Below are 56,899 nucleotides of genomic sequence, written 5' to 3' on the forward strand. Positions count from 1 at the left end.
GCGGTCGCCGGGCATATCAGTCCGATCCGCAATCGCATCCACGGCCGGGGTCCGCCCGGCAGCGACCCCGAGGATATCCACGACCGCCTGTACGGGGCAAAAGATGACGCCGTCATCGTCGCAATCAAGACACCGTCGTGATCACCGGGAGCGGCCCGATCCTGTATCAACCACCGCTGCCCGGCTGTCGCGGCAACGGCCAGCGCGCGCCCTTCATTCAGCATATTCGTGCGAATATTGAACGGCCTTCATTGCGTGTTTTGCATCTCACCGTCCGCGTTGAGGCGAGCTGCGAACACGATAGCATCCGTGATATGGCCGCCCGGCCTGTGCACGGCGCATCGTTTACACCCTGCGTGACGCGCGCCGCACCCGTTGCACGCGCCACGCATCCTGATCCGGTTCAGCGATGCGGGAACCCCCGTTGCCTGTTTCGGGGTCGATGTCTGCCTCAGGTCGCCGACGCACGGTGGGCGTGTCGTCAGCCGCTGCCTGTCTGGCCGTTCGGGCGGGGTGACAGCATCCGCAGCAGATCCGCCTGTGCCGGACGCCCGACCTGTCAACCTGCGCGGGTGAGAGAATTCGGCCCACACCGCGGCCAGACACATCGCGCATCATCACAGGCCTGCAGGACCTGCAACTGGTCGTGAAGCCCGCTTTTCCAAATGCGTTTACGATCAGACGGTGGGTTGTCGATCCCGCAGCGTCGTTTTCACGCAATCAGCGGTGCGATGCGGGGAACAACCCTGCCTCTTTCCGGTTAACCTGCGTAACCAACCGGAGATCGACATGCTCAAGTTCATCGGCGGTGCCGCAGGCATCATCTTTATCATCGGCCTGCTTGTCGTGATCGGCATCCTGTCGCTGATCTTCTGAGGGACGCACCACGCCCCGCATGAAAAGACCCCGCCCGGACATCCGGGCGGGGTCTTTTCATGGCGATGGCCGCATCGGATCAGGCGCGCAGGCGGCCGCCCGTGGCCTTTTCGACCTTTTCGACGATCTTGCGGCTGACCGCCTCGATGTCGGCATCGGTCAGGGTCTTGTCGCGGGGTTGCAGGCGCACGGTGATGGCCAGCGACTTCTGCCCACCCTCCAGCCCCTGGAACTGGTCAAAGACCGACACGCCCGTGATCAGCGCCTTGTCGGCACCCGTAGCGGCGTTCACCAAGGTCAGCGCCTCGACCCCGGCATCGACGACGAATGCGAAATCGCGGTCGACGGCCTGCAGTTCCGACAGTTCCAGCGCGGGGCGGGTCGGCGTCCTGACCTTTGGGAACGGCACGGCGGCCAGCTGGATGGTAAAGCCCACGGCCGGACCCTTGACGTCCATCTGGCGCAGCACCTTGGGATGGATCTCACCAAAGGTGGCCAGCACGTTCGGACCCAGGGCGATGTTGCCCGACCGTCCCGGATGCCACCAGCCGTCCAGCTTGCGGTTGACCTGGGCCTTGGCGGGGGCGCCGATGGCGTTCAGAATCGCCTCGGCATCGGCCTTGGCGTCGTACAGGTCCACCTTGCGGCGACTGCCGAACGGGTCGCGCGGTGCGGTCTGGCCGACCAGCAGCCCGCTGATGCGGACCGCCTGTTCGCCGGGTTCACCGCCCGAAAAGACCGGGCCCAGTTCGAACAGCGCCAGATCCGCGAAACCGCGCGCCTGATTGCGCGCCGCGGCCTGCAGCAGGCCGGGCAGCAGGTCGGGGCGCAGATGCGACATCTCGCTGCTGATCGGGTTTTCGACGCGCACGGCATCGGTCCCGCCGCCGAACAGCGCCGCCGACGCCTGATCGATAAAGCTGTAGGTCACGCATTCGTTGTAACCCAAGGCCGCAGCCATCCGGCGCGCGGTCTTTTCACGGACCTGCAACGGCGTCAGCACCGGTTTCGGCACGCCCGCTTGCGCGCGCGGCAGGGGCCTACCCTGCAGCCGGGTCAGGCTGGCGATGCGGGCGATCTCCTCGACCAGGTCGGCCTCGCCCAGAACGTCGGGACGCCAGGACGGGACATGGGCCATGTCGCCCTCCAGCCGGAAACCCAGGGCCTCCAGCGTGGCACGCTGATCCGCCTCGGGGATGTCCATGCCGACCAGCCGGATGGTCCGCTGCGGGTCCAGACGATAGGCGCGGTCTGTATCGGGCAGCGCCCCCGCGGTCACGACATCGGACGCCGCGCCGCCGCACAGGTCCATCACCATCCGCGTGGCCAGTTCCAGCCCCGGCAGGGTAAAGGCCGGGTCGATGCCGCGTTCGAACCGGTAGCGCGCATCGCTGTTGATCTTCAGCGCGCGGCCGGTCGCGGCGGTGGTGATCGGGTCGAAATAGGCGGCCTCGATGAACACATCGGTCGTTGTCTCGGACGCGCCGGATGCGGCGCCGCCCATGATGCCCGCGATGCTTTCGATGCCGTGATCGTCGCAGATTACCACAGCACCTTCGGGCAGGGCATAGGTCTTGTCGTCCAGCGCCACCAGCTCCTCTCCCGCGCGCGCGCCGCGCAGGGTCAGGTTGCCCGTGACCTTGGCCACGTCGAACACGTGCAGCGGCCGGTTCAGGTCAAAGGTGAACAGGTTGGTGACGTCCACCAGCGCATTGATCGGGCGCAGGCCGATCGCGCGCAGCCGCTTTTGCAGCCAGGCGGGCGACGGACCGTTCGTCACGCCACGCACCACACGGCCCGCAAAGAACGGAGCCTTGGCGGCAACGCCTGTGTCGATGGTCACGCCCACCGGGCAGGGGAATGTTCCCGGCACCGCATCGACCGTCACCGGTTTCAGCGTGCCCAGACCGCGCGCCGCCAGATCGCGGGCGATGCCGTGGACGCCCAGGGCGTCGGGGCGGTTCGGGGTGATCTTGATGTGGATCATCGGGTCGATCTTGTCGGGCGCGTTCTGCGCCAGCCAGTCGACGAACCTCTGGCCGACCTCTCCCGAAGGCAGCTCGATGATGCCGTCATGTTCTTCGGACAGCTCCAGCTCGCGCTCGGACGCCATCATGCCGTGGCTTTCGACACCGCGGATGCGGCCCACGCCCAGGGTCGTGTCGATGCCCGGGACATAATCGCCGGGCTTGGCCAGAACCACCGTGATGCCCGCACGCGCGTTGGGCGCGCCGCAGACGATCTGCTTTTCGCCCTCGTTGGTCATGACGCGACAGACGCGCAGGCGGTCGGCGTCGGGATGCTGCTGGGCATCCTCGATCCGCGCCAGGGTAAAGGTGCCCAGCCGGGCTGCGGGGTCGGCGATCTCCTCGACCTCCAGCCCAAGGTCGGTCAGCGCCTTGGCGATCTGGTCGAGGGTCGCGGTGGTGTCGAGATGCTCCTTGAGCCAGGAGAGGGTGAACTTCATGGCGTCTGCCTTCCGGGTCGGCCCGCGCGGGGACTTTGCCGCCTTGAACCGTGCCATGCGTGCTGGGTCAAGCCGGATCAGCAGATTTCCACGAATCCCGGGCAATTCACGGCACTTGTCGGAGGACGTCCACGGTGCGACAGTGCGGCGAAACAAATTCAAGGTGTCATCATGAGTGTCATGTCCCGACTTGCGCCTCTGCCCCTGTTGCTGCTGGCAACCCTGCCCGCGCAGGCGCAGGATGCGCCGCCCCAGCCGATGTGCTCCGGCCAGCCCGCCAGTTGGCTGGGCGCGGACGGCGATTCCAGCGACATCACGGCTGCGGACGCGGCCCTGTCACAGCAGATGACGACCACTGCCAGCAGCAGCCCCTATGCGATGTTCCGCGTAACGGGCGCCATGCAACCCCTGCGGCTGGAGGCGTCATCGGACGGTGACCCCTCGATCCGGCTGGAAACACCCGATGGCGACCTCTTGGCAGAGAACGACGACGCCGTTGGTCTGAATGCGCGGATCGAACAGTCTGTAGGACCGGGCGATTATTGCGTGCGCCTGGTCCCCGTCGGCGCGGCGGACATGACCGCAACGGTCCAGGTGACCCGCCCCGAAATGCCCGCCCTTTTGACCGATCCCGTGGACACCACGATCGCTGCCTGCACAGCCGACACACCCGCCGAAAGCCTGACCCAAGGGCCGCTGGACGCAGCCCTGCCCGCGCAGGCGCAAACCGACGGCACTGTCCGCTATCTGAAATTCGCGCTTGAAAACAGCGCCTCGCTGACGCTGAAGGCGGTCAGCGACGGGTTGGATCCGAACATGGTTCTGTTCGACGGATCGGGCGCGCAGATCGCTGCCAATGACGATGCGGATGGCCTGAATGCGCGCCTGGATTTCCCAAGCGGGCTGGCCGCAGGGGATTACTGTCTGGGTGTGGCACCGATTTCATCGGGCGAGGGCACGATCGCCGTCAGTGTCGAGGCGCTGGACCGCAACAGCTATCTGCGCACCGCTTGGCGCAAAGGCGAACTGCCTCCCCCCACGGACGCTGATTACCCGATGCAGAAGATCGACCTGTCCGCGGACCGCGAGACAGTCGTCCTGCAGGACGGCACTGCGCAGTGGCTGTCCTTCACGCTGGATCGTGAAACGGCGCTGATGATCAGCGCGTATGGCGAATTGGTGGGCATCGATGCCAAACTGGCACTGTTCTCCCGGAACGGCGCGGTCGTCGCGCAGGCAGACGACACGGATGGCAGCCTGGATGCGCGATTGGGACCGGTCGTCCTGGAGCCGGGCGAATACCGGATGGCGTTGACGGATGTGAACAGGCCCGACCAGCCGGGCGCCCCGATCAGGCCAGTGGGTCTTGTTTTCGACCGGTTCGAGCGCGTCGAATAAGGGGATCGCATCCCGCCGGGGCACAGGCGGTGTGTCCCACGCATGCAAGCTCTGCGCACTGTTGGGGTCATGGTCGCGTGGGAATCGTTCGTCGACGTCTGCGGGGCCTTGTCGGGTATCCGGGCAAAGGAGACGAACAGGGTTCGGATCTTGTGTGGCAGGCGGGGGTTCCTATCTTGAAAGCGCGTGCCGATGCGGCGCGCGGATACAACAAGGAGAGCCGGACGGATGGATGTGCAGCGCGAATTGCTGATCGAGCAGCGGGTGGCCAACGAGGCGAAATCGCCGCTGATCGCCTATCTGCTGCTGATCTTCCTGTGGGGGTTCGGGGTACACCGCATGTATCTGGGCCGCTGGATCAGCGGGTTCATCATGCTGGCAATCTGGGGCGTGGGCTGGCTGACGGTGCCCATTCTGATCGGCTGGCCGGCCGTGGCCTTTGTGTTGTTGTGGTGCGTGATCGACCTGTTCTTGATTCCGGGCATGGTCCGCTCTGACCGCGAAGACATCCGCCGGCGGCTGCGGTAAATCCGCATCCGTTCATCTGTCTCTAACATTTTCGTGATTTTCTCTTCGGGATCAGGTCAGGGCGTCTGTTATTGCCGCCCTGACGATTTCAACCGGAGATTTCACTGTGTCGCTTGATACCCAACAACAGATTTTGATCGAACAACGCGTCAGCAATGACGGAAAATCGCCGCTGATTGCGTATCTGCTGCTGATATTTCTGGGTTGGGTCGGCGCGCATCGTTTCTATCTGCGCAAGACAGGATCGGCCGCGACCATGCTGGTGCTTTGGGTGGTCGGACTGATGACGATTGCTGCCGGTATCGGGCTGATCATTCTGGCGGCGATCGGAATCTGGGCTTTCGTCGACCTGTTTCTGATTCCCGGGATGGTGCGTGACCACCATCAGGTCCTGCGCCAAAGGCTGGCACAGGAAATGGCTGGGACCGCGACGCCGGACATCCGACAGCCGGCATCTGCCCTTGGTGCCTGAACAAAACGCGCTGCCGATCAGGCAGCGCGCGCAATAGCCATTAGCGACTGAGGCCGCCGCTGATACTGGGCGTGTCTCCGGCGGCGAAGCCGTAGTGGCGCAGCCAGCGCAGGTCCGATTCAAAGAAGGCGCGCAGATCGGGGATACCGTATTTCAGCATCGCGATGCGGTCGATGCCCATGCCAAAGGCGAAACCCTGCCACTGGTCGGGGTCGATCCCGCCCGAACGCAGGACATGCGGATGCACCATGCCGGAACCCAGGATTTCCAGCCAGGAATTGCCCTCACCGATCTTCAGCTGACCGCCTTCCCATGAGCAGCGGATGTCGACCTCGGCCGATGGTTCGGTGAAGGGGAAATGCGACGCGCGAAAGCGCAATTCGACCGACGGAACCTCAAAGAAGGCCCGACAGAACTCCTCCAGCGTCCATTTCAGATGCGCCATGCTGATGTCGCGGTCGATGGCCAACCCCTCGATCTGGTGGAACATCGGCGTGTGGGTCTGATCCATGTCCATGCGATAGACGCGACCGGGCGCGATGACGCGTATGGGGGCACCCTGATCCTGCATGGCGCGGATCTGGACGGGCGATGTGTGGGTGCGCAGCACGTGCGGCGGACGGTTGTCGCCAGGCTTGCGATGCATGAAGAACGTATCATGTTCCTGGCGCGCGGGATGTTCGGGCGCGATGTTCAGCGCGTCGAAATTGTACCAGTCGCTTTCGACCTGCGGCCCCTCGGCAACGGCAAAGCCCATGTCGGCAAAGATCGCCGTGACCTCGTCCGTGACCTGGCTGATCGGATGGATCGTGCCCTGGCGCCGGGGGCGTCCCGGCAGGGTCACGTCCAGCCATTCGTCCTTGAGGCGCGCGTCCAGCGCGGCATCCTCAAGCGACAGCTTGCGCGCGCGCAGAGCCGCATCGATCTCATCGCGGATCTGGTTCAGCGCCTTGCCGGTGGTCTGGCGTTCCTCGGGCGACATGCGGCCCAGTTCGCGCATGCGCAGGGAAAGATCGCCCTTCTTGCCCAAAGCTGCCAGGCGCACCTCTTCGATCGCCTGAGGTTCGGTGGCGGCGTTGATGCGGTCAAGCCATTGCTGGCGCAGGGGGGTCAGGTCATCCATCACGGGCCTCTTGCAAGTTGCGCCCGCGTTAGCATGGCCGGGCGCGCGGGGTAAAGGCCGCGCGCCCGGCCCGGATTATTTCCAGATGTCGCGGTTCACGCCCGGCGCAATGCCGGGATGGTCGGCAATATGGAACTGGGGTTCGGCACCTGCCTTGCGCTGGCGCAGATAGTCGCGGGTGACGACCGCAACCGTGCCCGACAGCCCGACGATGGCGATCAGGTTGATCGTGGCCATCAATCCCATGCTGGCATCGGCAAAGTTGAAGACGGTCGTGACGGCCTGCAACGAGCCCCAGACCACCATGCCAAGCGCCGCAACGCGCAGGACCATGATCCCCGACTTGCCCGCGCCCAGATAGACGACCGCGTTTTCGGCATAGGAATAGTTGCCGATGATCGAGGTGAACGCAAAAAAGAAGATCGCCACCGCCACGAAGATCTGACCAAAGTTTCCGAAATGGTCGGCAAGCGCGGCTTGGGTCAGGTTCACGCCGGTCAGCTGGTCGGATGGCATCACGTCGGCCAGCAGGATCATCACCGCCGTGGCGGTGCAGACCAGGATGGTGTCGATGAACACCCCCAAGGCCTGGACAAAGCCCTGGCTGGCCGGGTGGTGCGGGTTCGGGACCGCGACTGCGGCGATGTTGGGTGCGGACCCCATGCCGGCCTCGTTCGAGAACAAGCCGCGCTTAATGCCGTTCAGCATCGCGGCCATGACCCCGCCGGCGACGCCCCCCACGGTTTCCTGCAACCCAAAGGCGGAACGCACGATGCCCGACAGGATGCCAGGCACCTCGGTGATATTCATCACCAGGATGACGACGGCAACCAGCAGATAAAGGCCTGCCATGATCGGGACGATGAACTGGGCCGTCCGCGCGATCTGAGGAATTCCACCAAAGATGATGATGCCCGACAGGACCGCGACGGCGATGCCCACCATGCCGGCATTCAGGCCAAAGGCGCCTTCGACCGCCTGCGCGATGGAATTGGCCTGGACCGCGTTGAACACCAGGCCAAAGGCAATGATCAACGCAACCGCGAACAACGCCGCCAGCCAGGGCAGGCCCAGCCCACGCGCGATGTACTGGGCGGGACCGCCACGATACATGCCGTCACTGCCATGCGTCTTGTACAGCTGCGCCAGCGTCGATTCCGCATAGGCCGTGGCCATGCCGACCAGGGCGACCATCCACATCCAGAAGATCGCACCCGGACCGCCCAGCGTCAGCGCGACCGCGACGCCCGCGATGTTGCCGGTGCCCACGCGGCTTGCCAACGACACCGACAGCGCCTGAAAGGGGGTGATCCCGTCCTTGTCGGTCTCTCCGGAGCCGCGCACGCAGCGCCACATTTCGGCAAAGTGCCGGAACTGGATGAAGCCCAGACGGATCGTGAAGAAAATGCCCACGGCCAGAAGGCCATAGATCAGCACGTACCCCCAGAAGATGGTGTTGAGAAAATCGATGATGGCGGTCATGGCGGTCTCCGCTGCTTTTTCAAGGAGCAGTCTGTAACGACCATGAGAGCATTCGCAAGCGGCTTAGTCGCGGGGTGTAACCGTCAGCCAGACGCCGCCTTCGGGGCGCAGCGTTAGGATCATCCGCGGCTGCGGTTCGCGTCCCGGCACGCGGGCGAACCGGAAACGGGCCAGCAGTGTCGACAGGATGATCACCGCCTCCTGCAGGGCAAAGCTGGCGCCGATGCAGATGCGCGGCCCCGCCCCGAACGGCAGAAACGCATAGCGATCGGGCGCGGTCAGGAACCGGTCGGGATCAAAGGCGTCGGGCCGGTCCCACAGCAGGTGGTGGCGGTGCAGGGCATAGATCGGCATCATCACCGTGTCGCCGGGGTTGATCTGACGGCCGCACAGGGTATCGCGCGCCTGTGCCGTGCGCGACAGAAAGGCCGCGGGAGGGTACAGGCGTAACGTTTCATTCACGATGCGCATGGTCAGGGGCAGCGCACCCAGATCCGCAGCCGTGGCGGCGCGGTCACCCAGCGCGGCGCGGGCCTCTGCGGCGGCGGCCTCTTGGATGTCGGGGGCAAAGGCCATCAGGTACAGCGCCCAGGCCAGCGTCAGGGCAGTCGTCTCGTGTCCCGCGACGATAAAGGTCAACAGGTTGTCGCGCAGCTCGTCCCGGGTCATCGTACGGCCGGTCTCAGGGTCCTGCGCCACCAGCAACAGGTCCAACAGGTCGGGCGGCCCATGCTTTTCGACGGCCTGCGCGCGGGCGGCGATGGATTGGTCGGCGATGCCCTTCATCCGTTTCAGCCCCGGACCCGAAAACAGCCGCCCCGGTCGCGGCAACCATGCAGGCAGGCCCAGCACATCCATCAGCGACAGTTTCGCCGTCTGCGCGATATAGGCATCGATCGACTGGTGCACCGCGTCGCGGTCGAACATCCCGTCGCCCGAAAAGGTCACGTCTGAAATCACGTCAAAGGTCGCAGCGACCGTTTCCTGGAACAGGTCGACCGGCCCCCGCGCCTGCGACAGGCGGCGGCACGACGCCTCGGCGGCGGCGGTCATCACGGGGCCAAGCGCCTCGACATGGCGTTGGGCAAAGGCGGGGGCCGCGGCGCGACGTTGCCAGCGCCAATGCGCGCCCTCGGCCACGAACAGGCTGTCGCCGATGGCGGGGTTCAGGATCAGCTTGGTCGTCACCGATTTCGGATAGTCGTCCAGCTTGTCCTTGAGGATCCGGCGCAGGGCCGCCGGGTCCATCACCATGTGCCAACTGACGCCTGTCTTTCCCGACACGATGGGCTGGCGCGTGGCGATGGCGGGAATCAGTTCCAGCACGTTGCGGCGCGCGGTCATCGCCGTGCCCCACAGGCCAAGGGGCACGGTTGCCAGCGGCACCTTGGCGGGGTCGGCTTGGGGCAGGTCGAACATGGCGGCGGCCTTTGGCTAAGCGCGATCAGCCAAAGTTGGGGGCGCACAGGCGTCGGGTCAACCGTCGGGCAGCGGCCCTGATGTCGCGGGCAACACTGCCGGGGCCGCGGCCGCCCGCACCCCAGGCGCCAGTCCTGTTGGCCAACACCCGTCCAGCAGGCATCGCCGAACCCCTGCGCATGACGCCAGCCCATGCGCACGCCGTCAAAGGGATCACCCTGCAGCCTCCCGAACCCCAGCCTGTTGCAACCCGACCTGTCGGTCAGAGACATGCGCCGGGGCCCGCATCATCGCGGTCGCTGTCACCCCATGCGCAAAAAGGGCATTTGCGGCTGGCGGTCGCATGATCGCACAGGCGGCCCGAATGGCGCGCCGCACACCCCTGCACCACCGGTGACCGCCGCCGATACTTTGCCCGTCGGCGATGTGCTGTTCGTGGTCGATGGCAATTGGCAACAAATGACCGGAATTATGCGCAGCCAGCGGCCTGTACCCGGATTGTCCGCCTTCGTGCCGATCATCACCATGACCCACGCGATGCGACCATCGCACCCCAACCCTGGCAAATACGGCACCAGCATCCGTTCCCGCATACCAACATGGCCATGTGGAGGCCCGGCCGTGCACCCGCCTGAACCGCTGGCCACAACGCATCAGGACAGTGGCAAGCCATTCCACCAGAGCGCCCAGCCGTTGGACCATGGCCGATGGTGTCGCCCCGACGTTTCCGGTCACCGCGTCAAAAGCGGTCTGTCTGCACGATGATCGCGACGGTGCGGGGTCGCATCGTCCATCATGGGTCGCCCTGCCCCGGCATCGACTGCGTGACGTTGTCTAACCCTGCGGCTGCAGCTAGACCAACGGCGATCAACGACTGGATGCGCCCGATGAACCCTGCGATCTTTCTGACCGGACTGATGACGGCCCTCAGCCTGATCGTCGCGATCGGGGCGCAGAATGCATTCGTGCTGCGCCAGGGCCTGCGTGGTGATCACGTTCTGGCGGTCTGCCTGACCTGCGCGCTGTCTGATGCCGCCCTGATCGTGCTGGGAGTGACCAGCTTTGGCAAAATTTCCGCCTTGCTGCCGTGGATCGACCCAGTGATGCGCGTGGCAGGGGCGGCGTTCCTGATCTGGTACGGCGCTCGCAGCCTGCGCGCCGCGCTCAGCGGGACCGAAGCGCTGGACGCGGGCCACGACCGCGGGCCTGCAGGGTTGCGCCGGACGGTGCTGGCGTGCCTGGCACTGACATGGCTGAACCCCCATGTCTATCTGGACACGGTCGTGCTGTTGGGAACAATCTCCACACGGTTTGCGGGCTCGCGCATTGCATTCACGGCAGGCGCGGTGACCGGATCCTTCGTGTTCTTTTTCGCCCTGGGCTATGGAGCCGCCTGGCTTCGCCCGATTTTCGCGAAACCGATCGCCTGGCGGATTCTTGAAGCGCTCATCACCATAGTCATGTGGTCGATCGCCGCCAAGCTGCTGCTGGGCTAGCAAAACCGGACAAATCGAGAAATGGAATGACCGGGGCAACCCCGCTTTGCGACAACTGTGGTGAGTGACCGGCGGTGGTCCGTACACGCGCCTGAACGTCATTCCGTCGCGCGATCCTGCGATCGGGCTGTTTGTTGGACTGGACGTGTCGGTCCGCAAGACGATCGTCTGGGTGACGGACGTGAACGGTAAAGTTCTGAACAATGTTGAGGCCAAGCCGCAGATGATCGCATCCCTGCTCCGCTTGCTTGTCGGGCAGTATCCAAGAGCGGGCTTGGAAGTGCGCCCTATGCCGCAAGGGCTCTACAGCGGCTTGGCCGCAGCACCCCAACCGATCCTCTGCGTCGAGATGTGGCACATAGCGGCGGCCCTGTCGGCGCAGATCTGCAAGTCGGACAGGACCGGCGCACAAATTCCAGCAGTCGACGGCCATCGATACCAAGAGCAACCTGTGGGTTAGCTTCAGAACTTTGGCGTGAAGGTTGGCGCGGTCACATGGCCAATGGTCACGGCACGGGTGATCGACACATCCCGTTCATGATAATCGCGCCGCTGCTGGAGGTCCGGCACGTCCTTCGGGAACAGCATCAGCACCTGCATCTTGCAATGGAGCGGCTGGCCGCAGGTGATGGCATCTGCCGCCTGCGCATGACCACGCCGGTGGGTCGGTCCGCTTGTTTCACAGGCCGTCAGGGCGAACACATCCAAGGCAACTCGCGGTCTTTGATCGCGATCCATCCTGGCCTATTTCGGACTGACGCACGCGCGCTGCCAATCAGCGCGCTGTTCACGGTCGTGACATGATCCTGGCCAAGCTAGGACCCGTGTTGCGGTGGCCCGACGTCTTGCGATGATCCAGGATCGGGTGTGGATCGACGGCAAGGAATATCGTTTGCGGGCGCCGTCCCCCTGATCCGGCCAATACAGAACCGCGCCCCTGCTTGGGCAGGGGGCTTGCAGGGATGCGCAGGCAATTCCCGGCGGGGCCTGAACGTATCGCCTACCGCAATTCCCGAAAAAGATTGGTATGCCTCTCCCTCCGACACCGGCATGACACGATGCTTGGGCCGACTTTGAAAAGAAGCAAGACACCTGCCGGGATCGCCGCCATGGGCAGTGATATCATCTGAGACGTTGCCCGGGTCACCAAGCAACCGGGAAAGGTCGATCCAGCGCGGTCCTGCGTCTTTTGGGGCGCAAAGATGCGTGTTAGGTCGGGTTATGGCATCAGAACGTATCGACCGGGCAGAACGGATCATATCAGCCTCAGCAGACGACCTGTATCGGGCGTTTCTGGACCCTGCGTTACTTGAAAAGTGGCTGCCACCTTCCGGGATGAGCGGAATTGTTCATGAGATCGATGCGACCAAGGGCGGCGGCTATGTCATGAGCCTCTATCACGAAGAGGGTACGCCCGCTGCAACCGGAAAGACCAGCGAACGTGAAGATCGATTTCGCGTTGCATTCGATGAGCTTGTGCCCGGGAAACAGGTCGTGCAGCGCGTGATCTTCGACGCTTCTGATCCAAGTTTCGCGGGAGCCATGAAGCAGACCTGGACGCTCTCTGCGGCTGGTCAAACCACAAGGGTTTCAGTCGCCTGCGAGAATGTTCCCACGGGCATTCGGCCCGAAGACCACTCTATTGGGCTCAACTCCTCGTTGGAAAACCTGGCCTTGGCAATCGAGGTCAACAACTGAAGCACCACAGCGGTGTCTCGAACGGCTGCTTTGTTAGGGTCCTGTTGAAAAAACATCGGTGCTCGGTCGGCCTAACGAATATCTACTTCGTTCAGGCAGGGAAGTGACGGCCATGATGCGGTTTTAAAAAAAATTCATAGAAACAGCGGCTTTTAAAGTCTTGTTGGGAATCATGGTGCCTCATGATCACCTGCTGCGATCATGGACCGGTTTATCGACCTCTCGTGCATGCGCTCAGTGCCAGCGCCGACTTACTCCTTCATAGGCAGGCCGCCGGGTGATCCCCAGCAGATATCCGTATGCTGCTGACCGGTTATTGCCACGGCATACGCTTCGAGCGGCGCGAGGGGGTGGAACTGAACCTGGCCTGCCGTCGGTTCTGTCGTCTCGATCTGACCGGTGCAGTGCCTGATCGTTCGGCGCTCTCCAAGAACCGCCACGGCAGGTTTCGGGACTGCGATCTGCTGCGGCAGGTGTGCGAGGTCGTGCTGACGCGCTGCATCAACGAGGGCTTCGTTCGTGGCGGCAGGTTGGGGCGAACGCATCACTGTGCAAGGCCAAAGCCGGCCGCTACAGCGAGGTCCGGGCCGAGGATTGATCCGTGGGACGCAATGTCACCCGAGCGACGCAAGAGTATCTGAATACGCTCGATAGCACGGCCTCGGCGCGACTGCGTCAGTTCAGCCCAGACCGCTTTGACCGACCGGTCCTGCTGCCCGCTGCACAGGTGCGGACGGCGACAGGGCCTTCCTTGCCTAGGGCATCGACCATATCGTCGTCGTGAATACGGGGGATCTGAAATCGCTCCGGTGGATCGATGTCCTGTCGGATGCACCCGTCTACCATATGGAGATGGCGTATGTTCATGAGATGATCGTCCGCACCGAGGATACATGTCGACGGCATCCCGATACGCTTGCCGCCAACACTGCATTTGGATCAGGCGCCATGCGGGCTGGCTGGTCGACGAACTGGGGACCAGATGGCATATCCCCGTCTTCGACAACACCGAACGCGGCGACGGTGCATTTCCAGCCAAGGAATTTGCATCTGATCACAAGGCCAGTGAACACACCTGCCACAGCGGCATGAAGCAGAAGAAAGACTGGCACAAGATTCGCAGGATGGCGTTTGTAAGGATAGCATGGCCTGCTGCTATGCCAGCGACCATGACTGCTTGGTATGCCCAAGAAGCCACAATGCGCCCGGGGGCGGCGCGGTTCGCTAGATCGCTCGCTGTCCGCACGAGGACGGAAGACAACGTACCGACAAGTTGCCAAAGCCCGATGCATACTTCGCCTCAGGCTATGCCAAGCAGAACGTCGAGATACTGTACGTCCACCTGATGCGGATCATACGCCTTGACCGTGAGACTGCAGGGCAGCAACGGGCTTTTACGAGCCGCCCCCCATAGAAAAGGCCCCGGCATCGCGCCGGGGCCTTTTTCATACGCATCATGTGGCGGTCAGATATCGTCGCCCAGCTTGCCTTTGATGGTGCCGGATACGTCCTGTGCCGCACCTTTGGTCTGTTGCGCCTTGCCTTCGGCTTCCATACGCTCGTTGTCGGTCATCTTGCCGATGCCTTCCTTGACGTTGCCTGCCAGCTTGTTCCCTGCGGCTTTCGCCTTGTCGGTCATCTCGCCCATGGGGGTCTCCGTTCGCTATCTGTTATTGTCGAATGGAAACGCCAGACAGGCACGCAAGTTCCGCCAAGCACAAAGGCCCGCCCCCAGATCGGGGACGGGCCTTTGCGGCAATACGATGGCCGTGCGATCAGGCGGCGGCTTTGGCCTGTGCCACGATCGCGCCAAAGGCGTCGGGTTCGTTCACAGCCAGGTCAGCCAGAACCTTGCGGTCAACCTCGATGCCGGCTTTCGACAGCAGGTTGATGAAACGCGAATAGGTCATCTCGGTGTCGATGGCACGGACGGCGGCGTTGATCCGCTGGATCCACAGCGCGCGGAAGTTGCGCTTGCGGTTCTTGCGGTCGCGGGTCGCGTACTGGTTGGCCTTGTCGACAGCTTGGGTGGCGGTGCGGAAGTTGCGCGAACGCGCGCCATAATAGCCCTTGGCTTGATCAAGGACTTTCTTGTGACGGGCGTGGGTCACCTTGCCGGATTTAACGCGGGACATGTGTGGTTCTCCTGATCAGCGAGCGTAGGGCATGTATTTCTTGACGATCTTGGCATCCGCATCCGACAGGATGGTGGTGCCGCGCGCGTCGCGAATGAACTTGGTCGAGCGCTTGATCATGCCGTGGCGTTTGCCGGCCTGACCCGCCTTGACCTTGCCAGAGGCCGTCATCGAGAACCGCTTTTTCGCAGCGGATTTGGTCTTCATCTTCGGCATTTTCATCTCCTTCATCAGAGTGAACGCGCAGCTCGGCAATGCCATGTCGGCCGGCCGCACGGGAACGGAAGCGTCGCCTTACACAGGCGCGCCGGAATACGCAAGGGGTCAGGAGGCTGGCGTGCCACCGGTAACGGAATTCAGCGCGGCCGGAATATCGGCCGGGCTGAAGGGTTCGGGATCCATCCACGCTCCTGCGAACAGCAGCACGATCCCACCCAGCAGGGCCAGGATCGCCGCACGCGGCGGCTGCGTCTGCAGCAACTGGACCACGGCCAGCACCACAGACAGAAGGCACAGGGCAACCCCGGCCAACAAAAGAAAATCGGACATCACCACCCCCCGCGTTTCAAGGCTTCAGCGTTATTCCGGGTCGGTGGCAAAGATCAAGCGGTCATCGCAGGGTGCGATGCGCAAGATGTTCGTCGTGCCCGGCACGTTGAAGGGCACGCCCGCCATCACGACGACCTGCCGTGTCTCGTCGGCAAATCCGTATTCGCGCGCCGCACGGGTGCCGATCACCACGGCCTCCTTGAAACGCGACATGCGCGGGGTGGTCACGCAATGCGTGCCCCAGGTCAGCACCATGCGGCGCGTCACCGTCAGAATGGGCGACAGTGCCAGAATCGGCACGCGGGGCCGCTCGCGCGCAATCAGGCTGATCGTGGTGCCCGACTGGCTGAATGCACAGATGGCCGCGATGTCGGTGGTCTCCGCGATTTCGCGCGCCGCCGTCACGATGGCGTCGGGGACCGACGACAGGCTGGCCTTGCGCGCCGCCTCGATGATCGAGCGATAGTTCGGGTCGGCCTCGACCGAACGGGCGACGTTGTCCATCGTGCGCACGGCTTCGACCGGAAAGCTGCCTGCGGCGCTTTCGGCGGACAGCATGACGGCGTCGGCGCCTTCATAGATGGCGTTGGCAACGTCGCTGACCTCGGCGCGGGTGGGCATCGGGCTGTCGATCATCGATTCCAGCATCTGTGTCGCCACGATCACCGGCTTGGCGGCGCTGCGGCACAGGCGGACCAGACGCTTCTGGATCGGCGGCACGGAATGAACCGGCAGCTCGACGCCCAGATCGCCGCGCGCGACCATGATCCCGTCGGATGCCTGCAGGATCTCGTCAAAGGCGCGGACGGCGGCCGGCTTCTCGATCTTGGACAGGATCGCGGCGCGACCCTTGGCCAGCGTCTTGGCCTCTTCGACATCCTCGGCGCGCTGCACAAAGGACAGCGCCAGCCAATCCACGCCCAGCTCGCAGGCAAACTCCAGATCGGCGCGGTCCTTGTCCGACAGGGCGGCCAGCGGCAGCACCACGTCGGGGACGTTCACGCCCTTGCGGTCGCTGATCGCGCCCGCCACCGTCACGACGCAGTCGGCGAAATCGGGGCCGCATTTCTGCACCGTCAGGCGGATCTTGCCGTCGTTGACCAGCAGTTCCGACCCCTCGATCAGGGCTGCGAAAATTTCGGGGTGCGGCAACGACACGCGGGTGGCATCGCCCGGCACGGATGACAGATCAAACCGGAAATGGTCGCCCACGGCCAGATCATGCGGACCGGCGGCAAAGGGGCCCACGCGCAGCTTGGGGCCCTGCAGATCGGCCAGGATGGCGATCGGGCGACCGGTCTCGGCCTCGATCTCGCGGATCGTGTCGTGGCGCTCGCGGTGATCGTCATGGCTGCCGTGGCTCATGTTCAGGCGGAACACGTCGGCCCCGGCGTCGAACAGGGCGCGGATCATCTCTTTCGACGATGATGCCGGTCCCAGGGTTGCCACGATCTTCACATTACGATGTCGTCTCATCATCCCGCCCTCGTCTCAGGTTTAGCGCTATCTATGCCGCAATTGCCTTTCGTCGGCAACTGGCGTCTGTCCGCCATCCGTCGTAGACAACCTGCATCATGACCGATGACACGACAGCGACGCCCTTCCGCATCCTGGGTCAGGACCGCCCATCGCGGTGGCTCATCACCTGCGACCACGCCACCAACCGCGTCCCCGACTGGGTCGGCGGCGGGACATTGGGCATCGCGCCCTCTGACATGGCGCGCCACATCGCCTACGACGTGGGCGCGGCGGGGCTGACCGAACGTCTGGCCGAACGGATGGACGCACCCGCGATCCTGTCCGACTTCTCGCGCCTGGTGATCGACCCGAACCGCGGAGAGGACGACCCCACCCTGCTGATGCGCCTCTATGACGGCACGGTGATCCCGACGAACCGGCTGGCGGATACGGCCGAACGCCAGCGCCGGCTGGACCGGCTGCACCGTCCCTATCATGCCGCGCTGTCGCGGGTCGCGGCGCTTCATCCCGACCGGTGCATCTGCGCCGTCCACAGCTTCACCCCCCAGCTGCGCGGTCGCCCGCCCCGGCCATGGCAGGTGGGCATCCTCTATTCGCACGCCGACGCGCGGCTTGGCCCGGCGATGGTTGCCGGCTGCCGCGACCAGGGGTGGATCACCGGTGAAAACCAGCCCTATGACGGGCATCTGGACGGTGACAGCGTGGACCGGCACGCCCTGCGCCACGGCCGCCCCAACCTGCTGATCGAGATCAGGAACGACCTTATCGCCACCCCCCAGGGCCAGCAGATCTGGGCTGACCGGCTGGCCCCCGTCATCGACCAGGTCCTGGCCGACAGCGGGTTGTAACGACGTTTGGACTGCTGGGGCCGGGGGGTGCGGGGGGCTGGCCCCCCGCCGTCGCGGGACGCAGATCAGACCCCGGTCTTCAGGCTCTCTTCCAGATAGATCTCGCGCAGGCGGACCGCCACCGGACCCACCGCGCCCGCCCCCACCGCAACGCCGTCGATCGACACCACCGGCATCACGAATGCCGAGGCCGAGGTCACGAACGCCTCGTCCGCACCCTGCGCCTCCTCGATGGTAAAGGCACGCTCCTCGACCCGCATCTGCGCCTCGCGTGCAAACCGCAGCACCGCCGCACGGGTGATCCCATGCAGGATGTCGTGGCTCAATTCGCGCGTGACGATAGTGTTGCCCTTGACGATATAGGCGTTGTTCGAGGTGCCCTCGGTCACCCGCCCCTCCTCGACCATCCAGGCATCATCCGCGCCGCGCGCCTTGGCCTCCATCTTGGCCATCGACGGGTACAGCAGCTGCACCGTCTTGATGTCGCGCCGGCCCCAACGCAGGTCCGCGGTGCTGACAACCTTCCAGCCGGTCTTGGCCGCCGGGGCGTTTGCCAGGCCCGGTTTGGACTGAGTGAACATCACCACCGTGGGGGTCGTCCCTTCGGGCGGATAGGCGAAATCGCGGTCGCCGGGATTGCCGCGGGTGACCTGCAGATAGACCAGCCCATCAATAATGCCGTTCTGCGCGACCAGTTCACGGTGCGCGGTCAGATAATCGTCATCCGACAGAGGGTTGGCGATGGCCAGTTCCGACAGCGACCGCTTCAGGCGCACCATGTGCCCCTCGAAATCGATCAGCTTGCCGCCCAGGACGCTGACCACCTCATAGACGCCATCGGCCATCAGGAACCCCCGGTCAAAGACCGACACCATGGCCTGATCTTCGGGGGTGTAATCGCCATTCACATAGACCGTCCGCGTCATCGCTGCCTCCGTGCCGTCGCGTGTTCGCGCCCGGTCCTGCGCCCAAAGCCCCGCTGCGTCAAGAACCGCGTCCGGAACGGTATTTCGAAAATGGGGCTTGCCGCCGCCGCCGCGCAACATTATTACTTCTTGACGGCCGATATCTTGCCGAACAGGACCCTGTCATGAGCTTTCGCCAACAGCCCCTGCCCCCCGCGCGCTTGAACCGCTGTCAGCTGTTCGGCCCTGGGTCGCGTCCCGCGCTATTCGCCAAGATGGCCGCATCCGCCGCCGACGTGATCAACCTCGACTTGGAAGATTCGGTCGCGCCCGACGACAAGGATCAGGCCCGCACCAATATCATCGCGGCAATCGGTGAAGTCGATTGGGGCACCAAGACGCTGTCGGTACGCATCAACGGGCTGGATACGCCGTTCTGGTATCGCGACGTGGTCGACCTGCTGGAACAGGCGGGCGACCGGCTGGACCAGATCATGATCCCCAAGGCGGGCTGCGCCGCCGACATCTATGCCGTTGACGCGCTGGTCACCGCCGTGGAACGTGCCAAGGGCCGGACCAAACCGATCGCCTTCGAGGTCATCATCGAATCCGCCGCCGGCATCTGCCATGTGGAACAGATCGCCGCCGCGTCGTCGCGCCTGCAGGCGATCAGCCTTGGTGCGGCCGATTTCGCGGCATCGATGGGCATGGCCACCACCGGCATCGGCGGGACGCAGGAAAACTATTACATGCTCCGCGAAGGCCAGAAACACTGGTCCGATCCGTGGCACTGGGCCCAGACCGCCATCGTCGCCGCGTGCCGGACGCATGGGTTGCTGCCCGTCGATGGTCCTTTCGGGGATTTCAGCGACGCCGAGGGGTTCCGTGCCCAGGCGATGCGCAGCGCCACCTTGGGCATGGTCGGCAAATGGGCCATCCATCCCAGCCAGATCGCATTGGCCAACGAGGTGTTTTCCCCCAGCGACACCGCTGTCGCCGAAGCCAGAGAGATCATCGCCGCCATGGGAAAGGCCAAGGCCGAAGGCGCCGGAGCCACCGTCTACAAGGGCCGCCTGGTCGACATCGCGTCGATCAGGCAGGCCGAAGTCACCCTGCGCCAGTCCGATCTGATCGGCGCCTGACACCCCCCGCGGGCCGAACCAGTGGAGGGGGACGGCCCGCACACCGAGGGAGGAGAGGCCCCGCGAGCGATCGCGGGGCCTTGTTTCATCGCGAACCCGATCCGGAGCAGGGCTGGCCCAGCAACAGCGGTCCGCACCAGAAATCACCCCGCCAATTGGCGCAGCAGTCGTAAATTCGGCGTCCGTCCGCATTGCAACAACGCCGCCAACCGCGCGCTGCCATCAGGCGGACAGGTGACGGGGCACGCCGGATTGACCGGATGCATGTGCCTTGCTGCGTACCACCCGAAGCACGCGCGCCATGAGCCTCCAAGGACAGGCCATGCGGCAATGCAGGAGACCCATACCGCCTGCATGACGACCCGCGAAAACTGCCGGGTTACGCGCGGCGCAGCTTTCGGAACGCGGCGGACGCGCCCCAGCCCGCGATCACCGCCACCGCCAGCGACATCAGCCCATAAAGCAGCGGCTGATCATAGGCCAAGCGGTACAGCCAGCGTTCCAGGCCGACCTTGCGGACCTCGATCGCGGCGCCGTAGGCGTCAATGACCGCCCCCTCGCGCAGCAGGAAGATGCGCGCGCGATAGTCGCCCTCGATCAGGTTGGCGGGCAGGCGGATGTCGGTGCGGAACAGCGTGTCCTCGACCAAGGTGACGGACCCCTCCTCCATCCGGTAATGCCCGTTCTGCTGGCGCAGGCGCAGCAGGGCCTGGGTATAGGGCAGCGTATCCTCGACCTCGTGGGCGCCGGCAAAGGCGCGCAGCACCAGCGGCAGAGAGATGCGATAGCGGTTGTCCCAGTCGGTGCCCAGAATGTCATTTATGGGCCGCGTCGTGGCCACTGCATAAAAACTGGGCGCGGCGCCGACCTGCACCCGTTCGGTGTTCACCCAGATGCCAAAACGCCGGGCCTTCTGCCAGATCGTCAGGGGCTGGGACGGGGCCTCGATGGTGACGATCACGTCCAGCGGGCCGTCGGGAATCGGCGTCTCGCGCCGCACCGCGCCATAAATCAGGATGTCGCTGCCGTCAAAGCTGGTGGTGATCGCCACGGCGCTGTTCGACAGACCCGCCACGACCTGTTCGGGCGCCTGATCGGTCGGGGCCACCGGATCGCCGCGCGGGGTCACCGGGTCGGGAAACAGCGGCCAGACCTGCGGCGCGTCGACTTGCGGGATCAGACCTGCGTCCGGGTCGGCGGGCATCGTCGACCCCGCCCCCTGCGCCAACAGCGCGCCCGGCAGCAGCGTCAGCATCATTGCCATGACGAACGCCCGCATCACTGCCCCCGCGTGGTGATGACGAACAGGTCGTCGGGTGTCAGAAACAGGTCCAGCGCCAGCTTGCCGCACACCGCCAGCACCAGCAACGCCAGCAGGATGCGCAGCTGCTCCGCCCGCAGGCGCGCCCCCAGCGTGGTGCCGATCTGGGCGCCGATGACGCCGCCGACGATCAGCAGCACCGCCAGCATCACATCGACCGTATTGTAGCTGACCGCATGCATCAGGGTGGTGAATGCAGTCACGAACGTGATCTGGAACAGCGACGTGCCGACCACGACCTTGGTCGGCATGCCCAGCAGATAGATCATCGCGGGCACCATGATAAAGCCGCCGCCCACCCCCATGATCGCGGCCAGGATGCCCACCGCGACCCCGACCAGCAGGGGCGGGATGACGCTGATGTACAGGCCCGAGGCGCGAAACTTGACCTTCAGCGGCCAGCGGTGAACCCACATGTGCTGGTGCAGACGCCGCCGCCCGGTGGGACGACGCGCGCGCAGCAGGGCGCGCAGGCTCTCCTGCAGCATCATCGCGCCGATCAGGCCCAAGAACACGACATAGCACAACTGGACGACCAGTTCGACCTGACCCAGCTGCTGCAGGATGTTGAAGACCAGCACCCCCAGCCCCGACCCGACCATGCCGCCCGCCAGCAGCACGCCCCCCATGCGGAAATCGACGGTCTTGCGTTTCATGTGTGCCAGCACGCCCGACACTGACGACGCCACCACCTGATTTGCGCCGGTCGCCACGGCGATGGCCGGAGGGATGCCGATGAAGAAAAGCAGCGGCGTGATCAGGAACCCCCCGCCCACGCCGAACAGGCCCGACATGACGCCCACAAGCCCGCCCAACCCCGTCAGGGTGAAGGCGTTGACCGAGACCTCGGCGATGGGAAGATAGATCTGCATCGCATCCCGGCCCGTTGCGCTTGTGCCCCACGATGCAACGCAACGCGCGCAACGTCAAACCGCTTCGGCCCCTGCGGCACGGGAACGGGTTGAAGCACGAGGCCCCCGCCGCTAAGCAGATCGGGTCACATCCGCGTGCGCAGGGGACGCGGGCAGCCGGCACAGGGGACATGATGCGCATTCTCATCACAAATGACGACGGGATCAACGCACCGGGCCTTGAGGTGCTGCACCAGATCGCCATCGAACTGGCCGGCCCGCATGGTGAGGTCTGGACCGTCGCCCCCGCGTTCGAGCAGTCCGGCGTGGGCCACTGCATCAGCTATACCCACCCCACGATGGTCGCCCGCCTGGCCGAGCGCCGCTATGCCGCCGAAGGCAGCCCCGCCGATTGCGTGCTGGCAGCGTTGGGCGACATCGTGGGCGCGGCCCCCGATCTGGTGCTGTCGGGCGTGAACCGCGGCAACAACGCCGGAGAGAATGCCATGTATTCGGGCACCATCGGCGGCGCGATGGAGGCCGCGCTGCAGGGCCTGCCCGCAATCGCGCTGTCGCAGTATCTGGGGCCGCGAACCGCGGATCTTGACGATCCGTTCGAGGCTGCGCGCACGCACGGCGCCGCCGTCATCCGCCGTCTGCTGGATCACGGCGACTGGTCGACGGATGCCGATTTCCGGCTGTTCTACAACGTGAACTTTCCCCCTGTCCCCGCGGCGGACGTGCAGGGCCTGCGCGTTGCGCCCCAAGGCCAGCGCCAGGGATCCCGCTTTGCGGCCCAGCCCTATAATGCGCCGAACGGGCGGCGGTTCATGTGGATCGCGGGCGGGTCGCAGCAGGCCCCGGCCCGCGATGGCACCGATGTGGCCGCCAACATGGAAGGATTCGTCTCGGTCACGCCGATGCGGGCCGACCTGACCTGCCACGCCTCGCTGGGGCGGCTGGCGGCGGCGCTGGACGATCCGCTGGCACAGGCCGCCGAATGAGCGACGAGGACGACGACGCCGAACGCAAGATGCGGTTCGTCTTTCAGCTGCGGTCCCGCGGGGTGACCGATCCGCGGGTGATGGCCGCGATGGAGGGGATCGACCGCGGCTTGTTTGTGCGCGGCCAGTTCGCTGACCGCGCCTATGAGGACACCCCCCTGCCCATCCCCTGCGGCCAGACGATCAGCCAGCCATCGGTCGTCGGCCTGATGACGCAGGCGCTGGAGGTCGGCCCCCGCGACACCGTGCTGGAGATCGGCACCGGGTCAGGATATCAGGCGGCGGTCCTGTCAGGACTGTGCCGGCGCGTCTATACCGTCGACCGCCACCGTCGCCTGGTCCATGAGGCCGAGGTGATCTTTCGAGATCTGGGGCTGCACAACATCATCGCGCAGGTGGCTGACGGATCGCGCGGATTGCCCGACCAGGCGCCGTTTGACCGCATTCTTGTGACCGCCGCGGCCGAGGATCCGCCCGGCCCCCTGTTGGCACAGCTGAAGATCGGCGGTATCATGGTCGTGCCTGTCGGACAGTCGGACGCGGTCCAGACCCTGATCCGCGTGACGCGGACCCAAGGGGGGTTCGATTACGACGAGTTGCGGCAGGTGCGGTTCGTTCCGCTGGTCGAGGGGTTGGGCCAGACATGACCCCCGGCCACCACAAGGCAGGCCGAGGACAGGACCATGAACACACGTGATATACAGGCAGGCTGCGCGATGCTGTCTCTGCTGGCATTAACGGCCTGCGGGTCGGACGGCAGCTTTGACCCCGATCTGCGGGGGCTGATCGGGGGCATGGACACCGCGGCCGCCGCTGCGTCGGCAGCACCCCGCCCGACACCCGATGCCCGCGGCGTCATCAGCTTTTCCAATGGGCAGGTCGCTGTCGCGCAGACAGGCGACACGCCCGCGACGATCGCCGCCCGGCTGGGGCTGGATGCGGCGGCCCTGGCCACTCACAACGCCCTGCCCGCTGACGCGCCGATGCAGGCGGGGGCAGTGCTGGTTCTGCCGACACAGGTGGCCGCCGCGGCCCCCGCCGGGGGTGGCACGGCCATCGTGACCGATCCCTTTGCCGACAGCGCCCCGGCCAGCCCGGGCGTAGCGCGCGCCGATCCGGCACCCGCGCCCGCGTCGGACGGGAACCCCCGTGAACATGTCGTCACTGCCGGAGAGACCGCCTGGGCGATCGCCCGCCGCTACGACGTCAGCGTGCAGGATCTTGCCAGTTGGAACGGACTGCCCGCAGACATGAGCCTGCGGACCGGCCAGCGTCTGCTGGTGCCGCAGCCTGGCCAGGCGCCCGACAGGCTGGCCACCACCGCCCCCGGGGCGGGAAGCCCGACCCCGACACCGCCCTCGGCCACACGCGCCCTGCCCGACGAGGAGACACCCGCTGCCGGTGCACCGGCGCCCGACACACCCCAGACCGATCTGGGCTCCACCCGGACCGCGGCGTCGGGGGGCGGGCAGTTCCGGATGCCGGTCGACGGGTCGATCATCCGCGTTTACGAAAAAGGCCAGAATGATGGCATCGACATCGCGGCCACCGGCGGTGCTGCGGTCATAGCGGCCGGCAGCGGTCAGGTGGCCGCGATCACCCGCGACAGCGCCGGAACACCGATCATCGTGGTCCGCCACGAGGGTGACCTGATGAGCGTGTACACCAACCTGGGCGATGTCGCCGTCGCCAAGGGCGACAGCGTCAGCGCGGGGCAGTCATTGGGCCAAGCGGGCGATGCGGGCTTTGTCCACTTCGAGATCCGCCGCGGGTTCGAAAGCGTCGACCCCGAGCGATATCTGAACTGATCCCCCGCGGGGGATCAGAGATGCGTCAGCCGCTCATCCAGTGACGAGGCGATCTCGCGCCGCACCACGGCGCGCAGGTTCCCCGAGAATCGAGCACCCATTTCGCCCTCGAGTTCCTCGCGGATCATTTCCTGCAGATGGGCGCGCATGGCCTTGTCGTCCATCATGTGCGCGACGGTCTGTGCGACGATCTGTGCGATCGGCAATTCCGGCGCAGAGGCAGGATCCTCACTGCGCGGTCGGTCCGGGCCGTTCCCACCTGCTGGTCGGTTCTGCGACAACGCGACGGTGTTGTCGCCCACCAGGCCCAGGACAGGGGCAGCGGCGACAACGGGCGCCTGGTCCGATGCCCGAACGGGCGGTGCCGGGGGCATCAGGCGCCACATCAGCCAGTCACCCCAAGCCGAGAACAACCGGGCAATACGGGACCGCGGCGCCGGAGGAGTTGGCACCGCAGGGACCACGACCGGAGACAGGGCCTCCTGCGGTGTGGCGTCGGCAACGATCGGATCCTCGATGGCGACGGGCACGGCCAATGCGGTTGCGGCCCTGCCGCGCGCCTTGGGGCTGGCACGCCGGGGGCGACCTGTCGGCACGCCCGCCTCAGTCACGTCGGGCGTCGGTTTGCGCAGATGCGGCGCCAGTTGAATGACCGCGGCCGTGCTGCCCGCCAGCATTCCCCGAGGTGTGGGGCTCTGGCACAGACCCTGAAGCATCGTGCGCGCATCGCTGTGAATGACGGGCTGTCCGTCGATCATGTGACGAATGTGCTGCATTTCGGCCCGAATGCGGGCTATTTCCTGTGCTGCCTGTCCGATCGGCTGATCCCGGGTCGGTATCGGCAGGGTGACGACTTGCGCAGTCGGTGCCGGTGTGACCTTGCGCGCCTTGGCGCGTGCGGGCTTGGCTGCCACATCGGGCGATGCTGCCTTGGCTCGGGACGTTCTTGCCCGGGCAGGCTTTGCCACGGAGGCTGCTGCATCTGCTTTTGGGGTACGCCGGCGGGGTGCCTTGGGCGCCGTGTCGGCCTTTGCGGCTCTGCGGCGCGGCGCAGCGACCTCGACAGCCACGGCTGTCGGATCCACGGTGGGTGGTGTCACGCGACGCGCCTTAGTCATGGCGCACCGCCAGTGCCGGATCAGTCCCGGCCGATGGCGCGCAGCACGCGATCCAGGCTTTCGCCCTGCTTGCTGGTTGCGGGGGCGTCCCGCACTGCGTTGTAATATTGCGATGGGTCATAGGTGGGTATCCCCAGTTGCAGGTTTTCTACCGTCAACAAACCCATAGCAGCCAGAAGTTGATAATGAGCTAACTGCAGATTCGATTCCGCAGAAATCCGATCGGCGCGTGCCTCCAGCAGCGATTGTTCGGCGTCCAGCACGTCCAGCGTCGTCCGCGCGCCCAACAGGGCCTCCTCGCGCACGCCGTCATAGGCCTGCTGCGCGGCCGATATCTGCTGGGTGATCGCGGTGATCTGCGCGCGGGCCACGGCGATGTTGGCCCAGGTCTCTCCGACCTGCTGGCTGATCTGGCGCGCGGTGTTCAGCAGCGCCGATCGCGCCTGGTCGCGTTCCGCCATGGCGCTGCGATGTGCGGCCGACAGGCGACCGCCGGAATACAGCGTCTGGCTGAGCTCAAGCCCGACGGACGAGGAATTGCGGCTGCCATAACGATTGCCGAAACTGGATTCCGGGCTGCGGGTGACACCGACATTGGCCGTTCCCGACAGGGTCGGGTTGCGTTCGGCAGCAGCGGCGGCCACGCCGATTTCGGCCGCGGCGGCCTGGCGCTGCGACTGGCCTATGGCCGGGTGAGTGCGCTGCGCGATCTGGCGCGCCTCGTCCAGTGTGGCGGGCAGATTGGGCAGCGGCGGCGGCGCGTCCAGGCGGTCCGGCTGGCGGCCGGTCACCGCCAGATAGGCCTCGCGCGCGATCTCCAGCTGACCGTTGGCGGTGGCCAATGCGGCACGGGTCTGGGCCAGCTGCGCATCGGCCAGCGCCACGTCGGTCACGGTGATCTCGCCCACGTCGAAACGATCCTGGGCGGCCTGGCGTTCGCTGGACAGCACCTCGACCGAGTTTTCCTGCAGGCCGACCTGCTGGATGGCCTCGCGCACGTCGAAATAGGCAACCGTCGCAGCCAGCAGGATGTCCTGTTCAACGCCCACAAGGGCCTGGCGCGTGGACAGGACCAGTTCCTTGGCACCGTCGATGGCCAGCTGCGAGCGTCCGAAATCGTACAACGTCAACTCCGCCCCGATCGTCAGCGAGGTCGAGCGTACGGTCGTGCCCCCCTCTGCCCGCGAGGCGGAATGGCGGGCGACCCACTCGACGACAGGGCGCAGTTCCGCGACCGATGCCGCGACATCCTCGTCGGCGGCGCGCAGCACGGCGCGGTTCTGTTCGATCAGCGCTGAATGGCGATAGGCCGCGACCATGGTGTCGGCCAGCGATTCGGCGCGGGCGGGCAATGCCGCGGCCAGGGCCAGCAGCGCGCCCGCCGCGAACCGCGCCAGCGCGGTCACAAGACGAACCCGCGTTGCAGGCCGAAACCGGGCAGCATCGGTGCCTTGGCGTTGAACGAATAGCGCCAGCTGATCTGTCCGTTCCTGCGCGTTCCGATGCGGGCAACACCCAAAGCACCTTCGACGAACAAGGCGGCGATGCGCCCCCCCTCGCGCAGTTGATCGACGATGGCGACGGGAATGTCCTGAACCGCACCTTCGATCATGATCACGTCATAGGGGCCCTGCTTGGGGGCGCCCTCGGTCAGGGACGCATTCAGGACGGCGACATTGTCGATGCCCGCCTGCGACAGGCGCTGTTCGGCCTCGCGGGCCATCTCGGCGTCATCCTCGATCGCCACCACGGCCTCGGCCATGCGGGCCATGACGGCGGCGGAATAGCCGTAACCGCAGGCCAGATCCAGAACCAGCTCGTCGGGCTGGATGTCCAATGCGTCGACCATCTTGGCCAGCGTCCGCGGCTCCAGCAGGACACGCCCATGCCCGATGTCCAGATTCTCGCCCGAATAGGCGACGGACCGGCGGCTGGCAGGGACGAACTCCTCACGCGGGATCGTCAGCATCGCGTCGATCACCGGAAACTTGGTGACATCACTGGGGCGCACCTGCGTGTCCACCATCGTCGTGCGGCGCGCGGCGAAATCGCTCATGTCGGGGAACCTCTGCTGGACCTTGTTCGGGCGACTATTGCCATGTTTCCCCCGCTTGGGCAACGCACGACATCGGCCCGGCGCTTCGCGTCTTGCAAGGGTCGCGGCAATCCGCTAGGGAACGGCCACTCTCGACGGCGGCGGGTTGGCGGAGAGGTTACGCACCGGATTGCAAATCCGTGAAGACCGGTTCGATTCCGGTACCCGCCTCCACCTTCTCCTGTCCGAGAGGACCGTTCCGCATGATCTATGACGCCACGACCCGCATCGCCGAGGCCGCGCTGTGTCTGCGTGCGCGGTTGGGCCGGTCGCAGCCGCTGCGCGAGCGGCTGGTCAGCACCGGCGGGCCGGACCCTGCCACGATATGGCTGCATGCCGCATCCGTCGGAGAGCTGACATCGGCCCGCGTGGTGATCGAGGCGCTGGCCGCGCGTCACACCCTGACGGTCACGACCAACAGCGAGACGGGCCGTGCGCTGGCGCGGGACTGGGGCCTGCCCGCGCGGCTCGCACCGCTGGACCTGCCCGGTGCGCTGGCGCGGTTCCTGGACGCCGCACGTCCCCGCCTGGCAATCACCGTCGAGGGAGAGTTCTGGCCGCTGCGATCGCGCCTGCTGGCCGAACGCGGCATCCACCAGGCGATGATCGGGGCGCGCATGTCGGAACGGTCCGCGGGGACCTGGGGCCGCTTTCCGCGCATCGTCGGGCCGATGCTGGGGCGCGTGACGGCCCTGTCGGCGCAGGATCAGGGCAGCGAGGCGCGCCTGCTGAACCTGGGCCTGCCGCCCCGCGCGCTGCTGCCCCGGCTGGACCTGAAGCTGCTGGCGCCTGCGGCCCAGCCCGCGCCGCCCGACAGCGCGGCACGCGACCGGGTGATCCTGGCGGCGTCCACCCATGAGGGCGAAGACGTGCCCGTGCTGGACGCCTTTGCGGCGCTGCGAGAGACGCGACCGGACCTGCGGCTGATCCTGGCCCCGCGCCATCCCGACCGGGGCGACGCCATCGCGGCGCTGATCGCGGCGCGCGGTCTGTCCCTTGCGCGGCGCAGCGTCGGGGCGGAGGATGCGCCGGGGGGTGCTGTCCTGCTGGCCGACACGTTGGGAGAGATGACGCGTTGGTACGCCCGCGCCGGGATCTGCATCATCGGTGGCAGCCTGCAGGATCACGGCGGCCACACCCCGTGGGAGCCCGCGGCCCATGGCTGCGCGTTGATTCACGGCCCCCATGTGGGCAATTTCGTCGAGGCATTCGACGCGCTGGAGGGGTCCGGTGCGACCCGCCCAACCGGCGATCTGGCCACCACCCTGGCGCGGCTTGCGGACATGCCGGAGGAGGCCCGCGCGATGGGCCGGGCGGCGCGTGCCGTGCTGGTGGCGCGGGCGGGCGATCCGGCGGCGCTGATCGCGCGGTTGGACGATCTTGCGCGCGCCCCCGCCTGACCCGATATAGGATTCATCTGACAGGAGATGGTGCGATGATCCGCTATGCCTTGCGCTGCGACCAGGGGCATGATTTCGACGGCTGGTTCCGGTCATCCGACGGGTTCGAGGCGATGCGCGATGCGGGTCAGGTCAACTGCGCGATCTGCGGCGCGACGACAGTGGACCGGGCGCTGATGACACCTGCGGTGACCGACAAGGCGCTGACCGCGCCCCGCAATCCGGCCGAGGCCGCCCTGCAGGCGCTGCGCCGCAAGATCGAGACCAGCTCCGATTATGTCGGCCTGTCCTTTGCGGAGGAGGCGCGCGCCATGCACGAGGGAGCCAGGCCCTCGCGCGCCATCCACGGCGAGGCCCGCCCCGAGGACGCGCGCAAGCTGATCGAGGACGGCGTACCCGTGGCCCCCCTGCCCTTTGTCCCGCGGCCCAAGACGAACTAGCGCCGCCCCTTGCGGTCCGCGCGCCCCGCCCCTAAAAGCCCCGCCGACGCACATCCTTTGGCTGGAGGCCCTTGATGCCGCTTCTGGTAATGAAATTCGGCGGCACTTCGGTGGCCGACCCGGACCGGATCAAAAACGCTGCCCGAAAGGTGCAGCGCGAGGTCGAACGCGGCTATGACGTGATCGTCATCGTCAGCGCCATGTCCGGAAAGACGAACGAACTGGTGGGCTGGGTCGAACAGACCTCTCCGCTGTTCGACGCCCGCGAATACGACGCGGTGGTCAGTTCCGGAGAGAACGTGACCGCGGGCCTGATGTCCCTGACCCTGCAGGAGATGGGCGTGCCCGCGCGCAGCTGGCAGGGCTGGCAGGTGCCGATCAACACGACCGCCGCCTATTCGGCCGCGCGTTTCGTGGAGATTCCGCGCAAGAACCTGGATCAGAAGTTCGCCGAAGGGTTCAAGGTCGCGGTGGTCGCGGGGTTCCAGGGCGTGTCGCCCGAAGGCCGCATCACCACGCTTGGCCGGGGCGGGTCGGACACGACCGCGGTGGCGTTCGCCGCCGCCTTTGATGCCGAACGCTGCGATATCTACACCGACGTCGACGGGGTCTATACGACCGATCCGCGCATCACGTCGCGCGCGCGAAAGCTGCCCCGCATTGCCTTTGAGGAGATGCTGGAGCTGGCGTCCCTTGGTGCCAAGGTGCTGCAGACGCGTTCGGTCGAACTGGCAATGCGATACAAGGTGCGCCTGAGGGTGCTATCCTCGTTCGAGGATACCGACGAAAATTCCGGCACGCTGATCTGCGATGAGGATGAAATCATGGAATCGAAAGTCGTCAACGGTGTCGCCTCGTCGCGCGACGAGGCCAAGATCACCCTGGTCACGGTCGAGGACCGTCCCGGCATCTCGGCCGCGATCTTTGCGCCGCTGGCCGATGCGGGCGTGAACGTCGACATGATCGTTCAGAACATCTCGGAAAAGGACTATGACGATCACCCGGGTTCGGTGACCGACATGACCTTTTCCGTGCCGATCAACCAGGTCGAACGCGCCAAGCGTGCGATGGAAGAGGCCCGGCAGGCCGGCCACATCGCCTATGACGAACTGGTCGTCGACACCGAGGTTGCCAAGGTGTCCGTCGTCGGCATCGGCATGCGCAGCCATGCGGGCGTCGCCGCACGCATGTTCAAGGCGCTGGCCGACGAGAACGTCAACATCAAGGTGATCGCGACCTCCGAGATCAAGATTTCGGTGTTGATCGATCGGAAATACATGGAACTGGCCGTGCAGGCACTGCATGATGCCTTTGAGCTGGAAAAGGCGTAACGCCCTCTGGTTGGTTCCCCGGTCGGGAACACGCACAACGGCGGAAGGCAGGCCAAGCGATGCAGGATCGCACCGACAGCGACTCTCGCAAGCTGCTGAGGCGGCTCAAGGAAATTCTGGCCGCCGCCGGCGGTGGGCAGGATCGGCTTGACCAGATCACGCATCACATCGCCGATTCGATGGGAACCGAGGTCTGCTCGATCTATCTGTTCCGCGATGCCGATACGCTGGAACTGTGCGCGACCGAGGGGTTGCGCCCCGAGGCCGTCCACCAGACCCGGCTGCGCCTTGGCGAGGGCCTGGTTGGTCGCGTAGCCCGCACCGGCCGCCATGTGAACACCGCCAACGCCCCTGCCCAACCTGGTTTCCGGTTCATGCCCGAAACCGGCGAGGAGGTTTTCCCCGCCTTTCTGGGCATGCCGATCCAACGGGTCGGAGAACGGCTGGGGGTGCTAGTCGTGCAATGCGCCACCGCCCGCCAGTTCAGTGAGGACGAGGTCTATGGCCTTGAAGTCGTGGCCATGGTGCTGGCCGAGATGACCGAACTGGGCGCGTTTCAGGGCAGCCAGTCCGACAGCCTGCCTCTGGCGCACCGCTTTCCACTGCTGGTTCGCGGTGCCACCGGGCAGGAGGGCGTGGCCGAGGGCCGTGTCTGGCTGCACGAACCGCGGGTGGTCATCGCCAACCCGGTGGGCGACGATCCCGACAAGGAACTGGCCCGCCTGCACGAGGGCGTGGACACCCTGCGCCAGACCGTGGACAAGATGCTGGGCGCGGTGGACATGGGCGGCGACGGCGACCATGCTGCGGTGCTGGAAACCTATCGGATGTTCGCCCATTCGCGCAGCTGGCTGAAGCGCATGGAAGAGGACATCCGCCTTGGCCTGTCGGCCGAGGCGGCGGTCGAAAAGGAACAGTCCGGCGCCCGCGCCCGGCTGGAGATGGCCGCCGACCCGTATCTGCGCGACCGGCTGCACGACCTGGATGACCTGTCCAACCGCCTGCTGCGCATCCTGACCGGCCAGGGCAACGACACCGGCGCGGAAATGCCCGAAAACCCGATCCTGGTCGCGCGCAACATCGGCCCGGCCGAGTTGCTGGAATATGGCCGCCGCCTCAAGGGCGTGGTGCTGGAGGAGGGGTCCGTCGGCAGCCATGCGGCCATCGTGGCCCGCGCGCTGGCCATTCCGCTGGTCATCCACGCCGCCCGCATCACCACCGAGGCGCTGAACGGGGATCCGGTTTTGGTCGATGGCGACCAGGGCGTCGTCCACCTGCGCCCCGAAGAGACCGTCCACAAGGCCTTCCTGGACAAGATCGCCATGCAGGCCGAGGCGCAGGACCGCTATGCCGACCTGCGCGACCAGCCCGCCACGGGCACCTGCGGCACGACGATCCAGATGTACATGAACGCCGGCCTGATGGCCGACCTGCCGTCGCTGGAGGGGTCGGGTGCCGAGGGCGTGGGCCTGTTCCGCACCGAACTGCAGTTCCTGGTGCGCAGCCACGTGCCGCGGCGCGCGGAACTGGCCGGGCTGTATGCCCGCGTCATGGACAATGCCCAAGGCAAGCCGGTGATGTTTCGCACGCTGGACATCGGGTCGGACAAAGTCCTGCCCTACATGAAGCCACAGGACGAACCCAACCCGGCGATGGGCTGGCGCGCGATCCGTGTGGGCCTGGACAAACGCGGCGTCCTGCGCATGCAGCTGCAGGCACTGATCCGCGCTAGCGTGGGCCGGCCACTGTACGTCATGTTCCCCTTTATCGCGGATATCACCGAATACGAGGCCGCGCACCGCATCCTGATGCAGGAAATGGCGCGCGAACAGCGGCTTGGCCACGCCATGCCCAGCGATATCCGCGTCGGCGCCATGCTGGAGACACCATCGCTGGCGTTTGCGCCGAAGCGGTTCTTCGAGATGTGCGATTTTATCTCGATCGGCGGCAACGACCTCAAACAGTTCTTTTTCGCCGCCGACCGGGAAAACGAACGGGTCCGCCGCCGCTATGACACACTGAATGTATCGTTCCTGGCGATTCTGCGCCAGATCATCGCGCGATGCGCTGATGCGCGCGTGCCGCTGTCCTTTTGCGGAGAGGATGCAGGGCGTCCTGTCGAGGCGCTGGTCTTTGCCGCTCTGGGCATCCACCGTCTGTCAATGCGGCCGGCCTCGATCGGGCCGGTCAAACACCTGATCAGGCGCGTCAGCATCGCGGAACTTGCCCGCGTCATCGCCGATGCCGAGGCAGAAGGCATGAACAGCGTGCGCGGCCCGGTGACGGAATGGCTGGCACGGCAATAAACCGATTGGGCCGATTCCTGCTTGCCCGACGGGCCCATATCGGCCGATAAGCGGGCAAACCGTCCAGCGTGCTTGCTGCACTGCGGCATGCTGTCTATATTCCATCATCCCTGTCGAGACATCCCCGGATATGAAGCGTCGTCAATTTCTCAATGCTGCCACCGCCTTGGCTGCCGGTGGATCGCTGATGGCGGTGCCGGCACAGGCACAGTCCCCTGCACCGGCCGAAGGCGTGGACCCTGCGGCCTTCGGGCCCACCGCACCGCAGCCATTTGATTTCGAACAGGTCGCGACCTTGGCACAGGAACGCTCCGCGCGTCTGTACGTGCAGCCTGTGGCCGATCTGGTCGGCAGCTTTGCCGATCTGGACTATGACCAGTATCGCGGCATCCGGTTCCGCCGCGATCTGGACCCGCTTGCGGGCAACCAGACCTTCCGGGTCGACCTGCTCTCACCCGGGTCGATCTTCTACGAGCCGGTTCAGATCAACCTGGTCCGCGACGGCATCACCCGGCCGATCCCGTTCGATCCCGCGTTGCTGGAATTCGACGAGCGTTATTTTCCCGACGGTCCCGACCTGAACACCATCGGCGACATGGGCTGGTCGGGGTTCCGCATGCGCACGCCGCTGAACCGTCCCGGCGTCATGGATGAATTCATCGTCTTTCAGGGTGCCAGCTATTTCCGCGCCGTGGCACGTGGCACTTTGTACGGCCTGTCCGCCCGCGGTCTGGCCATCAAGACGGGCAGTCCGGACGGCGAGGAATTCCCGCTGTTCACCGATTTCTGGATTGTCGAGCCAAAGCCCGGCGCCGAAAGCGTCCGCATCTATGCCATTCTGGACAGCAAATCGGTCGCGGCGGCGTTCCAGTTCGACGTGACGCCCGGCGCGGTGACGATGGTACGCACCCGCGTGGCCCTGTTCCCGCGCGTTGACCTGCGCGAGACGGGGCTAGCGCCGCTGACCTCGATGTTCTGGTTCAGCCCGGCGTCGCGGCGCACCGTCGACGACTATCGCCCCGCCTGCCACGACAGCGACGGGCTGCAGATGCAGACCGGCGCGGGTCAGTCGCTGTGGCGAGGCCTGATGTCGCCGCGCAACCTGCAGATCAGCAGCTTTGTCGACACCGATCCGCGCGGCTTTGGCCTGGTCCAGCGGCCCCGCGATTTCGATACCTATCAGGACGCCGAGGCGATGTATCATCTGCGCCCCTCGGCCTGGATCGAACCCGAGGGGGATTGGGGTGACGGCGAGGTACGCCTGATCGAAATCCCGGTCGAGAACGAGTTCAACGACAACATCGTCAGCTATTGGCTGCCTGCGGACACGATCCCTGGCGGAGAGCGGACCGAATTCCGGTATCGCCTCAGCTTTGCGGGGCTGCCGCCCAGCAACCTGCCTCTGGCCAAGGTCCGCCAGGTGCGGTCGGGACGGTCGGTGAACGTGGAAACCACACGCAGCTATATCATCGATTTCGATCTGGGCATGTTCCGCGAGACGCTGCCCAACTATCAGGTCAACGCGTCCGAAGGCCGGATCGTGCATGCCTATATAAAGCCGCTGCCCGATCAGGGTGTCCTGCGGCTGGCCTTCGAGTTCGAGCCGGGCCGCACGCAGCTGTCTGAACTCAGCGCCCACCTGACCGACCCCCAAGGCCTCGCCCTGAGCGAGACCTGGCTGACGCGCTGGACGGCATGACGATGGATCAGGACATGACGACGCCCGGTCGTTCCGACGCGCCGGCCGTGGCGCGTGTCGTGCCGCCGCGTGCACCGTTGACGATGCCCGTCCAGGATTTCGCGCAGCGTTCGCAGGGTGGACCGGGACGGCGCATGAACAGCCTGCGGGTCTGGCTGGCAAGGCTGATCGCGTTCGGCGGAACCGCAGCCTTGGCCGTGCTGGGCTTTTCGCAGATGCTGGCGGCCTTTGGCGCGGACCCCACGCCGATGCAGATCGCACTGTTGGTGCTATTCGTGCCGACATTTGCCTGGGTCGGGTTTTCGTTCTGTGGAACATTGGCCGGATTTCTTGCGCCGCGCCTGACCACACCTGACGGTCCCAACGATGCCCGCGTCGTCGTCGTCATGCCGATTTATCACGAAGACGTTGCCGCCAGCACCGGCCTGCTCGTGGCGCTTGCCCGCGAACTGGCAGCCGAAGGCATGGCCGACAGAACCGAGATCTTTGTGCTGTCCGACACCCGCGACGCCGCGATCGCTGTCAGTGAAACGCTGGTGATCGACCGCGCCCGTGCCCTGTCGCCACTGCCGATGTGGTACCGCCGCCGCGTGAACAACGATGACAGGAAGTCGGGCAATCTTGCCGAATTCGTGCGCAACTGGGGCGGACGCTACGACCAGATGGTTGTTCTGGACGCCGACAGCGTTATGTCGGGCGAAACGATCCGCGCCCTGTCGGCACGCATGGCCGCCGATCCGCATGCGGGCCTGATCCAGACCATGCCGATGCTGGTCGGCGGAGAGACGATCTTTGCCCGCCTGACTCAGTTCGCGGGCCGCGTCTATGGCCCCATGATCGCCCGCGGCGTGGCGGCATGGTCAGGCAATACCGGAAACTATTGGGGTCACAACGCGATCATTCGCGTCACAGCCTTCGCCGAGGCCTGCGGCCTGCCCCGCCTGGACGGCAAGCCTCCGTTCGGCGGCACCATCCTCAGCCACGACTTTGTCGAAGCCGCCGCGCTGTGCCGCGCCGGATGGTCAGTGCGCCTGGATCACGACCTGCGCGGCAGCTATGAGGGGTGCCCGCCCACCCTGCTGGACATGGCCGCGCGCGAACGGCGGTGGGCACAGGGCAATCTTCAACATTCGCGACTGCTGGGGATCGCCGGACTTCGCGGGGTCAGCAGGGCGCACATGATCATCGGCATCATGGGTTTCCTGATGAGCCCGTTGTGGCTGGCACTGATTCTGGTGGGCCTGGTCCTGTCGGCCACGGTGCTGCTGTCCACGCCCGAATATTTCCCCAATGCCTATCAGCTGTTTCCCGAATGGCCTGTCTTTGACAGCCGCCGGATGTTGTGGCTGTTCGCAATCGCCATGGGCCTGCTGCTGCTGCCAAAGTTCATCGGAACCTTCCGGGCATGGGCGCGCCCGTTGGCGCATAACTCTGGCGGTCGCGTGCGCATCGTGGCCAGCGCGCTGTTCGAGACGATCCTGTCGGCCCTGATCGCACCGGTCCAGATGCTGGTCCAGACCCGTCAGATCTTTGAAATCCTGTCGGGCCGGGACAGCGGCTGGAATGCGCAGACCCGCGCGGGGTCCATGCCGTCCTGGGGCGTGGTGCTGCGCCATCACTGGGCGCATGTCGCCCTGGGCCTGGGCACCCTGATCGTGCTGGCAAGCTTTTCGCCCGCCCAGCTGATCTGGCTGTCACCGATCCTGGCGGGTCTGATCCTCTCACCGTTGACCTCGCGCCTGTCGGCCAGCCCTGTCTTTGGCAGATGGGCACGGATGCGCGGTCTGTTGGTCACCCCCGAAGAGCGCAATCCCCCCGCCATCCTTACCGAAGCCGCAGCCATCACCCGCGCCCTGCCCCATCCCCTGACCGGACGCGCCGGGCTTTTGCGGCTTGGCGGCGACAGTGACCTGATGCGGCGCCATGTCGGAATGCTGGCCCCCCTGCCCGACGACCTGCCCCGCGCGGTGCGTCTGGCGCGAATCACCGCTGGCGCCAAGATCGACCACGCGACCGATCAGGTCGCTGCGCTTGACGATATGGACCCGGCCGAAACCGATGCCATGCTGCTGGACCATGCCCTGCTGACCCGGTGGAGCCGGTTGCCCGCATGAATCGACTGATTGCGCTGGATATGCTGCGCGGCTACGCGCTGGTCAGCATCATGATCAACCATATGCCGATCTCGGTTCTGCGGGGCACGACGCTTCCCAATTTCTCGATCTTCGACGCGTCAGAAATGTTCGTCCTGCTGTCGGGCTTTCTGGTCGGACTGGTCTGGCGGACCGTCGAGGCCCGCGAGGGACGCCGCATGGCACAGCGCCGTTTCGCACGCCGCGCCTTTGAAGTCTGGCGTGCCATGTTGATCGGTGCGGTGCTGATGGCGCTGCTGTCAGCGGCGCTGCTGGCGCTGGACCGGCCACACACGGCGATCTGGAACCAGTATGCCGTCTGGATCCTGCAGAACCCGCTTGGGTTCATCGGCACGGTTGCGACATTCTGGGTACAGCCCAACATCATCGATGTGCTGGCCGTTTACGTCATCCTGATCACGCTGTCGCTGGTCGTCGTCCCGCTGATGCTGCGTTGGCCTGTGGCGGCGGCCATCGGGTCGGTCGTGTTGTGGTGGCACGCACCGGAACTGAACGCCATGATTCCGAACCACAGGACCGGAGGGGGCTTTCTGTTCAACCCGTTCGGATGGCAGATGCTGTTCTATACCGGCACCGCGCTTGGTCTTTTTCGCCAGCCGATCATGGCCGCGCTGTGGCCGTGGCGGCACCTGCTGACGGTGTTGGCGATCGGCATGTTCGCCTTTGGCAGCGCCATTGTCATCGGCGCGCGCATAGGAGAACCCGCGCTGGAGTTTCGTCGGGCGCTGATGCAGGTCTATGGCTCCATCGACAAATGGAGCCTGGACGGCACCCGGTATCTGGCGATCGTCGCGGCAGCATGGCTGGTTGCTGTTCCCTTGGCACGGCCGATGGAATGGCTGGCGGCCACCCGCCCCGGCGTCGCCCTGCAACAAATCGGCAAAGGGGGGCTGTTCACCTTTGTCGTCTGCGTCCTGCTGTCTGTCCTCGGAGACGCTTTTCAGATGACCCCCGCCGACCAACCCACATGGCGTCGCCTGGCGGTCGATCTGTGGGCCTGTGTAGCGCTGTGGTTGGCCTCTGCCTTGTGGCTGGAACATGGTGCGCCATGGCAACGCGCGCGCAAGGCACGAAAGGCGTAAATGGAACAGGCCGCCCGGAATGGGCGGCCTGTCTCGTCATGCGCGCGTCAGGGCGTCAGGTCAGCCAACCAGCATACGCGAATTGCGCTGATGACGATCGGCCATCTTCCGCACCATCCGGTTTTGCGGAAGATCCCGGGCGGGAACGCTCGCCTGATCCATGTCTGCAAGATCCGGGAACAGGGTCAGCAATTCCTCGCGTGCGGCGGCGCCAACCATGCGCAGGGCCTGCTCTCCGGTATACAGCGATTCCGTATCCGCACCGTTCGATCGGATGACCTCATGCTGATCGAACATGATGTGGAAATACTCGACCTCGGCCAGATCGGTGGCCAGGTCGAACCCGTCCAGCGACAACAACTGCTTGGCCGCGACCAACACCTCTGTGGTGCCGAACATGCGCTGTGCGATCCGCGACTGCACCAGAACGCGGTGCTGCGGCGACACGATCAGATCATGGGATGGCGAATTGACGCCAAGCGCCCCTGCCGCGATACGAACAGGTGTCAGACGCGGATTGCGGGCCAGCATATCGGCTGACAGGCGTTGCGACCCCATCCAGCGCACCGGCTGCGGACCATTGTCACGCGTGACAACCAGATCACCCGCGCGCAAATCCTGAACCGCGACCGGCCCATCGGGCGTGTCGATCATCGTGCCGCGGGCAAAACACACAATCTCGATCTCTTCGTCGGGCAGAACCAATGTGCCATCGGCATTGATAGTCGTCGAGATCAACGCCGTATCCAACAGGCTCTGCGTCAGGCTGGTGATATCTGGAACGATGACACCAAGCACTCCGGTAGGGTCCAGGCCCGCGATCGTATCGCTCAAGTCCGACAGGGGGACCGTCACCGTTTCCCCCGCGAGACCCGGCAACTTGACCGTCACCGTCACCAAAAGCCGATCCGCGGTAAGGGGTTCGTCGGTGATGAAATAGACATTGCCATCGCCGTCGCGGAAATAGTCGACGTCGACCGGATTGATCTGGGCGTTCAATCCGAGGTTGGGACTCAAGAATCCTCCCGTCGGGTTGCCAATACCCAGGCCTGCTGTCGACAAAACGCCAGACCCCAGATACGTCCCCGGAAGCGGCGTATCCTCGCCCGGCACCGGCGTATCCTCAAAGACCGGGGTCAGGAATTCGCCGGCGGCCACCGTATTCGCGCCGGTCGCGTCATCCTGAACACGATAGCTGTCAAAGGGCTGTCCAGCGCCAAAGCTGTTCAGCACGGACGTGGGCGGAAGTGTCACCACTGGGCTTTCGATCGTGCCGGTGATGGTTGTGCCTGCAAGTTGAGTCAGGACGGGCATGTGCGTCTCCTTTGAAAGGGCAGCAAGGGTCTGTCCCCACAGAGCATCTCTGGGGGCCGATCAAATCGCGTCGCTGTCGCCCGGCAGCCAGCAGATGCCCGGAAAGAATTATGAAAGAATCAGGAAGTGCGTATACGGGGGATGGCGTCGGATGCCGTGTCGCATGGTCTGGCCTTTCTCCGTTTGGGGCGGCTCGCGAAAAAAGGCGCAAGTGCCGGGTGCAGGACCACAACAGGAGCCCTGTTAACCCTAATTACCATCTTATGTACGCGCAGTCGCATGTCGAAGTAAGAACAGAACGGTACGGTACCCTTTTTGGGCGCGCGGTATTTTCCAAGAAAATGCCGCCCTTGCGCACCGACCCGGCACAGATTGACGGCGTGCGCGATCGACGCCTTCGTTCTAGCAGGCGTGCGAAACGTACCGAAATGTTTAGATAAATCGTGCGGACGTCCCGAAAGGCACGCAGAGGACGACAGCGCTAATTCCGATACATTCCAAGGTTGTTGAGCGTCGCGAAGCCTGAATTAGTCCGTAATCACTTTTTCGTGACAGCATGCCAATGCGGCAGGCAGTTTGTGTGAACTGCCTCGATCACCATGACGCAATAGACTGCGCCAGGCGCAAGCCAGACCACCTTCGGCAATGCCTGCCGATATGAAGAACCGGATAGGTCTACCTTTCGCGTCGGTGATGGCGTGCAGCTGGATGTTCATGCCGCCTTTCGCTCGACCGATCTGGCGACTGCGCCCTCCGTCTTTGCCCGCAGGCTGCAGGCCGTGCGGTGCGCCTTCAGAGAAGGTCGCGTCGATCATGATCGTAGTCGGATCGGCCTCCTCGGTGGCCAGATCTACCATGATCCGGGCGAAGACCCCGTGTTCGGGGCAGCACTGGTACCAATGGCATTTGCCACCCACCTCCAGCGCTTATAAAGCGTCCTGGACGGTCCTTGGTCCGCTTTCGGACAGTCTCTCAAACCAGTGGCGATCATGCCCTGACCATCGCAAACCATTGCGATTCAAGAAGATGATGCCGCCCAGCATCCGCAGATCGTCACCGCGCGGACGGCCATGGCGCTTGGGAAAACAGGGGCGAAGGCGCGCCATCTGCGCTTCCGTCAGCCAGAACAGGTTGCTCATTGATCAGGCCTCCTCGCGGTGGCCTAAATCACCCAAAAGAGCGTAAAATCGATGGGTCCAGAGCCTAGGCAGCATGCCGCAGGGGAGATCCGTCGAACTGGCCGTTATTGCTAAAGTTTGATTTCCTGCTAGATCATGTAAGCCAAGCCTCAGCGTGGCCAGACAACAGTAAAACGTAATGTAGGGAACCTACGCTTAGACGCCTTTGCACATGTGGGGAGCCAAACTGGCGGGCAGTCGCGTCATGAGACGGTTGCTGCTTCAAATGGTGTTTTCGGCGTATCGATCCCTGCAGGCGCAATACGCAGCGCGCGCAAGGCATTCAGGATGACGGCAACGTCGATCAGTTCCTGTAACAGCGCGCCTTGAACAGGCGTTAGATAGCCCAAAGCTGCCGCGATCATCCCAAGGACTGACAGGCCAATCCCTACGACAACGCTTTGCAGCGCGATGCGGCGGGCGCGGCGGGCAATCTCGATCCCGGAGGTGATACGGTCAACGCGGTCGACCAGCAGCACGACATCGGCCGCTTCGGCACTTGCTGCAGCGCCACGCGCGCCCATCGCGACGCCGACATCGGCAACAGCCAGCGCGGGGGCATCGTTTACCCCGTCCCCCACCATCCTGACAGGGCCAGACTTACGCACTGCCAGAACCAGATCGACCTTGCCGTCCGGTGTCAGCCCGGCATGGAGTCCATCAAGCCCAAGGCCCTGCGTTATGCGTTCGGCCACCGCGACCCTGTCACCCGTCGCCAGCAGAATTCGGCTGATCCCCTGGGCGCGCAGCCGTGCCAGCATGTCACCTGCCCCCGGGCGCAAAGGGTCGGCCATGACAAGATACCCGGCCAGACGGCCTTCAACGGCCACCGCAACCATCAGCGCGCCCGCAGCCAGTTCCGGATGCGCCGCTGACGCGTGGCCCACCTGCCCTGTCACAAACCTGTCACTGCCGACAATGACCTGCCCCGCGTCGATATATCCGATCACCCCTTCGCCCGGAATTTCCGCGACATCGACTGGGACCGGCAGGATCAACCCCCGCTCTTTGGCAGCGGTGACAATTGCCTGGGCTACAGGATGCTTGGAGGCCTGATCCAGCGCTGCTGCAAAGCGCAGGATGTCATCGGGTGCCATCCCGCCTACGCTGTCGATCGACACGATCTGCGGCCGCCCGTCAGTCAGTGTCCCTGTCTTGTCGAGTATCAGCGTATGGATACGGGCCATCGCCTCCAGCGGCTTTGCGCCTTTCACCAGAATACCGAAATGCGCCGCGCGCGACAGGCCCGCCACCAAGGCGACAGGCACGGCAAGGATCAGCGGGCACGGTGTGGCCACAACCAGCACGGCAACTGCACGAATCGGATCACCGGTGAACCACCACGCCGCAAAAGCGATGGCGATAGTGACCGCTAGAAATCCTAACGACCAGCGATCAGCAAGCCGCGCCATGGGGCCTTGGACCACTGCGCTTCTTCGATGAGCCTGACGATCCCGGCATAGGTGCTGTCTTTTGCTTCATGCGTGGCTATCAGGTCAAAGGCATCGCCAGCATTTGTAGACCCGCTCATCGCGTTCCCGCCGCGTTCCACCCGCACGGGCAGGGATTCACCAGTCAGCGCCGAAGTGTCCACGAATGCGGCGGCTGACGCGATGTGACCATCGACCGGCACGACATCACCCTGTCGGATGAGTAGCCGATCATTTGGCACGATCTTGTCCAGCGGCACCTCTTCCAGCCCGCCATTGCGGTGGCGGGTGGCCATGCGCGGCACGCGGGCCAACAGGTTGCGCATCTCGGCCCGCGCGCGGCCCTCTGCGAAACTTTCCAAGTATGTGCCGCCGGAATACATGACCGCAACCACGGCCGCAGCGAGTGCTTCGCCAAAGGTCAGCGCCGCAGCCATCGATAGGGCGGCGACAATATCGAGCCCCACATCGCCACGTAACAGACTGCGTAAGATCTCAAAAATTAGCGCCGCTAATACAGGCACAACCCCAGCAAACCAAATTATCGAGGCCAGATCGGGCATGCCGCCAAAATACAGTGCCAGTCCGCCGGTCAGGCCAACCGAGGCGACAGTCAAAAGAACCATCTTAAGGCGATCCGAATTTTTCTGATCCATGGCGCCCCCCCTGAGTGCCGGAGTCACTCTCACGGCAGTATTACGAGAAGGCTAACCAATCTGGTCGGTTTCCACACCACCGTTATCAGCATTCAAATAGAACTTAGTCGTCATTCGTTTCGCTCCAGCCCGTTCCAAGCCAGTATGTCTTTTCCGAACCAGAGCCAGGGTTGATAACCAATAGATGATGGTTGCTGCGAGGGCGATGGCCGAGAGGAAGATCTTCGGACATCTGTCGTACTGCGTTGCGACGCGCCTCCAATCCTTGAGCCTGCCGAGCATGATCTCGATGCGACTGCGCCGCTTGTCGTATCCTACCGACGTCTTGCGTTGCACCCGACCCGGGATGCAGGCGCGTATCCCCGTATCTTGCAACACGCCTCCTAACCGGTCAGCAACATAACCGCGATCGCCAAGCAGCCATTTGACGTTTGGCAAGCCGCTGAGCAGCGCCCGTGCGCAAATATCATCGCTCACCTGACCCGGGCGGTGACGAACAGGTCGAGCGGTCGTCAATGGCTGTCGCAAATGGCATTTAGCTTGGTGTGTATGCCGCCTTTGGTGCGGCCGATTACGCGACCACGCCTCTCTTTACAGCGACCATACTGGTCGCTGTAAGATGTGCCTTCAGGCATGTCGCGTCTATCATCACAGTCTTCTCTTCACCGTGTTCGCCAATACGTCCGACTATCATTTAAGCAGAAATGCCCCTCCCGCTTCAACGCCGCCAACGGCTGTAAAGCGTCTTGTAAGGCCCATAGGCGGCAGCTGCACGCCTGTCATCAACGCGTGGCTTGGCCGTGCGACTTTGAGGAATGGGGGCCATGCGTGCCAACTGCGCGTCAGTCAGCCAGAAAACGTCGCTTACGTCACCGCTCAGTTTCCGGGCCGTGAATCACGCCGCGAAACAGAAATCGATGCATCCTGACTCAAAGCATGGTAAGACCAAGGTCCGCGTCACCATCTTTGCATCGCAGGCTTTGCGCTGAATGCTGGATAGCATGGATCGCGTGGGGCCGTTCATTCTATCCCGATCTGATGGGCGTCGGCGGTTCACCGTGAGCAATGCCAAATAAATGGGCAAGCAATGGTCAGCCCACCTCATCGCATGCGGTATGAGCCCTGCTGACTATGCGCATTTGCCCAAGGCCAAGAAATCAGAAGATCTGCGGTTCAACTATCTGCGCAGCACGGCGGCCACGCTGCTGGCCGAGGCTCGCGACAGCGTCCCCCAGATATATGCCGTCATCGGCCTCACGCTGCAATCGGCAACCCGCATTCTGGGAAAATATCTGGCCAGAACCTCCGTGCGTTCGTCGGTTGCGATCCTAGCCTTCGAGAATAGCACGGCAACGTAATTTGCAAGCCGGCTCTCGAAGATTCGATTAAACCAACTAGAGAACGGGAGGATTACCGAGGAACCAGCTCTTACCGGCAAATATCCTCAGTCTTATCAGTAAGCCATGCCAAACAATTCCAACCCAAATGCCAAGCGTTTCCGACCTAACCTGACCTTTGGCACCAAGTCAGCAGATGGCTATGCTATGTTAAGCGAGCGAGCGTGGCCACTGGGCTGGCTGCCATCGTGCCTCCTGACGCTTCCGGCTGATGCTGTTGAAAAACTCCGGGCTTAAGCGGCGCTAAGGCTTCTGGTTCCTTTATTCTACAGGGATCTTGAGGTTTGCGATGCTTGGAAGGCAAAAGGTTCACGCCCGGCTTTTCTATGAGTTCGATCTCGAGACGCATATTCCGTCCGACCATCTTCTTCGAGGTATCGACCGCTTTCTGGATCTGAGCGATCTGCACGAGGAGGTGCGCGATTTCTACAAGCAACGGTGGTTGGCTGAAAACGCCAAAACGCGCGCGCCTCAAACAGGCAGGAAATTCCCCGACGGCCACTGCGCCGTCCCTCCGAGCAGCAAATCTCCGACGAGTTTTTCAACAGCATCAGCCCAAAGCGGTCCTCCGCGAAGACAGACCTCGCTGCGTCGCAGCTTCCCCAAACCAGTCATCTGCACTTGCGTGCAGCAATGTTCGGTAGGTCAAGGCGTTCGAGGCTGCGCTAAGTCCGTTGGGCGTGGCTGATATCTACGACAGCGCATGAGGCGCACCTGCGTCGAGAAGTGGCAAGAAGTCATCTGCCGCGGCCGTCTTGCAGACATGCGACGGATAGCAGTTCCCGAGCCTCTTCGAGAGGCGGTGAGTGGCGCGTGCCTGTTCGTTCGTTAACAGGTAGAACGTCGGCGAAAGTGTTCGCAGATCAAGCTCAACAAAGAGGAAAACGTCAGCGTCACCTTTCGTAGGCATGTCGATCGGCCAGCGTGGAATTCCGCTCCGCCGTTCGAGGAACTGACGGGTCTTCACCTCGATCGAGTGCGCCAAGCCATTCAGCACTGCCAGCAGATCGTACCCCGACACCCGTTTGAGGCTGACATATACCGCGATTCGCAAGGAATCTAGCTTAGCGAGAGCGAGGACCCCGCCGAGATTGCCGAATTACTGGTGGGAAAGCTTTTGCATTTCAAATGTTTAGGCGTGCGCCCGTTATTTTCCCCTATTGCGCAGCAAGCGAGACGATCGATGCAAGATGCGCGTTGAGGGGGAAGCGGAAGTTGCCGACGTGCCGCCTCGGTCCGTTCCGGCCGTCGCAGAGCTTCGGAGCTGGCGCTGGTGCCGCCCGCTCACGGTCCTGACCGGCCTTTGCCACCACCTTGAAATGGCGCAGCGTGGCCCGTCATTGCAGCCCCAAAATCAAGGCACGACGACCTTGGACAATACAGCCAAGGTAACGATTGGTGGATATCCCGACAATAGCTGCTGTCCGAGCACAACGCTTACTTTATGGTGCAGTCAATCCGGCGCAATAACCACCAATTTTCTTTCACATTGCGGGCCTATGCCAACCTGCAAATAATGAATCCTTCGCACGGCACAAACGTTCGACCCCACCATTCCGCGGCAAATTTCATCATCGTGAAACGACGGAACAGCTCAGATGCATCATATAAGCATCGACACCGTCACAAATCCTATGAAAGGCGTCCACATGCGACATCTGCTCATTCCGCCTGGCTTAGCCGTGCTGGCCTGCTTGTATGCCACCACAGGGCACGCCCATGACGATTCTTTTCATTGTAAGGCGGTGACTGAATCAGTCGCAGAGGCGGGGTTTGACGATGTGGTCACAGTGACCTGCATCGATAATCAGGCCCTGATCGCGGGCGATACATATCCTGACCACGAAATGATGACGGGTATCATCGGCACTAATGAACAAGTTCCAGTGCCTGCGGTGAATTATGCCTCACCCGTCGCATTGGCACCCGTGAGCGGGACAGAACCACATACCCGTGATGCCGCCCTTGGTGTCGCAGTGAACGGCGTGCCGATCTATGACTACACCGCTGGCGGAGAGATGTCGCAAGCGGATCTGGCGACCTATCAGGCCAATCTGGATACCGTCGCGACTGGTCAGCTTGATGCCTGCGGCGGCCATGCGGGGCGTGGTGATGACTATCACTATCATGCCGCCCCGACCTGCATGATTGACCAGATGGCGAACAAGGGCTCCGATGCGATCATCGGCTGGGCCTTTGATGGCTTTCCGATCTACGCAGATACCAATCCCGACGGCACCGCCATTGCCGAAGGTGTTCTGGATGTGTGTAACGGGCAAGCCGACGATGTCTTTGGCTATCGCTATCACACGTCCGAAGGTGCGCCTTACATCATCCAATGTCTAATGGGCGAAGTGCCTGACATCGACGCCCTGCCACGTGTGCGTCCTCTGGGTGCCGCAGAGGGCGGACCGGGGCCAGAGGCAGGTCAGCCACCGCGCGGCGGAGTCGATGACCTGGTGTTCGTGCAGGATGACGACGGCACGCGGACCATGACATATAGCTATGAGGGCGGCGACTATTACATCAAATACGCTCCGTCCGAGACCGAGAATTGCTACAATTTCGAGACCCGCACCGTGACAAACGGCGGGGAGTTATTCGAGCAGGAGCTGTGCCGCGAATGACCCGTTTTTCCGCATTAGCCATCGCCCTGCTGTGCTGCACGACCGCATTGCCCGCCACTGCGCAGCAAACGACGCCGCCAAAGCCGGGTGAAGCACCCGCCGCTCATGCAGAGGGGCCGAAGTTCACCGTGACAAGTTCAGCACTGGTGGACGGCGCTGCCTTGCCCGACGATCTGCGCTGCACGCGCAGCGGCGGGGACGGTGTGTCGCCTCCGCTGTCATGGAAAAATGCGCCTGCTGACACCCAAGCCTATGCCATCGTCATGCACCATTACCCCAATGGCACCTATCCGGGTGTAAACGAGCCGAGCCACTATTGGCTGGTCTGGAACATTCCCGCCGAGGCCGACGGCGTGGCGCGGGGCAATCCTGAATCCCTGGGGATAGAGGGCAGCGATAAAGATATTCGCGCGACCGGCTATACACCGCCCTGTTCACCAGCCGGTGCAGGCACTCATGAATACACGATCTGGGTCTATGCTCTTGATGCGCCGCTGGCTGATCTGCCGGAACAAGATGACATCGGCATTGGTTGGACCGACGTTATGGCCGCGCTGAAGGGTCATGTCCTTGCCGGCGACTCCATCACTTTCCTGAACTAAATCACGATACCTTCGACACGATTGGACACGATATGCGTTTTATCTTTGCGACAGTAGCAGCCCTGACAGCCTGCGCCGCTCAGGCCGAAACCCGCGACATCACCGCCGACGTTTGGGTTGATAACTGGTTCACCATGTCCGCCAGTGGCGAGGTGGTCCTTGAGGACTCCGTGTCGATTACGACTGAGCGGTCTTTCAACAAAGAAACCGCGACCTTTTCGGTCGAGCTGCCAGCAGTGATCGCGATTGAGGCAAAGGATTTCAAGGAAAACGACAGCGGTCTGGAATATATCGGCACAGATCGCCAGCAAATGGGCGACGGTGGCATGATTGCCCAGTTCAAGGACGCGGTGTCTGGCAAAACGCTCGCCGTGACCGATGCGGATATGAAATGCCTTGTCGTGCAGTTCGCACCGGTAGAGCCGTCTTGCGCCGAAGAGGCGAACCCTGTCGCAGGGGAAGGGGCTTGCGGATTTGTTGCCACTGACATTCCGGCTGACTGGACCGCACCCGATTTTGATGACAGCGATTGGCCTGCCGCAATCGTCCATTCCGCCGCCGACGTCAGCCCGAAGGACGGCTATGACGAAGTCACATGGGACGACAGCGCAGAGCTGGTTTGGGGCAAAAGCCTGAAGCAGGACAACACCCTGCTATGCCGTTTGACAATCAGTGAATAGTCCAGTCGGTACCTGAAGGGTGTGGCAGTTGATGCGCCATCCCCTTAAACTCGCTTTAAGCATAATGACGAAGAAGCCTAAAAACGGTTTCTCACTAAGTGTTTGCTGCGTCTGCACATCAAACAATCCAGACGCGACCCCAAGATTCCACTTTTTAAATTAGTCAATTGGGTTCAGAGCCGCGGCGAAAGTCCGCAATCTGCCCATTTTTTAGACGGACATTAAACTTGATTTCTGTCACCTACCACCCGAACCTTTGGCCAGCGGGCTCACCCGTTTTTGCTCTTGAAGCGTGCATGATACGCCGCAACCTTATGCGGGGCAGTGGACGTGGGCCTTCGGGTTGGCCTCTCAAGGTCGTTTAGGCCAAATGGCGCAATGAAAATGCCCTGGCTACCGTAACGTGCCGCGGCGAAAGCTATGGCCGTTTCAGGCCGGAAACGCATGGCGTCTTCTACCGACAGGTGACGCGCGTTCCTATTGCGGTGATGCATCCCAGCTTCATTTTTTTTGACCGAACACTGAAGATTAGGGTCGTGGTCACAGAGAACTGCTTCGATTTTGGCATCATATGCTGCGCTAATAATCGATTCACCATAGAATAGGACATCTACGTCCTGCTGGCCGCAATCGCGGCCCCTTCGTGGAAGTGATCCCAAATAACATTGTGCACGAAAACCAGCGCCAATGCACCTTTGCGGTAAGCCGAGAGCTTCCACCAGCCCCATTGCCTGCCAGCGTAGCGGATCCTGCATCGACAGATCAGAGACCTGACATCTATCTACAGCAGACATCTGCAGATCGCGTCCAATACGCCGCTATTGTTCAAGGCAGCTTGGTCCTACATAGCTAACGCCAAGGCGGCGCACACGCATCGACGTGAAGAGGCCATAACGGTCACTCCCGGAATGCGCGGTTCGACACCTTAATCGCGTTCTTGGACGGCTCTTTGGCATTGTCAAACTCATACCCGCCAGCCTTGTCAATCTTGCCAGAATAAAGCCCGTCGGCCTTGGCCATTTCACAAAAGGCCGATTCGTCCTGAACGTCTAACATAAGCTTCATCAGAACCTGCCCTTCTGATCTGCTGCCGGTTTTGTGGACGGCAGGTTGCGCGAGCATAGCGCGCGCCTCGAACTCCATTGGGCTGAGGTGGCCCGGTTTCGAGTGGCGCCGCCGCGGATTGTAGAAGCGTTCGATGTCGTCGAAGGCGCCGCCGCGCGCTTCATTTCGGGTGCGATACACTTTGCGGGCGGTGCGTTCAGTTTTCAGCGTTGAGAAGAAGCTTTCCATCGCCGACCTCGCCATGGTCTCTCGGACCGTCGCCCATCGGGCCTGAACCGATGGCGCCACGATGGGCAACCGTTCCCATGGCTCGATTCCGGACCTGTTTTCCTGCCGCGCGACAGGTCCGGTCCATGAAGGCAGATCGCAATGCGCCACGGATCACGGATGCTCTGATAATGGCGGTCCGGCGCCGAGGAAAGGCTGACGCTCTCCTTCATCACTCCGACCAGGGATCCCAAGGCGGGCTTAACCGGTCGTCGCAACACTCTGCTGATGGAGGTTGCGATGACGACAGGCAAACGAAAATCCAAACAGTCGACCAGGCGCAAATTGCGCTCACCAGGGCGGCCGGGAGTGGCAAGGCAGTCGGAGCGGCGCCGCTTCTGGTCCCTGATTGCCTTGGGTCTCTCCAGCGAGGACGCTGCCGCCCGGACCGGCATCTCGCAGCCGGTCGGAATACGGTGGTTTCGAGAGGCTGGCGGCATGCCCCCTTCACATCTGGCACCATCCGCGGCGGCACCGTCCCGGCGCTACCTGTGCCTGGAAGAGCGTGAAGAGATCGCTCTGCTCTTGGTGCAGAATGTCGGCTTGCGTGAGATTGCACGCCGTCTTGGCCGCGCGGCGTCGACTATCTCGCGGGATATCCGTCGCAATGCCGCCACACGCTCCGGTGGGTTTGAGTATCGTGCGACCACGGCCCAGTGGCATGCCGGGCGCTCGGCCGAGCGGCCAAAGGCCGCAAAGCTGGAGACGAACGCGGCTTTGCGGCAGTATGTGCGGGACAGGCTCTATAGCCATATCTCGCACCCGGGTGGCTCGGTCGTTGTTGGCCCGCCTACAGCCTGGAAAGGCCGGCGACATGGACGGCGGCAATCGCGTCGGTGGGCCAAAGCCAGGAGTCCCGAGCAGATTGCCGGTCGGTTGCGCATCGACTGTCCCGGGGACGAGACCATGCGGATCAGTCACGAGGCCATCTACCAGGCGCTCTACATTCAGGGGCGTGGCGCTCTGCGCCGTGAGCTGACGGCGTGTTTGCGCACTGGTCGAGCGTTGCGTGTGCCCCGTGCCCGGACTGCCGGCCGAGGAAAATCCTTCGTGACATCCGAAATCATGAACAGCGAGCGCCCCGCCGAAGCTCCGGATCGTGCCGTCCCCGGCCATTGGGAAGGCGACCTCATCATCGGCCTCAACCGCTCTGCCATCGGCACGCTGGTCGAGCGGCAGACGCGCTTCACGCTGTCGGCTCGCACCTTCCACGGATGCCCGGGCATGGTGACGGACCACGCGTGAAGCGGGTCACGGTGCAGAGGCCGTGCGGGACGCCATCGTGCGGAGCATCGTACATCTGCCGCGCCATCTTCGGCGCTCGCTGTCCTGGGATCAGGGGGCTGAGATGGCCCGTCATGCTGAACTGACCGTCGCCGCTGATCTGCCGGTCCACTTCTGCGATCCTCACAGCCCATGGCAGCGCGGCACAAATGAAAACACCAATGGCCTGCTGCGCCAATACTTTCCAAAGGGCACCGATCTCAGCTTGCACGGTCCTGATGACCTCGAAGCTGTTGCTGCTGCGCTCAACGGGCGTCCGCGTGAAACCCTCGGCTGGAGACCCCCGGCAGAGGCACTGGACGCGCTGCTCAAGAACGCTGAAACTGACCATGTTGCGACGACCGGTCAAGCCCGCCTTGGGATCCCTGGTCGGAGTGATGAAGGAGAGCGGCAGCCTTCTCTCGGCGCCAGACCGCCATCATTAGGGCATCCGTGATCCGTGGCGCATTGCGATCTGCCTTCATGGACCAGACCTGTCGCGCGGCGGAAAAGCAGGTCCAGAATCGAGCCGTGGGGGCGGTTGCCCATCGTGGCGCCATCGGTTCAAGCCCGATGGGCGACGGTCCGAGTGACCATGGCGAGGCGCGACATACAGCCAGCCCTCGGCAGTCCAGATGTATGTGAAATCGGCCAGCCACCTCTGGTTTGGCCGATCTGCCTTGGAAATCCCGGTCCAGCCTCGCCGGTTCTGTCGAACCGGTGGCGTTCACCGGCTCGATGTCGGCAATGATTGAGAGCTCACCATCGTCCCTGGGCTTGCCTCTGCGCCGAGGCCGAGCCTTGAAGGCGTTGCAGCGCATCAGTCGCAGGGTCCTGTGCAAGCCGCAGGCCAGTCCTTCTTCTAGAACATCGTGCCACACGCGCCGCGCGCCATAGGTTCGATCACTGGCTTTGAAGCTCGACTCGATCGCCATGACCAGCTTGGGCTCATGGATCTCGCGCGTGCTGGTCGGGCGGCCCTGCCAGGCGTGAAAGCCGCAGCGCGAAACCTCCAGCGCCTCGCAGAGCGAACTGACTGGCCGAATGTGCCGGCGCCTGGCAATGAAGGCGAACCTCATGTCGCCTCGCGCGCGAAAAAAGCGTTCGACCATTGTCCTTGCACCAATGGCGGACAATGCTCTCACCCTTCTTGAGGATATCACGCTCCGCCCGGACCTGGACGACCTCTTTCTCCAGGGCTGCGATATCGACCAGATCGGCACACATCTGCCCGCTCCCGCAAAAGGCAGCAGCCGGGGCTGCACTCAGCTCCCTCATCCAGCGGCACGAGCCACACTCTCGGACAGATCGAAATCGCGGGCCGCCTGCGACACCGCTACGCCCCGATCGGTTGCCAACCTCACAGCCTCTGTCTTGAACTCACGGCTGAACTTTCGTCTCGTCATATCCACGCTCCAGTTCCTTGGTCACGATCCTATCTTCGTGTCCACGAAACCAGCAGCAGATCTCAGCGCCTCAACCAGATCGGGGCCCTCGTGCCGAGCGCCTTACGGCGCGCTTTGCGTTTGCGGACGGTTAACCCTTCCTCGCGGTAGAGCCGATAGATGCGGTTGGTGCCAGACATTTCCTCCTCGCGCCGCAGTAGCACAAAAATCCGCCGATACCTAAAGCGGCGCCGCTCGTTGGCCAGATCTCGCAACCGGCCCCGCAGCGCCGTGTCCGGTGCGCGTCGCGACTGGTAGCGCACCATCTTCCGGTCTGCCCCAGCAATCTGGCACGCCCGCCGTTCCGACAGCCCAAACAGGGCTTTCAGATGCGCGACAGCCTCGCGCTTCGCGGCGGGCGCTACCATTTTTTGATAGCAGTTCCTTCATCGCCGCCATATCGAGCATCTGCTCAGCCAGCAACTTCTTCAGCTTGGCGTTCTCATTCGGCGCCATGCGTCTCATTCCAGCGCCCTCAACCGCTTGGCCTCGGACACTGTCATCCCGGAATACCTTGCCTTCCAGGCATAGAACGTGCCTTCCGACATTCCATGCTTGCGGCACAGATCAGCGCACTTCGCGCCGCCGACGTATACGTCGAACGTGCTCCTGCAGGATCCCGATGATCTGCTCATCGCTTCTCATCATTCGCTTCATCGTCCGTCCCTTCCTTGGGACGGGCCCTAGTCGCAGATGGAGGAAAAATCCCGTGGCAGGTCACGCGACCGCGCCCCCCTTTTTTGCACGCAGGCTGCAAGCCGTGCAGTGCCCTTTCAAATAGGTTGCGTGGATCATGATCGTCTTCGGGTCCGTGCCTTCGGCGCCCAGGCCCACCATGATCCGGGTGAAGACCCCGTTGTCGCTCCAACGCTTTCAGCGATTGTAGAGGGTCTTGGCCGGTCCGTATTCCCTTGGTGCATCGCACCATCATAAACCATTGCAGTTGATAAAGATAATGCCGCTCAGGACACGCAGATCATCGACACATGGCCGGCCATGGCTCTTGGGAAAGAACGCGCGAAGGCGCGCCATCTTTGCTTCCGTCAGTCAGAACAGGTTGCTCATTGATCAGGTCGCCTTGCAGAGCATGAATCAGGCCAACCGTCTGAAATCAATGAGTCTGGAGCCTAAGCTCTGGCCATGCCGCTGGACTGGCCCGATGTCCCACAGCATGTCGCCTGCGAGCCCAATCTTCCTATTTTTCCGTAGCGAGGAATGTCGGCTTCGCCGCAGTATTCGGAATATATGGCAACCTTGGTAAAGGTTTTTCCAAACGCTTTTGCACTGCATTATATCGCAAGGACGATGGATCGTAGCTCCGCCTCGCACCAGGTCCGGAACGTCGTTGGCGTGGCGGAGCGATCCGCTGAGCACGCCGCATTGTCCATCCCCTCATTCTTGGCCTTCATCATATCGACATAGCCATGCGCCATGCCCTCCGTCGCGCCCATTGCACGCATCATGCCGCCGAAATCTTCAAGCGACATCTCTTGAAAAGAGATCTTGCGTCCGAGCACGTCGGACATGATCATCGCCATCTCTTCAAAGCTCAGATCCTCCGGCCCGCAAAGCGCAAGTTCCTCGACGCCATCCCAGTCGTGTCGGATCACCAGCTGACTGGCGAGAGCGGCGACGTCGGCCTTCGCGACATGAGGTAGTTTCAGTTCAGCCGGGGTTGGCTGATAAAATGCACCCTGATTGCGTATTGGATCAACTTGGCGCGCGATATTGTCCATCAGCGAGGCACAGGCGAGGGCTCGATAGGCGACGCCGGTCACGGCGATCATATCGTCCACGGCGACGCTCGCGGCGACGTGACCCGAAGGCTTGGGCCATCCTCGACCAAGGGCCGAAACGCCAACGACATGGCTGACTGACGAACCAGGTAGCGCGTTGCAAAACGACCTCGAGAAGTCGACATAGGCGACATGAGGATTTGCTGCCATTGGCGATCCAGGCGGCAGCCAGAAAGCTGCCGATACGCCATCGAGCGCCCACGCGATCGCGCCACCGTCGGCGTGGGAGCCTTATACGATATCGACCCGGTTGCGAGTGTCCGCATCGAGCGCCGAGGCATCGCGCAAAATGACGCGAACCTGTTCTCCGGCTTTTAGAACACTCGATAGAACGCGGGCACCGATATCGCCGGTGGGAGTGGTGATCAAGATCATGGATTTTCACCTGTCAATTGCACACTCGACTATTTGCGGATGTCAGGCGGATTTTCTATGCTCGTGCGTACGGGTCTTTGTCGCGACCGTCCGGATCTCCATGGATACATTGTCCAACATCGTCGCGTTGCTCCATCCACACAATTGCGTCGCTGCGGGGTTTGATGCGGCCGGTGATTGGTCCATCCAGTTCGAGCGCCATTTCGGTTTGAAATGCAATGCGATCGTCAAAGGTGGATGTTGGCTCTCAGTGGACGGCAGCGAGCATGTGCGCCTGCAAGCTGGGGATTGTGCGATTCTACCGCACGGATTGCCGTTTATCCTCTCGGCGCGTCCCGTTCGTCGCGGAGCCGACGCCCATGAAGTTTATGCGCCAATTGCGCATGGCGGCACAGTGAGCGTTGGTGGCGGCGGGGAGTTTTTCATGGCAGGAAGCCGTTTCCTGCTCTCCGGACCAGCCGCCGAGATGCTTCTGCCGTCTTTGCCACCTGTTCTCGTCGTCAGGGGCGGCGAAGAGGGAGAGGTATTGGCTTGGTCGCTCAATCGTATCTCACAGGAATTGAGAGTGCCCCAACAGGGCAGCGCGTTGACCATCGCTCATTTGTCCCATCTCATCCTCATGCAGGCGTTTCGTATTTCTCTTGCTCAGGAACACCGCGGCCGCACCGGTTGGCTTGCCGCGCTGACAGACCTCCATACTTCGCGTGCGATCACCGCCATCCATGCCGAGCCGGCGCGATCCTGGACGCTCGGCGGTCTGGCCGCCGTGGCCGGAGTGTCGCGCACAACATCCGCCGAACGGTTTCGGAGGGTAACTGGGCAAACGCCGTTTGGCTATCTGACACGCTGGCGCATGTTGCTTGCCATGGATCGGCTCCTGGCGCCCGACGCGGTCATGGTGACAATCGCTTCGGAAATTAGTTACAGTTCGGAAAGCGCCTTCGCGACGGCATTCAAACGTGAGACGGGTTATTCCCCAAGACAGTATGCACGCGAGGCGAGAAGTCGGTAGTGTGTTGCGACATTTCACGTTCGTCGGGCATGGAACGGTTGGAATGGCCATTGATCCTGCCCGGTGGACGACAAAGCGCATAGGCTCACGGTTCGAATGGCGGAGGTGTCGTCACGGGTTCGCGTTCAACAAAGAACCGATGCTGAAACCCGGACATTTCTTGCGGACCTGAAAAGCGGTCATTCGAGCGACCGCGGCAAAAGTTCACTTAGTCCGCAGCCTGACCTTATTAGCCGAGAAAATGCTGCGCGAGGCACCGATGCCTGCAATGACAGGCTGCGCTGCTGCATCTCGAAGAGGCGATAGATGGCCGCTTTGGGTCGTCAGCTCCTGCTGCGCCTGTATTCGTTGCAGACCGCACGACAGGCAGGTTAGGGCTCTTCGCGTCGATGCTGCCGGGCAGTCGAGAGGCTGCTTTTCAGAGATATGGTGATCGCGGGCACCGCGATCGCTGATCCAGAAGACAGCCGCGCCTCCGCTTAGCTCTGGCACGGCTGGCGATCTTTCATTTCATTTTTCCGCCTGCCATCCGGCCGGCGATCCGAACACGGGCTCTGGTGCCGCTGCGCGTCAGCCTCCACGGAGAAATCCGGTTCCTCCCACGCGCACGCGCGCGGGTCCCTCCCAATTTCACCGCTCCGGCCCCGTGTGTCAGATCACCGCCCGGCCGCAGGTCGGGCTGCGCCCACCCTGCTTTGCCCTTCGGATGACATAAGGTCATCCAAAGCGAAAAGCAGCGATGGCTTCGCCACTGGCGGAACAGGAAGGCGCGGGCGGAGATGTTGGGCCACCTAAAAGGCAAAGCCGTGACGCAAACGACGTTTTTCTTGGTGTTCACAAAAATTGGAATGGTGCACCCGGAGCGATTCGAACGCCCGACCCCCAGATTCGTAGTCTGGTGCTCTATCCAGCTGAGCTACGGGTGCAACTTGCGGTGGGAATTAACGGCCACGCCGGGGGGATGCAAGCGAGAAAAGACAAAAAATGAAACCTTTTTGACATGTCGTCGGTCAGCGACCTGCAATGTCGGCGCGGGCCGCCAGATCAGCCATGCCGCGTGGAATGTGAATGCAAAACTGGCTGCCGTCTGCGTCGCTGCGCAACAGGTCCAGTCTGCCGCCATGCCCGCGCACCAGATCGGCGGCAATCGTCAGGCCCAAGCCGGTT

49 protein-coding genes, 2 tRNA genes and 9 pseudogenes (1 of these 60 cut by a window edge) are annotated in these 56,899 nt (G+C 63.6%); 28 read left to right on the forward strand and 32 right to left on the reverse strand.

Annotation, left to right across the window (positions count from 1 at the left end):
- Positions 1–720 precede the first annotated feature (720 nt).
- Positions 721–897, reverse strand: coding sequence for a hypothetical protein (locus ACJJVR_RS08500; RefSeq protein ID WP_405403782.1), 177 nt, complete (start codon positions 895–897; stop codon positions 721–723).
- A 58-nt stretch (positions 898–955) separates the two neighbouring features.
- Positions 956–3,343, reverse strand: a complete 2,388-nt coding sequence (pheT, locus tag ACJJVR_RS08505) for a phenylalanine--tRNA ligase subunit beta (protein WP_405403784.1) — start codon at positions 3,341–3,343, stop codon at positions 956–958.
- A gap of 171 nt (positions 3,344–3,514) precedes the next feature.
- On the opposite strand from pheT, the gene ACJJVR_RS08510 reads away from it, so the two are divergent.
- The 3 genes from ACJJVR_RS08510 (at position 3,515) to ACJJVR_RS08520 (ending at position 5,741) form a co-directional block, all read left to right on the forward strand.
- The gene (locus ACJJVR_RS08510; protein ID WP_405403786.1) at positions 3,515–4,741 is read left to right on the forward strand and encodes a hypothetical protein; all 1,227 of its coding nucleotides are present in this window, start codon (positions 3,515–3,517) and stop codon (positions 4,739–4,741) included.
- A gap of 228 nt (positions 4,742–4,969) precedes the next feature.
- Positions 4,970–5,269 (forward strand): TM2 domain-containing protein, encoded by a 300-nt coding sequence (locus ACJJVR_RS08515; protein WP_405403787.1) that lies wholly within the window; start codon positions 4,970–4,972, stop codon positions 5,267–5,269.
- A gap of 106 nt (positions 5,270–5,375) precedes the next feature.
- Positions 5,376–5,741 (forward strand): TM2 domain-containing protein, encoded by a 366-nt coding sequence (locus ACJJVR_RS08520; protein WP_405403789.1) that lies wholly within the window; start codon positions 5,376–5,378, stop codon positions 5,739–5,741.
- A gap of 40 nt (positions 5,742–5,781) precedes the next feature.
- Here the strand turns inward: ACJJVR_RS08520 and pheS are convergent, their stop codons facing one another.
- The 3 genes from pheS to ACJJVR_RS08535 form a co-directional block, all read right to left on the reverse strand.
- Positions 5,782–6,864 (reverse strand): phenylalanine--tRNA ligase subunit alpha, encoded by a 1,083-nt coding sequence (gene pheS, locus ACJJVR_RS08525; protein WP_405403791.1) that lies wholly within the window; start codon positions 6,862–6,864, stop codon positions 5,782–5,784.
- Between the two features lie 75 nt (positions 6,865–6,939).
- The gene (locus ACJJVR_RS08530; protein WP_405403792.1) at positions 6,940–8,346 is read right to left on the reverse strand and encodes an alanine/glycine:cation symporter family protein; all 1,407 of its coding nucleotides are present in this window, start codon (positions 8,344–8,346) and stop codon (positions 6,940–6,942) included.
- Between the two features lie 63 nt (positions 8,347–8,409).
- Positions 8,410–9,765 carry a cytochrome P450 gene (locus ACJJVR_RS08535; protein ID WP_405403794.1) on the reverse strand — a complete coding sequence of 452 codons (1,356 nt, stop codon included), beginning with the start codon at positions 9,763–9,765 and terminating at the stop codon, positions 8,410–8,412.
- A gap of 393 nt (positions 9,766–10,158) precedes the next feature.
- Between ACJJVR_RS08535 and ACJJVR_RS08540 the strand changes: the two genes are divergently transcribed.
- The 3 genes from ACJJVR_RS08540 (at position 10,159) to ACJJVR_RS08550 (ending at position 11,721) form a co-directional block, all read left to right on the forward strand.
- Positions 10,159–10,530 (forward strand): hypothetical protein, encoded by a 372-nt coding sequence (locus tag ACJJVR_RS08540; protein WP_405403795.1) that lies wholly within the window; start codon positions 10,159–10,161, stop codon positions 10,528–10,530.
- A 122-nt stretch (positions 10,531–10,652) separates the two neighbouring features.
- The gene (locus ACJJVR_RS08545; RefSeq protein WP_405404417.1) at positions 10,653–11,261 is read left to right on the forward strand and encodes a LysE/ArgO family amino acid transporter; all 609 of its coding nucleotides are present in this window, start codon (positions 10,653–10,655) and stop codon (positions 11,259–11,261) included.
- Positions 11,262–11,325: 64 nt separating this feature from the next.
- Complete coding sequence (locus tag ACJJVR_RS08550) at positions 11,326–11,721, forward strand: hypothetical protein (RefSeq protein ID WP_405403796.1); 396 nt, start codon at positions 11,326–11,328, stop codon at positions 11,719–11,721.
- Between the two features lie 2 nt (positions 11,722–11,723).
- Here ACJJVR_RS08550 and ACJJVR_RS08555 read toward each other — a convergent pair whose 3' ends face one another.
- A complete protein-coding gene (locus tag ACJJVR_RS08555; RefSeq protein ID WP_405403799.1) occupies positions 11,724–11,969 on the reverse strand; it encodes a hypothetical protein in 246 nt (81 codons plus the stop codon).
- A 513-nt stretch (positions 11,970–12,482) separates the two neighbouring features.
- On the opposite strand from ACJJVR_RS08555, the gene ACJJVR_RS08560 reads away from it, so the two are divergent.
- Positions 12,483–12,959, forward strand: coding sequence for an SRPBCC domain-containing protein (locus ACJJVR_RS08560; protein WP_405403801.1), 477 nt, complete (start codon positions 12,483–12,485; stop codon positions 12,957–12,959).
- 299 nt (positions 12,960–13,258) lie between these two features.
- Complete coding sequence (locus ACJJVR_RS08565) at positions 13,259–13,600, forward strand: transposase (RefSeq protein ID WP_405403803.1); 342 nt, start codon at positions 13,259–13,261, stop codon at positions 13,598–13,600.
- An 824-nt stretch (positions 13,601–14,424) separates the two neighbouring features.
- Here ACJJVR_RS08565 and ACJJVR_RS08570 read toward each other — a convergent pair.
- From ACJJVR_RS08570 to pyk, 5 genes are all read right to left on the reverse strand, one after another.
- A complete protein-coding gene (locus ACJJVR_RS08570; protein ID WP_405403804.1) occupies positions 14,425–14,607 on the reverse strand; it encodes a CsbD family protein in 183 nt (60 codons plus the stop codon).
- A 127-nt stretch (positions 14,608–14,734) separates the two neighbouring features.
- Complete coding sequence (gene rplT, locus ACJJVR_RS08575; RefSeq protein ID WP_405403805.1) at positions 14,735–15,094, reverse strand: 50S ribosomal protein L20; 360 nt, start codon at positions 15,092–15,094, stop codon at positions 14,735–14,737.
- 15 nt (positions 15,095–15,109) lie between these two features.
- Positions 15,110–15,310, reverse strand: a complete 201-nt coding sequence (gene rpmI, locus ACJJVR_RS08580) for a 50S ribosomal protein L35 (RefSeq protein WP_405403806.1) — start codon at positions 15,308–15,310, stop codon at positions 15,110–15,112.
- Positions 15,311–15,418: 108 nt separating this feature from the next.
- The gene (locus ACJJVR_RS08585) at positions 15,419–15,643 is read right to left on the reverse strand and encodes a hypothetical protein (protein WP_405403807.1); all 225 of its coding nucleotides are present in this window, start codon (positions 15,641–15,643) and stop codon (positions 15,419–15,421) included.
- A gap of 30 nt (positions 15,644–15,673) precedes the next feature.
- Complete coding sequence (gene pyk / locus ACJJVR_RS08590; protein ID WP_405403809.1) at positions 15,674–17,119, reverse strand: pyruvate kinase; 1,446 nt, start codon at positions 17,117–17,119, stop codon at positions 15,674–15,676.
- A gap of 98 nt (positions 17,120–17,217) precedes the next feature.
- On the opposite strand from pyk, the gene ACJJVR_RS08595 reads away from it, so the two are divergent.
- Positions 17,218–17,970: an N-formylglutamate amidohydrolase gene (locus tag ACJJVR_RS08595; RefSeq protein WP_405403811.1), complete on the forward strand. Its 753-nt coding sequence runs from the start codon at positions 17,218–17,220 to the stop codon at positions 17,968–17,970.
- 65 nt (positions 17,971–18,035) lie between these two features.
- On the opposite strand, the gene ACJJVR_RS08600 is transcribed toward ACJJVR_RS08595, so the two are convergent.
- Complete coding sequence (locus tag ACJJVR_RS08600; RefSeq protein WP_405403812.1) at positions 18,036–18,896, reverse strand: D-amino-acid transaminase; 861 nt, start codon at positions 18,894–18,896, stop codon at positions 18,036–18,038.
- A 164-nt stretch (positions 18,897–19,060) separates the two neighbouring features.
- Here ACJJVR_RS08600 and ACJJVR_RS08605 point away from each other — a divergent pair, with 164 nt between their 5' ends.
- Complete coding sequence (locus tag ACJJVR_RS08605; protein WP_405403814.1) at positions 19,061–20,017, forward strand: L-malyl-CoA/beta-methylmalyl-CoA lyase; 957 nt, start codon at positions 19,061–19,063, stop codon at positions 20,015–20,017.
- Positions 20,018–20,396: 379 nt separating this feature from the next.
- Here the strand turns inward: ACJJVR_RS08605 and ACJJVR_RS08610 are convergent, their stop codons facing one another.
- On the reverse strand, positions 20,397–21,296 hold the full coding sequence (locus tag ACJJVR_RS08610; RefSeq protein WP_405403815.1) for a TIGR02186 family protein: 900 nt from the start codon (positions 21,294–21,296) through the stop codon (positions 20,397–20,399).
- Positions 21,296–22,210: a sulfite exporter TauE/SafE family protein gene (locus ACJJVR_RS08615; RefSeq protein WP_405403817.1), complete on the reverse strand. Its 915-nt coding sequence runs from the start codon at positions 22,208–22,210 to the stop codon at positions 21,296–21,298. The genes ACJJVR_RS08610 and ACJJVR_RS08615 overlap by 1 nt, the downstream gene beginning before the upstream one ends.
- A gap of 173 nt (positions 22,211–22,383) precedes the next feature.
- On the opposite strand from ACJJVR_RS08615, the gene surE reads away from it, so the two are divergent.
- The 3 genes from surE to ACJJVR_RS08630 are packed head-to-tail and all read left to right on the forward strand — an operon-like array spanning position 22,384 to position 25,001.
- The gene (gene surE / locus ACJJVR_RS08620; RefSeq protein ID WP_405404418.1) at positions 22,384–23,193 is read left to right on the forward strand and encodes a 5'/3'-nucleotidase SurE; all 810 of its coding nucleotides are present in this window, start codon (positions 22,384–22,386) and stop codon (positions 23,191–23,193) included.
- Positions 23,190–23,840, forward strand: a complete 651-nt coding sequence (locus ACJJVR_RS08625) for a protein-L-isoaspartate(D-aspartate) O-methyltransferase (protein ID WP_405403818.1) — start codon at positions 23,190–23,192, stop codon at positions 23,838–23,840. The genes surE and ACJJVR_RS08625 overlap by 4 nt, the downstream gene beginning before the upstream one ends.
- Positions 23,841–23,876: 36 nt before the next feature.
- A complete protein-coding gene (locus ACJJVR_RS08630) occupies positions 23,877–25,001 on the forward strand; it encodes a LysM peptidoglycan-binding domain-containing protein (protein ID WP_405403820.1) in 1,125 nt (374 codons plus the stop codon).
- Positions 25,002–25,015: 14 nt separating this feature from the next.
- Here the strand turns inward: ACJJVR_RS08630 and ACJJVR_RS08635 are convergent, their stop codons facing one another.
- The 3 genes from ACJJVR_RS08635 to ACJJVR_RS08645 form a co-directional block, all read right to left on the reverse strand.
- On the reverse strand, positions 25,016–25,759 hold the full coding sequence (locus tag ACJJVR_RS08635) for a hypothetical protein (RefSeq protein ID WP_405403822.1): 744 nt from the start codon (positions 25,757–25,759) through the stop codon (positions 25,016–25,018).
- A gap of 380 nt (positions 25,760–26,139) precedes the next feature.
- The gene (locus ACJJVR_RS08640) at positions 26,140–27,525 is read right to left on the reverse strand and encodes a TolC family outer membrane protein (protein WP_405403823.1); all 1,386 of its coding nucleotides are present in this window, start codon (positions 27,523–27,525) and stop codon (positions 26,140–26,142) included.
- Complete coding sequence (locus ACJJVR_RS08645; RefSeq protein WP_405403825.1) at positions 27,522–28,175, reverse strand: protein-L-isoaspartate O-methyltransferase family protein; 654 nt, start codon at positions 28,173–28,175, stop codon at positions 27,522–27,524. The genes ACJJVR_RS08640 and ACJJVR_RS08645 overlap by 4 nt, the downstream gene beginning before the upstream one ends.
- A 139-nt stretch (positions 28,176–28,314) precedes the next feature.
- Here ACJJVR_RS08645 and ACJJVR_RS08650 point away from each other — a divergent pair.
- From ACJJVR_RS08650 to opgC, 8 genes are all read left to right on the forward strand, one after another.
- A tRNA-Cys gene (locus tag ACJJVR_RS08650) sits at positions 28,315–28,388 on the forward strand.
- A gap of 29 nt (positions 28,389–28,417) precedes the next feature.
- Positions 28,418–29,614 carry a 3-deoxy-D-manno-octulosonic acid transferase gene (locus tag ACJJVR_RS08655; protein WP_405403827.1) on the forward strand — a complete coding sequence of 399 codons (1,197 nt, stop codon included), beginning with the start codon at positions 28,418–28,420 and terminating at the stop codon, positions 29,612–29,614.
- Positions 29,615–29,649: 35 nt separating this feature from the next.
- Positions 29,650–30,054, forward strand: coding sequence for a DUF1178 family protein (locus tag ACJJVR_RS08660; RefSeq protein ID WP_405403829.1), 405 nt, complete (start codon positions 29,650–29,652; stop codon positions 30,052–30,054).
- A gap of 74 nt (positions 30,055–30,128) precedes the next feature.
- Positions 30,129–31,385: an aspartate kinase gene (locus tag ACJJVR_RS08665; RefSeq protein WP_405403831.1), complete on the forward strand. Its 1,257-nt coding sequence runs from the start codon at positions 30,129–30,131 to the stop codon at positions 31,383–31,385.
- A gap of 59 nt (positions 31,386–31,444) precedes the next feature.
- A complete protein-coding gene (ptsP, locus tag ACJJVR_RS08670; protein ID WP_405403832.1) occupies positions 31,445–33,691 on the forward strand; it encodes a phosphoenolpyruvate--protein phosphotransferase in 2,247 nt (748 codons plus the stop codon).
- A gap of 166 nt (positions 33,692–33,857) precedes the next feature.
- On the forward strand, positions 33,858–35,390 hold the full coding sequence (locus ACJJVR_RS08675) for a glucan biosynthesis protein (protein WP_405403833.1): 1,533 nt from the start codon (positions 33,858–33,860) through the stop codon (positions 35,388–35,390).
- The gene (gene mdoH / locus ACJJVR_RS08680; RefSeq protein WP_405403835.1) at positions 35,387–37,504 is read left to right on the forward strand and encodes a glucans biosynthesis glucosyltransferase MdoH; all 2,118 of its coding nucleotides are present in this window, start codon (positions 35,387–35,389) and stop codon (positions 37,502–37,504) included. The genes ACJJVR_RS08675 and mdoH overlap by 4 nt, the downstream gene beginning before the upstream one ends.
- Positions 37,501–38,625 carry an OpgC domain-containing protein gene (opgC, locus tag ACJJVR_RS08685; protein ID WP_405403838.1) on the forward strand — a complete coding sequence of 375 codons (1,125 nt, stop codon included), beginning with the start codon at positions 37,501–37,503 and terminating at the stop codon, positions 38,623–38,625. Before mdoH ends, opgC begins: the two co-directional genes overlap by 4 nt.
- Before the next feature lie 60 nt (positions 38,626–38,685).
- Here the strand turns inward: opgC and ACJJVR_RS08690 are convergent, their stop codons facing one another.
- The 4 genes and pseudogenes from ACJJVR_RS08690 to ACJJVR_RS08705 form a co-directional block, all read right to left on the reverse strand.
- A complete protein-coding gene (locus tag ACJJVR_RS08690; protein ID WP_405403839.1) occupies positions 38,686–39,939 on the reverse strand; it encodes a Hint domain-containing protein in 1,254 nt (417 codons plus the stop codon).
- 647 nt (positions 39,940–40,586) lie between these two features.
- A pseudogene (locus ACJJVR_RS08695) lies at positions 40,587–41,078 on the reverse strand (hypothetical protein); the annotation flags it as partial.
- Positions 41,079–41,320: 242 nt separating this feature from the next.
- Positions 41,321–43,203, reverse strand: a pseudogene (locus ACJJVR_RS08700) (heavy metal translocating P-type ATPase).
- A gap of 174 nt (positions 43,204–43,377) precedes the next feature.
- Positions 43,378–44,029 (reverse strand): annotated as a pseudogene (locus ACJJVR_RS08705) (IS5 family transposase); the annotation flags it as partial.
- 250 nt (positions 44,030–44,279) lie between these two features.
- Between ACJJVR_RS08705 and ACJJVR_RS08710 the strand changes: the two are divergent.
- Positions 44,280–44,561: a hypothetical protein gene (locus tag ACJJVR_RS08710; RefSeq protein ID WP_405403841.1), complete on the forward strand. Its 282-nt coding sequence runs from the start codon at positions 44,280–44,282 to the stop codon at positions 44,559–44,561.
- A 184-nt stretch (positions 44,562–44,745) separates the two neighbouring features.
- Here ACJJVR_RS08710 and ACJJVR_RS08715 read toward each other — a convergent pair whose 3' ends face one another.
- Positions 44,746–45,102, reverse strand: coding sequence for a hypothetical protein (locus ACJJVR_RS08715; RefSeq protein ID WP_405403843.1), 357 nt, complete (start codon positions 45,100–45,102; stop codon positions 44,746–44,748).
- Positions 45,103–45,291: 189 nt separating this feature from the next.
- Complete coding sequence (locus ACJJVR_RS08720; protein ID WP_405403845.1) at positions 45,292–45,654, reverse strand: hypothetical protein; 363 nt, start codon at positions 45,652–45,654, stop codon at positions 45,292–45,294.
- 595 nt (positions 45,655–46,249) lie between these two features.
- Between ACJJVR_RS08720 and ACJJVR_RS08725 the strand changes: the two genes are divergently transcribed.
- From ACJJVR_RS08725 to ACJJVR_RS08735, 3 genes are read left to right on the forward strand one after another with little or no spacing between them, the layout of a single operon-like run.
- A complete protein-coding gene (locus ACJJVR_RS08725; protein ID WP_405403846.1) occupies positions 46,250–47,227 on the forward strand; it encodes a YHYH protein in 978 nt (325 codons plus the stop codon).
- Positions 47,224–47,829, forward strand: coding sequence for a YbhB/YbcL family Raf kinase inhibitor-like protein (locus ACJJVR_RS08730; protein WP_405403848.1), 606 nt, complete (start codon positions 47,224–47,226; stop codon positions 47,827–47,829). The genes ACJJVR_RS08725 and ACJJVR_RS08730 overlap by 4 nt, the downstream gene beginning before the upstream one ends.
- Before the next feature lie 32 nt (positions 47,830–47,861).
- Positions 47,862–48,509: a PEBP family protein gene (locus ACJJVR_RS08735; RefSeq protein WP_405403850.1), complete on the forward strand. Its 648-nt coding sequence runs from the start codon at positions 47,862–47,864 to the stop codon at positions 48,507–48,509.
- 269 nt (positions 48,510–48,778) lie between these two features.
- On the opposite strand, the gene ACJJVR_RS08740 is transcribed toward ACJJVR_RS08735, so the two are convergent.
- Both ACJJVR_RS08740 and ACJJVR_RS08745 read right to left on the reverse strand, forming a co-directional pair.
- Entirely contained in the window at positions 48,779–49,303 is a 525-nt protein-coding gene (locus tag ACJJVR_RS08740) for a nucleotidyltransferase family protein (RefSeq protein WP_405403852.1), read from the reverse strand.
- Positions 49,304–49,622: 319 nt separating this feature from the next.
- Positions 49,623–49,808: pseudogene (locus ACJJVR_RS08745) on the reverse strand (IS3 family transposase); the annotation flags it as partial.
- Between the two features lie 76 nt (positions 49,809–49,884).
- On the opposite strand from ACJJVR_RS08745, the pseudogene ACJJVR_RS08750 reads away from it, so the two are divergent.
- Positions 49,885–50,035 (forward strand): annotated as a pseudogene (locus ACJJVR_RS08750) (IS3 family transposase); the annotation flags it as partial.
- Positions 50,036–50,081: 46 nt separating this feature from the next.
- Positions 50,082–51,468, forward strand: a pseudogene (locus tag ACJJVR_RS08755) (IS30 family transposase); the annotation flags it as partial.
- Between the two features lie 13 nt (positions 51,469–51,481).
- Here the strand turns inward: ACJJVR_RS08755 and ACJJVR_RS08760 are convergent.
- The 5 genes and pseudogenes from ACJJVR_RS08760 to ACJJVR_RS08780 form a co-directional block, all read right to left on the reverse strand.
- A pseudogene (locus tag ACJJVR_RS08760) lies at positions 51,482–52,516 on the reverse strand (IS3 family transposase); the annotation flags it as partial.
- A 71-nt stretch (positions 52,517–52,587) separates the two neighbouring features.
- Positions 52,588–53,206, reverse strand: a pseudogene (locus tag ACJJVR_RS08765) (transposase); the annotation flags it as partial.
- Positions 53,207–53,278: 72 nt separating this feature from the next.
- Positions 53,279–53,581 (reverse strand): annotated as a pseudogene (locus ACJJVR_RS08770) (transposase); the annotation flags it as partial.
- 257 nt (positions 53,582–53,838) lie between these two features.
- Positions 53,839–54,495: an NmrA family transcriptional regulator gene (locus ACJJVR_RS08775; RefSeq protein ID WP_405403853.1), complete on the reverse strand. Its 657-nt coding sequence runs from the start codon at positions 54,493–54,495 to the stop codon at positions 53,839–53,841.
- 81 nt (positions 54,496–54,576) lie between these two features.
- Entirely contained in the window at positions 54,577–54,720 is a 144-nt protein-coding gene (locus tag ACJJVR_RS08780) for a hypothetical protein (protein WP_405403854.1), read from the reverse strand.
- Here ACJJVR_RS08780 and ACJJVR_RS08785 point away from each other — a divergent pair.
- Entirely contained in the window at positions 54,707–55,732 is a 1,026-nt protein-coding gene (locus ACJJVR_RS08785) for an AraC family transcriptional regulator (protein ID WP_405403855.1), read from the forward strand. The two genes, ACJJVR_RS08780 and ACJJVR_RS08785, sit on opposite strands and share 14 nt — an antisense overlap.
- Before the next feature lie 849 nt (positions 55,733–56,581).
- Here the strand turns inward: ACJJVR_RS08785 and ACJJVR_RS08790 are convergent.
- Both ACJJVR_RS08790 and ACJJVR_RS08795 read right to left on the reverse strand, forming a co-directional pair.
- Positions 56,582–56,658, reverse strand: a tRNA-Arg gene (locus tag ACJJVR_RS08790).
- An 84-nt stretch (positions 56,659–56,742) separates the two neighbouring features.
- Positions 56,743–56,899, reverse strand: the 3' end of a protein-coding gene (locus ACJJVR_RS08795; protein ID WP_405403856.1) for a sensor histidine kinase. It continues 1,265 nt past the right edge of the window; the window shows 157 of its 1,422 coding nt (coding positions 1,266–1,422); the start codon falls outside the window, past its right edge; its stop codon occupies positions 56,743–56,745.

Origin of the sequence: Paracoccus sp. Ld10 (assembly GCF_045064235.1) — a bacterium.
Taxonomy (GTDB): Bacteria; Pseudomonadota; Alphaproteobacteria; order Rhodobacterales; family Rhodobacteraceae; genus Paracoccus.

Excerpts from the sequence above, each read along its gene's own strand:
- ACJJVR_RS08500 (WP_405403782.1), bottom strand. The coding sequence starts at position 897 with ATGCGGGGCGTGGTGCGTCCCTCAGAAGATCAGCGACAGGATGCCGAT.
- pheT (WP_405403784.1), bottom strand. The coding sequence starts at position 3,343 with ATGAAGTTCACCCTCTCCTGGCTCAAGGAGCATCTCGACACCACCGCG.
- ACJJVR_RS08510 (WP_405403786.1), top strand. The coding sequence starts at position 3,515 with ATGAGTGTCATGTCCCGACTTGCGCCTCTGCCCCTGTTGCTGCTGGCA.
- ACJJVR_RS08515 (WP_405403787.1), top strand. The coding sequence starts at position 4,970 with ATGGATGTGCAGCGCGAATTGCTGATCGAGCAGCGGGTGGCCAACGAG.
- pheS (WP_405403791.1), bottom strand. The coding sequence starts at position 6,864 with ATGGATGACCTGACCCCCCTGCGCCAGCAATGGCTTGACCGCATCAAC.
- ACJJVR_RS08530 (WP_405403792.1), bottom strand. The coding sequence starts at position 8,346 with ATGACCGCCATCATCGATTTTCTCAACACCATCTTCTGGGGGTACGTG.
- ACJJVR_RS08535 (WP_405403794.1), bottom strand. The coding sequence starts at position 9,765 with ATGTTCGACCTGCCCCAAGCCGACCCCGCCAAGGTGCCGCTGGCAACC.
- ACJJVR_RS08545 (WP_405404417.1), top strand. The coding sequence starts at position 10,653 with ATGAACCCTGCGATCTTTCTGACCGGACTGATGACGGCCCTCAGCCTG.
- ACJJVR_RS08560 (WP_405403801.1), top strand. The coding sequence starts at position 12,483 with ATGGCATCAGAACGTATCGACCGGGCAGAACGGATCATATCAGCCTCA.
- ACJJVR_RS08565 (WP_405403803.1), top strand. The coding sequence starts at position 13,259 with ATGCTGCTGACCGGTTATTGCCACGGCATACGCTTCGAGCGGCGCGAG.
- ACJJVR_RS08570 (WP_405403804.1), bottom strand. The coding sequence starts at position 14,607 with ATGGGCGAGATGACCGACAAGGCGAAAGCCGCAGGGAACAAGCTGGCA.
- rplT (WP_405403805.1), bottom strand. The coding sequence starts at position 15,094 with ATGTCCCGCGTTAAATCCGGCAAGGTGACCCACGCCCGTCACAAGAAA.
- rpmI (WP_405403806.1), bottom strand. The coding sequence starts at position 15,310 with ATGCCGAAGATGAAGACCAAATCCGCTGCGAAAAAGCGGTTCTCGATG.
- ACJJVR_RS08585 (WP_405403807.1), bottom strand. The coding sequence starts at position 15,643 with ATGTCCGATTTTCTTTTGTTGGCCGGGGTTGCCCTGTGCCTTCTGTCT.
- pyk (WP_405403809.1), bottom strand. The coding sequence starts at position 17,119 with ATGAGACGACATCGTAATGTGAAGATCGTGGCAACCCTGGGACCGGCA.
- ACJJVR_RS08595 (WP_405403811.1), top strand. The coding sequence starts at position 17,218 with ATGACCGATGACACGACAGCGACGCCCTTCCGCATCCTGGGTCAGGAC.
- ACJJVR_RS08600 (WP_405403812.1), bottom strand. The coding sequence starts at position 18,896 with ATGACGCGGACGGTCTATGTGAATGGCGATTACACCCCCGAAGATCAG.
- ACJJVR_RS08605 (WP_405403814.1), top strand. The coding sequence starts at position 19,061 with ATGAGCTTTCGCCAACAGCCCCTGCCCCCCGCGCGCTTGAACCGCTGT.
- ACJJVR_RS08610 (WP_405403815.1), bottom strand. The coding sequence starts at position 21,296 with ATGCGGGCGTTCGTCATGGCAATGATGCTGACGCTGCTGCCGGGCGCG.
- ACJJVR_RS08615 (WP_405403817.1), bottom strand. The coding sequence starts at position 22,210 with ATGCAGATCTATCTTCCCATCGCCGAGGTCTCGGTCAACGCCTTCACC.
- surE (WP_405404418.1), top strand. The coding sequence starts at position 22,384 with ATGCGCATTCTCATCACAAATGACGACGGGATCAACGCACCGGGCCTT.
- ACJJVR_RS08625 (WP_405403818.1), top strand. The coding sequence starts at position 23,190 with ATGAGCGACGAGGACGACGACGCCGAACGCAAGATGCGGTTCGTCTTT.
- ACJJVR_RS08630 (WP_405403820.1), top strand. The coding sequence starts at position 23,877 with ATGAACACACGTGATATACAGGCAGGCTGCGCGATGCTGTCTCTGCTG.
- ACJJVR_RS08635 (WP_405403822.1), bottom strand. The coding sequence starts at position 25,759 with ATGATCGACGGACAGCCCGTCATTCACAGCGATGCGCGCACGATGCTT.
- ACJJVR_RS08645 (WP_405403825.1), bottom strand. The coding sequence starts at position 28,175 with ATGAGCGATTTCGCCGCGCGCCGCACGACGATGGTGGACACGCAGGTG.
- ACJJVR_RS08655 (WP_405403827.1), top strand. The coding sequence starts at position 28,418 with ATGATCTATGACGCCACGACCCGCATCGCCGAGGCCGCGCTGTGTCTG.
- ACJJVR_RS08660 (WP_405403829.1), top strand. The coding sequence starts at position 29,650 with ATGATCCGCTATGCCTTGCGCTGCGACCAGGGGCATGATTTCGACGGC.
- ACJJVR_RS08665 (WP_405403831.1), top strand. The coding sequence starts at position 30,129 with ATGCCGCTTCTGGTAATGAAATTCGGCGGCACTTCGGTGGCCGACCCG.
- ptsP (WP_405403832.1), top strand. The coding sequence starts at position 31,445 with ATGCAGGATCGCACCGACAGCGACTCTCGCAAGCTGCTGAGGCGGCTC.
- mdoH (WP_405403835.1), top strand. The coding sequence starts at position 35,387 with ATGACGATGGATCAGGACATGACGACGCCCGGTCGTTCCGACGCGCCG.
- opgC (WP_405403838.1), top strand. The coding sequence starts at position 37,501 with ATGAATCGACTGATTGCGCTGGATATGCTGCGCGGCTACGCGCTGGTC.
- ACJJVR_RS08690 (WP_405403839.1), bottom strand. The coding sequence starts at position 39,939 with ATGCCCGTCCTGACTCAACTTGCAGGCACAACCATCACCGGCACGATC.
- ACJJVR_RS08710 (WP_405403841.1), top strand. The coding sequence starts at position 44,280 with ATGGGCAAGCAATGGTCAGCCCACCTCATCGCATGCGGTATGAGCCCT.
- ACJJVR_RS08725 (WP_405403846.1), top strand. The coding sequence starts at position 46,250 with ATGCGACATCTGCTCATTCCGCCTGGCTTAGCCGTGCTGGCCTGCTTG.
- ACJJVR_RS08730 (WP_405403848.1), top strand. The coding sequence starts at position 47,224 with ATGACCCGTTTTTCCGCATTAGCCATCGCCCTGCTGTGCTGCACGACC.
- ACJJVR_RS08735 (WP_405403850.1), top strand. The coding sequence starts at position 47,862 with ATGCGTTTTATCTTTGCGACAGTAGCAGCCCTGACAGCCTGCGCCGCT.
- ACJJVR_RS08740 (WP_405403852.1), bottom strand. The coding sequence starts at position 49,303 with ATGTCTGCTGTAGATAGATGTCAGGTCTCTGATCTGTCGATGCAGGAT.
- ACJJVR_RS08775 (WP_405403853.1), bottom strand. The coding sequence starts at position 54,495 with ATGGCAGCAAATCCTCATGTCGCCTATGTCGACTTCTCGAGGTCGTTT.
- ACJJVR_RS08780 (WP_405403854.1), bottom strand. The coding sequence starts at position 54,720 with ATGATCTTGATCACCACTCCCACCGGCGATATCGGTGCCCGCGTTCTA.